At 34.1% G+C, this 57,671-nt stretch carries 67 protein-coding genes and 1 pseudogene (2 of these 68 running past the window's edge); 20 read left to right on the top strand and 48 right to left on the bottom strand.

Features of this window, described 5'->3' with window-relative positions; translation table 11 throughout:
- Nucleotides 1–477, top strand: the 3' end of a protein-coding gene (gene pdxR / locus ABH959_RS03270; RefSeq protein WP_113938542.1) for a MocR-like pyridoxine biosynthesis transcription factor PdxR. The gene continues 921 nt to the left of window position 1, outside the view; 477 of the gene's 1,398 nt are visible here — the last part of the coding sequence; its start codon lies beyond the left edge, outside the window; the stop codon is at nt 475–477.
- A gap of 47 nt (nt 478–524) precedes the next feature.
- On the opposite strand, the gene ABH959_RS03265 is transcribed toward pdxR, so the two are convergent.
- Both ABH959_RS03265 and ABH959_RS03260 read right to left on the bottom strand, forming a co-directional pair.
- Nucleotides 525–1,382 carry a YitT family protein gene (locus ABH959_RS03265; RefSeq protein ID WP_060749812.1) on the bottom strand — a complete coding sequence of 286 codons (858 nt, stop codon included), beginning with the start codon at nt 1,380–1,382 and terminating at the stop codon, nt 525–527.
- 169 nt (nt 1,383–1,551) lie between these two features.
- Nucleotides 1,552–2,760 (bottom strand): macrolide family glycosyltransferase, encoded by a 1,209-nt coding sequence (locus tag ABH959_RS03260; protein ID WP_113938541.1) that lies wholly within the window; start codon nt 2,758–2,760, stop codon nt 1,552–1,554.
- A 383-nt stretch (nt 2,761–3,143) separates the two neighbouring features.
- Between ABH959_RS03260 and ABH959_RS03255 the strand changes: the two genes are divergently transcribed.
- From ABH959_RS03255 to ABH959_RS03245, 3 genes and pseudogenes are all read left to right on the top strand, one after another.
- The gene (locus ABH959_RS03255) at nt 3,144–4,022 is read left to right on the top strand and encodes a phosphotransferase (protein WP_113938540.1); all 879 of its coding nucleotides are present in this window, start codon (nt 3,144–3,146) and stop codon (nt 4,020–4,022) included.
- Between the two features lie 23 nt (nt 4,023–4,045).
- On the top strand, nt 4,046–4,912 hold the full coding sequence (locus tag ABH959_RS03250; RefSeq protein ID WP_113938539.1) for a GNAT family N-acetyltransferase: 867 nt from the start codon (nt 4,046–4,048) through the stop codon (nt 4,910–4,912).
- Nucleotides 4,905–5,039: pseudogene (locus ABH959_RS03245) on the top strand (class I SAM-dependent methyltransferase); the annotation flags it as partial. The gene ABH959_RS03250 and the pseudogene ABH959_RS03245, both read left to right, overlap by 8 nt.
- Nucleotides 5,040–5,070: 31 nt before the next feature.
- Here the strand turns inward: ABH959_RS03245 and alr are convergent.
- Nucleotides 5,071–6,246 carry an alanine racemase gene (gene alr / locus ABH959_RS03240; RefSeq protein WP_113938538.1) on the bottom strand — a complete coding sequence of 392 codons (1,176 nt, stop codon included), beginning with the start codon at nt 6,244–6,246 and terminating at the stop codon, nt 5,071–5,073.
- A 171-nt stretch (nt 6,247–6,417) separates the two neighbouring features.
- On the opposite strand from alr, the gene ABH959_RS03235 reads away from it, so the two are divergent.
- Nucleotides 6,418–6,879, top strand: a complete 462-nt coding sequence (locus ABH959_RS03235; protein ID WP_404492273.1) for a DinB family protein — start codon at nt 6,418–6,420, stop codon at nt 6,877–6,879.
- A gap of 7 nt (nt 6,880–6,886) precedes the next feature.
- On the opposite strand, the gene ABH959_RS03230 is transcribed toward ABH959_RS03235, so the two are convergent.
- From ABH959_RS03230 to ABH959_RS03210, 5 genes are all read right to left on the bottom strand, one after another.
- Nucleotides 6,887–7,663: a Cof-type HAD-IIB family hydrolase gene (locus tag ABH959_RS03230; RefSeq protein WP_404492272.1), complete on the bottom strand. Its 777-nt coding sequence runs from the start codon at nt 7,661–7,663 to the stop codon at nt 6,887–6,889.
- A 6-nt stretch (nt 7,664–7,669) separates the two neighbouring features.
- The gene (locus ABH959_RS03225) at nt 7,670–8,260 is read right to left on the bottom strand and encodes a histidine phosphatase family protein (protein WP_113938535.1); all 591 of its coding nucleotides are present in this window, start codon (nt 8,258–8,260) and stop codon (nt 7,670–7,672) included.
- 90 nt (nt 8,261–8,350) lie between these two features.
- Nucleotides 8,351–9,484 (bottom strand): stage II sporulation protein P, encoded by a 1,134-nt coding sequence (gene spoIIP, locus ABH959_RS03220; protein ID WP_404492271.1) that lies wholly within the window; start codon nt 9,482–9,484, stop codon nt 8,351–8,353.
- Between the two features lie 91 nt (nt 9,485–9,575).
- Entirely contained in the window at nt 9,576–10,547 is a 972-nt protein-coding gene (locus ABH959_RS03215) for an SPFH domain-containing protein (protein WP_002012471.1), read from the bottom strand.
- 2 nt (nt 10,548–10,549) lie between these two features.
- Nucleotides 10,550–10,978, bottom strand: a complete 429-nt coding sequence (locus tag ABH959_RS03210) for an NfeD family protein (RefSeq protein ID WP_002012470.1) — start codon at nt 10,976–10,978, stop codon at nt 10,550–10,552.
- A gap of 280 nt (nt 10,979–11,258) precedes the next feature.
- Here ABH959_RS03210 and ABH959_RS03205 point away from each other — a divergent pair, with 280 nt between their 5' ends.
- Entirely contained in the window at nt 11,259–12,476 is a 1,218-nt protein-coding gene (locus tag ABH959_RS03205) for an MFS transporter (RefSeq protein ID WP_002168568.1), read from the top strand.
- Nucleotides 12,477–12,525: 49 nt separating this feature from the next.
- Here ABH959_RS03205 and ABH959_RS03200 read toward each other — a convergent pair whose 3' ends face one another.
- From ABH959_RS03200 to spoIIP (ABH959_RS03180), 5 genes are all read right to left on the bottom strand, one after another.
- Nucleotides 12,526–14,001, bottom strand: coding sequence for an amidase family protein (locus ABH959_RS03200; RefSeq protein ID WP_113938534.1), 1,476 nt, complete (start codon nt 13,999–14,001; stop codon nt 12,526–12,528).
- Between the two features lie 187 nt (nt 14,002–14,188).
- The gene (locus ABH959_RS03195) at nt 14,189–14,635 is read right to left on the bottom strand and encodes an NUDIX hydrolase (RefSeq protein WP_002127013.1); all 447 of its coding nucleotides are present in this window, start codon (nt 14,633–14,635) and stop codon (nt 14,189–14,191) included.
- A 23-nt stretch (nt 14,636–14,658) separates the two neighbouring features.
- Nucleotides 14,659–15,399, bottom strand: a complete 741-nt coding sequence (locus tag ABH959_RS03190) for a M15 family metallopeptidase (protein WP_404492270.1) — start codon at nt 15,397–15,399, stop codon at nt 14,659–14,661.
- A gap of 11 nt (nt 15,400–15,410) precedes the next feature.
- The gene (locus ABH959_RS03185; RefSeq protein ID WP_113938300.1) at nt 15,411–15,908 is read right to left on the bottom strand and encodes a GNAT family N-acetyltransferase; all 498 of its coding nucleotides are present in this window, start codon (nt 15,906–15,908) and stop codon (nt 15,411–15,413) included.
- A 290-nt stretch (nt 15,909–16,198) separates the two neighbouring features.
- Nucleotides 16,199–17,353 (bottom strand): stage II sporulation protein SpoIIP, encoded by a 1,155-nt coding sequence (spoIIP, locus tag ABH959_RS03180; protein WP_404492269.1) that lies wholly within the window; start codon nt 17,351–17,353, stop codon nt 16,199–16,201.
- Between the two features lie 89 nt (nt 17,354–17,442).
- On the opposite strand from spoIIP (ABH959_RS03180), the gene ABH959_RS03175 reads away from it, so the two are divergent.
- Both ABH959_RS03175 and ABH959_RS03170 read left to right on the top strand, forming a co-directional pair.
- Nucleotides 17,443–17,739 carry a hypothetical protein gene (locus tag ABH959_RS03175; RefSeq protein WP_002012463.1) on the top strand — a complete coding sequence of 99 codons (297 nt, stop codon included), beginning with the start codon at nt 17,443–17,445 and terminating at the stop codon, nt 17,737–17,739.
- Nucleotides 17,740–17,743: 4 nt separating this feature from the next.
- On the top strand, nt 17,744–18,049 hold the full coding sequence (locus tag ABH959_RS03170; protein ID WP_113938298.1) for a permease: 306 nt from the start codon (nt 17,744–17,746) through the stop codon (nt 18,047–18,049).
- Here the strand turns inward: ABH959_RS03170 and ABH959_RS03165 are convergent.
- From ABH959_RS03165 to ABH959_RS03140, 6 genes are all read right to left on the bottom strand, one after another.
- The gene (locus ABH959_RS03165) at nt 18,022–18,588 is read right to left on the bottom strand and encodes a DUF1572 domain-containing protein (RefSeq protein WP_113938297.1); all 567 of its coding nucleotides are present in this window, start codon (nt 18,586–18,588) and stop codon (nt 18,022–18,024) included. The two genes, ABH959_RS03170 and ABH959_RS03165, sit on opposite strands and share 28 nt — an antisense overlap.
- Nucleotides 18,569–18,898: a chaperone CsaA gene (gene csaA, locus ABH959_RS03160; RefSeq protein WP_113938296.1), complete on the bottom strand. Its 330-nt coding sequence runs from the start codon at nt 18,896–18,898 to the stop codon at nt 18,569–18,571. Before csaA ends, ABH959_RS03165 begins: the two co-directional genes overlap by 20 nt.
- A gap of 67 nt (nt 18,899–18,965) precedes the next feature.
- Nucleotides 18,966–20,303, bottom strand: coding sequence for a branched-chain amino acid transport system II carrier protein BrnQ4 (gene brnQ4 / locus ABH959_RS03155; RefSeq protein WP_395923305.1), 1,338 nt, complete (start codon nt 20,301–20,303; stop codon nt 18,966–18,968).
- A 443-nt stretch (nt 20,304–20,746) separates the two neighbouring features.
- The gene (gene cbpA / locus ABH959_RS03150) at nt 20,747–21,394 is read right to left on the bottom strand and encodes a cyclic di-AMP binding protein CbpA (protein WP_002012458.1); all 648 of its coding nucleotides are present in this window, start codon (nt 21,392–21,394) and stop codon (nt 20,747–20,749) included.
- Nucleotides 21,395–21,568: 174 nt separating this feature from the next.
- Nucleotides 21,569–22,213 carry an HXXEE domain-containing protein gene (locus ABH959_RS03145; protein ID WP_113938294.1) on the bottom strand — a complete coding sequence of 215 codons (645 nt, stop codon included), beginning with the start codon at nt 22,211–22,213 and terminating at the stop codon, nt 21,569–21,571.
- Between the two features lie 8 nt (nt 22,214–22,221).
- Nucleotides 22,222–22,809, bottom strand: coding sequence for a TetR/AcrR family transcriptional regulator (locus tag ABH959_RS03140; RefSeq protein ID WP_002012456.1), 588 nt, complete (start codon nt 22,807–22,809; stop codon nt 22,222–22,224).
- Nucleotides 22,810–23,159: 350 nt separating this feature from the next.
- On the opposite strand from ABH959_RS03140, the gene ABH959_RS03135 reads away from it, so the two are divergent.
- The 3 genes from ABH959_RS03135 to ABH959_RS03125 all read left to right on the top strand — a co-directional run bounded on the left by ABH959_RS03135 (nt 23,160) and on the right by ABH959_RS03125 (nt 26,048).
- Nucleotides 23,160–24,047, top strand: coding sequence for a hypothetical protein (locus ABH959_RS03135; RefSeq protein ID WP_113938293.1), 888 nt, complete (start codon nt 23,160–23,162; stop codon nt 24,045–24,047).
- Nucleotides 24,048–24,256: 209 nt separating this feature from the next.
- On the top strand, nt 24,257–25,564 hold the full coding sequence (locus ABH959_RS03130; RefSeq protein ID WP_113938292.1) for a hemolysin family protein: 1,308 nt from the start codon (nt 24,257–24,259) through the stop codon (nt 25,562–25,564).
- 1 nt (nt 25,565) lies between these two features.
- Nucleotides 25,566–26,048: a DUF456 domain-containing protein gene (locus tag ABH959_RS03125; protein WP_000217328.1), complete on the top strand. Its 483-nt coding sequence runs from the start codon at nt 25,566–25,568 to the stop codon at nt 26,046–26,048.
- Nucleotides 26,049–26,072: 24 nt separating this feature from the next.
- Here the strand turns inward: ABH959_RS03125 and ABH959_RS03120 are convergent, their stop codons facing one another.
- From ABH959_RS03120 to cls, 4 genes are all read right to left on the bottom strand, one after another.
- Nucleotides 26,073–26,693, bottom strand: a complete 621-nt coding sequence (locus ABH959_RS03120; protein ID WP_113938291.1) for an NAD(P)-dependent oxidoreductase — start codon at nt 26,691–26,693, stop codon at nt 26,073–26,075.
- A 98-nt stretch (nt 26,694–26,791) separates the two neighbouring features.
- A complete protein-coding gene (locus ABH959_RS03115; RefSeq protein ID WP_002065008.1) occupies nt 26,792–26,971 on the bottom strand; it encodes a hypothetical protein in 180 nt (59 codons plus the stop codon).
- Nucleotides 26,972–27,158: 187 nt separating this feature from the next.
- Nucleotides 27,159–27,617 carry a spore coat protein gene (locus tag ABH959_RS03110; RefSeq protein WP_113938290.1) on the bottom strand — a complete coding sequence of 153 codons (459 nt, stop codon included), beginning with the start codon at nt 27,615–27,617 and terminating at the stop codon, nt 27,159–27,161.
- Nucleotides 27,618–27,649: 32 nt separating this feature from the next.
- Complete coding sequence (gene cls, locus ABH959_RS03105) at nt 27,650–28,834, bottom strand: cardiolipin synthase (RefSeq protein ID WP_113938289.1); 1,185 nt, start codon at nt 28,832–28,834, stop codon at nt 27,650–27,652.
- Between the two features lie 159 nt (nt 28,835–28,993).
- On the opposite strand from cls, the gene ABH959_RS03100 reads away from it, so the two are divergent.
- Nucleotides 28,994–29,080: a YjcZ family sporulation protein gene (locus tag ABH959_RS03100; RefSeq protein WP_000505094.1), complete on the top strand. Its 87-nt coding sequence runs from the start codon at nt 28,994–28,996 to the stop codon at nt 29,078–29,080.
- Between the two features lie 129 nt (nt 29,081–29,209).
- On the opposite strand, the gene ABH959_RS03095 is transcribed toward ABH959_RS03100, so the two are convergent.
- The 8 genes from ABH959_RS03095 to cotH all read right to left on the bottom strand — a co-directional run bounded on the left by ABH959_RS03095 (nt 29,210) and on the right by cotH (nt 36,914).
- Nucleotides 29,210–29,716 (bottom strand): acyl-CoA thioesterase, encoded by a 507-nt coding sequence (locus ABH959_RS03095; RefSeq protein ID WP_113938288.1) that lies wholly within the window; start codon nt 29,714–29,716, stop codon nt 29,210–29,212.
- Nucleotides 29,717–29,835: 119 nt separating this feature from the next.
- On the bottom strand, nt 29,836–30,705 hold the full coding sequence (locus ABH959_RS03090; protein ID WP_002012447.1) for a TIGR03943 family putative permease subunit: 870 nt from the start codon (nt 30,703–30,705) through the stop codon (nt 29,836–29,838).
- A gap of 3 nt (nt 30,706–30,708) precedes the next feature.
- Complete coding sequence (locus ABH959_RS03085; protein WP_113938287.1) at nt 30,709–31,605, bottom strand: permease; 897 nt, start codon at nt 31,603–31,605, stop codon at nt 30,709–30,711.
- Between the two features lie 199 nt (nt 31,606–31,804).
- Entirely contained in the window at nt 31,805–32,746 is a 942-nt protein-coding gene (locus ABH959_RS03080) for a magnesium transporter CorA family protein (RefSeq protein WP_000932386.1), read from the bottom strand.
- 186 nt (nt 32,747–32,932) lie between these two features.
- Nucleotides 32,933–34,312: a putative polysaccharide biosynthesis protein gene (locus ABH959_RS03075; protein ID WP_113938286.1), complete on the bottom strand. Its 1,380-nt coding sequence runs from the start codon at nt 34,310–34,312 to the stop codon at nt 32,933–32,935.
- A 96-nt stretch (nt 34,313–34,408) separates the two neighbouring features.
- Entirely contained in the window at nt 34,409–35,011 is a 603-nt protein-coding gene (gene uptA, locus ABH959_RS03070; RefSeq protein WP_000881203.1) for an undecaprenyl phosphate transporter UptA, read from the bottom strand.
- Between the two features lie 103 nt (nt 35,012–35,114).
- Nucleotides 35,115–35,732 carry an NUDIX hydrolase N-terminal domain-containing protein gene (locus ABH959_RS03065; protein ID WP_113938285.1) on the bottom strand — a complete coding sequence of 206 codons (618 nt, stop codon included), beginning with the start codon at nt 35,730–35,732 and terminating at the stop codon, nt 35,115–35,117.
- A gap of 105 nt (nt 35,733–35,837) precedes the next feature.
- Nucleotides 35,838–36,914 (bottom strand): spore coat protein CotH, encoded by a 1,077-nt coding sequence (gene cotH, locus ABH959_RS03060; RefSeq protein ID WP_113938284.1) that lies wholly within the window; start codon nt 36,912–36,914, stop codon nt 35,838–35,840.
- Nucleotides 36,915–37,095: 181 nt separating this feature from the next.
- Between cotH and exsB the strand changes: the two genes are divergently transcribed.
- Nucleotides 37,096–37,692 carry an exosporium protein ExsB gene (gene exsB / locus ABH959_RS03055; protein WP_113938283.1) on the top strand — a complete coding sequence of 199 codons (597 nt, stop codon included), beginning with the start codon at nt 37,096–37,098 and terminating at the stop codon, nt 37,690–37,692.
- A gap of 46 nt (nt 37,693–37,738) precedes the next feature.
- On the opposite strand, the gene ABH959_RS03050 is transcribed toward exsB, so the two are convergent.
- The 6 genes from ABH959_RS03050 to ABH959_RS03025 all read right to left on the bottom strand — a co-directional run bounded on the left by ABH959_RS03050 (nt 37,739) and on the right by ABH959_RS03025 (nt 42,753).
- A complete protein-coding gene (locus ABH959_RS03050) occupies nt 37,739–38,350 on the bottom strand; it encodes a phosphoserine phosphatase 1 (RefSeq protein WP_113938282.1) in 612 nt (203 codons plus the stop codon).
- 17 nt (nt 38,351–38,367) lie between these two features.
- Complete coding sequence (locus ABH959_RS03045; protein ID WP_002064997.1) at nt 38,368–38,910, bottom strand: short-chain dehydrogenase; 543 nt, start codon at nt 38,908–38,910, stop codon at nt 38,368–38,370.
- A 12-nt stretch (nt 38,911–38,922) separates the two neighbouring features.
- A complete protein-coding gene (gene fosB / locus ABH959_RS03040) occupies nt 38,923–39,339 on the bottom strand; it encodes a FosBx1 family fosfomycin resistance bacillithiol transferase (protein ID WP_113938281.1) in 417 nt (138 codons plus the stop codon).
- 58 nt (nt 39,340–39,397) lie between these two features.
- Nucleotides 39,398–41,059 (bottom strand): peptide ABC transporter substrate-binding protein, encoded by a 1,662-nt coding sequence (locus tag ABH959_RS03035; protein ID WP_113938280.1) that lies wholly within the window; start codon nt 41,057–41,059, stop codon nt 39,398–39,400.
- A gap of 71 nt (nt 41,060–41,130) precedes the next feature.
- On the bottom strand, nt 41,131–42,129 hold the full coding sequence (locus ABH959_RS03030) for a DUF2628 domain-containing protein (protein ID WP_113938279.1): 999 nt from the start codon (nt 42,127–42,129) through the stop codon (nt 41,131–41,133).
- A 165-nt stretch (nt 42,130–42,294) separates the two neighbouring features.
- Complete coding sequence (locus ABH959_RS03025) at nt 42,295–42,753, bottom strand: methylated-DNA--[protein]-cysteine S-methyltransferase (protein WP_002086069.1); 459 nt, start codon at nt 42,751–42,753, stop codon at nt 42,295–42,297.
- A gap of 133 nt (nt 42,754–42,886) precedes the next feature.
- Between ABH959_RS03025 and namA the strand changes: the two genes are divergently transcribed.
- On the top strand, nt 42,887–43,924 hold the full coding sequence (gene namA / locus ABH959_RS03020; protein WP_113938278.1) for an NADPH dehydrogenase NamA: 1,038 nt from the start codon (nt 42,887–42,889) through the stop codon (nt 43,922–43,924).
- A gap of 29 nt (nt 43,925–43,953) precedes the next feature.
- Here the strand turns inward: namA and ABH959_RS03015 are convergent, their stop codons facing one another.
- Both ABH959_RS03015 and ABH959_RS03010 read right to left on the bottom strand, forming a co-directional pair.
- Nucleotides 43,954–44,613 carry an oxidoreductase gene (locus ABH959_RS03015; RefSeq protein ID WP_002031464.1) on the bottom strand — a complete coding sequence of 220 codons (660 nt, stop codon included), beginning with the start codon at nt 44,611–44,613 and terminating at the stop codon, nt 43,954–43,956.
- Between the two features lie 116 nt (nt 44,614–44,729).
- Nucleotides 44,730–44,954 (bottom strand): hypothetical protein, encoded by a 225-nt coding sequence (locus tag ABH959_RS03010; protein WP_002012427.1) that lies wholly within the window; start codon nt 44,952–44,954, stop codon nt 44,730–44,732.
- A gap of 197 nt (nt 44,955–45,151) precedes the next feature.
- Here ABH959_RS03010 and ABH959_RS03005 point away from each other — a divergent pair, with 197 nt between their 5' ends.
- Both ABH959_RS03005 and ABH959_RS03000 read left to right on the top strand, forming a co-directional pair.
- A complete protein-coding gene (locus tag ABH959_RS03005; RefSeq protein WP_113938277.1) occupies nt 45,152–46,102 on the top strand; it encodes a metal ABC transporter substrate-binding protein in 951 nt (316 codons plus the stop codon).
- 138 nt (nt 46,103–46,240) lie between these two features.
- Nucleotides 46,241–46,711, top strand: coding sequence for a GNAT family N-acetyltransferase (locus ABH959_RS03000; protein ID WP_113938276.1), 471 nt, complete (start codon nt 46,241–46,243; stop codon nt 46,709–46,711).
- 137 nt (nt 46,712–46,848) lie between these two features.
- On the opposite strand, the gene ABH959_RS02995 is transcribed toward ABH959_RS03000, so the two are convergent.
- On the bottom strand, nt 46,849–47,799 hold the full coding sequence (locus tag ABH959_RS02995) for a CobW family GTP-binding protein (protein WP_404492268.1): 951 nt from the start codon (nt 47,797–47,799) through the stop codon (nt 46,849–46,851).
- A 165-nt stretch (nt 47,800–47,964) separates the two neighbouring features.
- On the opposite strand from ABH959_RS02995, the gene ABH959_RS02990 reads away from it, so the two are divergent.
- The gene (locus ABH959_RS02990; RefSeq protein WP_404492267.1) at nt 47,965–48,867 is read left to right on the top strand and encodes an aldo/keto reductase; all 903 of its coding nucleotides are present in this window, start codon (nt 47,965–47,967) and stop codon (nt 48,865–48,867) included.
- 24 nt (nt 48,868–48,891) lie between these two features.
- On the opposite strand, the gene ABH959_RS02985 is transcribed toward ABH959_RS02990, so the two are convergent.
- Both ABH959_RS02985 and ABH959_RS02980 read right to left on the bottom strand, forming a co-directional pair.
- The gene (locus ABH959_RS02985; RefSeq protein WP_326996480.1) at nt 48,892–49,476 is read right to left on the bottom strand and encodes a GNAT family N-acetyltransferase; all 585 of its coding nucleotides are present in this window, start codon (nt 49,474–49,476) and stop codon (nt 48,892–48,894) included.
- Between the two features lie 87 nt (nt 49,477–49,563).
- A complete protein-coding gene (locus tag ABH959_RS02980) occupies nt 49,564–51,027 on the bottom strand; it encodes a flavin monoamine oxidase family protein (RefSeq protein WP_404492266.1) in 1,464 nt (487 codons plus the stop codon).
- Between the two features lie 187 nt (nt 51,028–51,214).
- Between ABH959_RS02980 and ABH959_RS02975 the strand changes: the two genes are divergently transcribed.
- Nucleotides 51,215–51,406, top strand: coding sequence for a DUF3896 family protein (locus tag ABH959_RS02975; RefSeq protein ID WP_113938272.1), 192 nt, complete (start codon nt 51,215–51,217; stop codon nt 51,404–51,406).
- A gap of 104 nt (nt 51,407–51,510) precedes the next feature.
- Nucleotides 51,511–52,512, top strand: a complete 1,002-nt coding sequence (locus ABH959_RS02970; RefSeq protein WP_404492265.1) for an LLM class flavin-dependent oxidoreductase — start codon at nt 51,511–51,513, stop codon at nt 52,510–52,512.
- Nucleotides 52,513–52,564: 52 nt separating this feature from the next.
- Here the strand turns inward: ABH959_RS02970 and ABH959_RS02965 are convergent, their stop codons facing one another.
- From ABH959_RS02965 to ABH959_RS02955, 3 genes are all read right to left on the bottom strand, one after another.
- Nucleotides 52,565–53,506, bottom strand: coding sequence for an alpha/beta hydrolase (locus ABH959_RS02965; RefSeq protein ID WP_404492264.1), 942 nt, complete (start codon nt 53,504–53,506; stop codon nt 52,565–52,567).
- 260 nt (nt 53,507–53,766) lie between these two features.
- Nucleotides 53,767–54,222, bottom strand: coding sequence for a DUF3939 domain-containing protein (locus ABH959_RS02960; protein WP_002135815.1), 456 nt, complete (start codon nt 54,220–54,222; stop codon nt 53,767–53,769).
- A gap of 108 nt (nt 54,223–54,330) precedes the next feature.
- A complete protein-coding gene (locus ABH959_RS02955; RefSeq protein WP_002135813.1) occupies nt 54,331–54,774 on the bottom strand; it encodes a Dps family protein in 444 nt (147 codons plus the stop codon).
- A 235-nt stretch (nt 54,775–55,009) separates the two neighbouring features.
- Here ABH959_RS02955 and ABH959_RS02950 point away from each other — a divergent pair, with 235 nt between their 5' ends.
- Nucleotides 55,010–56,050: a YkvI family membrane protein gene (locus ABH959_RS02950; RefSeq protein WP_002031445.1), complete on the top strand. Its 1,041-nt coding sequence runs from the start codon at nt 55,010–55,012 to the stop codon at nt 56,048–56,050.
- A gap of 33 nt (nt 56,051–56,083) precedes the next feature.
- Here ABH959_RS02950 and ABH959_RS02945 read toward each other — a convergent pair whose 3' ends face one another.
- The 3 genes from ABH959_RS02945 to ABH959_RS02935 form a co-directional block, all read right to left on the bottom strand.
- The gene (locus ABH959_RS02945; protein WP_002086098.1) at nt 56,084–56,452 is read right to left on the bottom strand and encodes a DUF3979 family protein; all 369 of its coding nucleotides are present in this window, start codon (nt 56,450–56,452) and stop codon (nt 56,084–56,086) included.
- Between the two features lie 266 nt (nt 56,453–56,718).
- Nucleotides 56,719–57,024 carry a hypothetical protein gene (locus ABH959_RS02940; protein ID WP_113938269.1) on the bottom strand — a complete coding sequence of 102 codons (306 nt, stop codon included), beginning with the start codon at nt 57,022–57,024 and terminating at the stop codon, nt 56,719–56,721.
- 164 nt (nt 57,025–57,188) lie between these two features.
- Nucleotides 57,189–57,671, bottom strand: partial view of a HAMP domain-containing methyl-accepting chemotaxis protein gene (locus tag ABH959_RS02935; RefSeq protein WP_113938268.1) — the final stretch only. Its footprint extends 1,500 nt past the window's final position; 483 of the gene's 1,983 nt are visible here — the last part of the coding sequence; its start codon lies off the right edge, out of view; it ends in the stop codon at nt 57,189–57,191.

The raw sequence follows: 57,671 nt of genomic DNA, 5'->3' as shown, positions 1-57,671 counted from the left end.
AAATCCTTCTTACCTTCTTTGCGAATGGGGTATATCGTTTTACCAACTCACCTATTAAAAATCTATACAGAGCTGGAAGGTAAGTTTAAACAAACTGTTTCCACAATACAGCAACTCGCTTTTGCAACCTTTATTCACAATGGTGATTGGGAGCGCCATTTGAACCGTAGTCGTACGTTATATAAAAGAAAGCACACATTACTAGTTAAATCTATCAAAAATGAAATGGGATCTCGTGTTCAAATACTTGGCGAACAGTCTGGACTGCATATCGTACTTCATGTTCATAATGGTATGAACGAACAAGAACTGATTCATACTGCTGCAAAACAACAAATCAAATTATACCCACTCTCTACATATGATTCTGTACATAATTTAAGGGAGGCGTCATATGTACTACTCAGTTTCGGCAGCATTCCCGAAGATAGTATCGAAATTGTAGTCAAATTACTAAAGGAAGCCTGGTTCCTTTAGTAAAATAACTCCACATAAGTTATACTTATGTGGAGTTATTTTACACACTATTTTTCTGATACGTCTCCTGATCGAGCAGTCCTTCCTGGACGCTTAACACCAGTTGTTTCTGTTGAATAGGAAGCTTCAATTATAGCGGTTGGATCTACAGAGAGAACGAGATCTTTCATTTTTGGATAAATGAAACGGTTTGTAATACAATAAATGATTTTCTTGTGCTCTCCTAAAAAACCACCTTCTCCATGTAGATACGTAACGGATAATTGCAATTCTTTCATAAGCAAATCGCCTATTTCTTTATTTTTCCCAGAAATAATCATAACGCTCTTTCCTTGATTAATACCATCTAATATGAAATCAATCATTTTCGTAACAATATAGAAAATTGCTAATGAGAACATCGCTTGCTCAATTGAAAATAAAATAGCAACAAATACAAAAATAACCGCATTTACAGCAAGTAAAAATGTACTAATTGGTACTTTAAAATGCTTGTTCATCCAAACAGCTAACATTTCTGATCCATCAATTGCTCCGCCCATTTTTACAACGATCCCAACACCAACTCCAAATAGAACTCCTCCGTAAAGTACAATTAATAATTCCGAAGTCGTAATTGCTGGAAATGGTTTTAAATAAATCAATCCGAGTGTTGTAACAACATTTGCATAGGATGTACGGATGAAAAACTTCTTTCCCATTACCTTTGCAGTAAATAGTAAAATCGGGATATTAAGTCCTAAAAACACTCCGTAAAGCGGTAATCCAGCAACTTTATTTGCCATAATAGCAATGGCCGTTACCCCACCATCTACTAATCCATTAGGTGCTAAAATAAGCTCTAGTGAACCCGCTACAATAATGGAGCCAATTGTTAATAATACGTATTCAAATAATTTTTTCATTCATTACCCCCAAAACTTATGTATTTTCTTAGTATTATTTTAACGTAATTTTACTACTAATTCAAAGATATGAGTTTATATACACAAAAGTTTCACCTTTACAGTGATTTTTTATGTAATTTATTTATAAAAACACACTTACATATTACAGTAAGTGTGCTCCAAACATTTATTTAAGTTTTAAGTATGAATTCATTTTCATTTTTAATATTTCATCAACTGCCCTATTATACCCACCAGCATTTCGAAGTGTCTCTCCAACTTTACGACTATTTTCCTTAAACGTTACATCATACGTTACTTTCTCTACAGCTTCACGTAACGATTCAGAAGTTAATTCTTTACGATTAAGCCTTATTCCAGCTCCTACTTCACTCACTCGCTTCGCAACTAAAGGCTGATCTCCTGTTACCGGAATTACAACTAATGGGACACCGTAATATAGTGCTTCACTTGAACTATTCATACCACCGTGTGTCACGAATACATCAGCAAGCTGTAATACTTCTAATTGCGGCACATAATTAAACAACTTAAAGTTATTCGGAATGTTTTTAAATTGACTTATATTTATCTTCTTACCAACAACTAATATGACTGTCGCTTCTACATCTTTAAACGCTTCAAAACATTTTTCATATAGCTCAGGTTGTTCATTAAAAACTGTTCCCATAGAAATGAAAATCAATTTTTTATCTTTTAAATCTTCCATAGGAAAGCGCCCTACTTCTTTACGCGTAGCAATTGATGGGCCGACAAACTTATACGATTCATCGAATACATCTGAACGCGGCTGATATTCCTTTGAAGTATATACAATAGTAATATCACCAGGATGGTTCATAATATCATACATACTATTACATTTCATTCCATACTGTCTATTCCATTTTTCCATTCCTGCTAAACAAGATTGATACAATGGATTCGTTTCATCTACTTTTCTTGATTCATGTTCATCGTTAAAAGTAATGTACTGATTAAAAGCAAACGTTGTACAAGAAGAAACGCTAGGTAATTTTAAAAAATTGGCTATAATACGTCCTACTGGAAAATGATTATCGTATATCAAGTAATCATACTTTTCCCCTTTTGTTTCTTCTACAATTTGAGTAACAATACGCTCTGATGCTTCAATCATATGAGACAGCATCGTCAAAGGACTCCCACCTTCATTTACTCGCTCCATAATATTAATTTGAGAGAGGAAATTCTCAAACACTCGGAATTCTGCACCTGTTGCTTCAATCTTCTTTCTATAATCTTCAATACAATACGAAACAACTGTCTCCCCTCGCCGAATTAACTCACTTACAATAGCTAAAGTCGGATTTATATGACCTTCTCCAGGGAAATTTATTACGAGTACATTTGCCATAATATTCTCTCCTATCTAATATAATTAATAGTTAATAATATTAATTAATTTAAAACTATTAAGTAATCTATTCTACTTCTTCATATATTTCTCTTCATTTTATTATTGAGAAATATTTTTCATAACCTACATTATAACTCTTATAAAAGTAGGCTTAACCTTTCATTTATTGAAAAATACGGGATTTATATTCAGGAATTTTTACAGATTTATCGTCAGAAACATTATTTTGATAATTCATACAAAACTAGAAAAATATAATTTTCACACTGATTTCTCACCATAAATTTATTTAAGTTCTATGTTGTCCCCATCATTATCCACTTGGTACATATTCTGTTATATAATGAATTTATAGAATTTACAGAATAAGGGGACCTTTCATGCTACAACAACTATTCACTTCACCTATTTTATCTGTTCAAACTTTACACCCAGGCTATGTAGACCATGCAAGCGACGTGTTTCTTGTTAAAACAGAAGCTGAAGAAGTTATTGTTCGTTCCTCAAAAATGACTGAAGAGCCCAACAATGATTTTTGGTGGGGATGTAAAAATCTTTTTGGAATTGATCCAAGGCATGTACATCATTTAGAAACAATACACGCATTATTGAAAAAGCATACTACCTTACCCATCCCGACTATTTTGCAAAAACATGTTTTAAATGAGCGAGAGTATGTAATCGTCGGAAAACTAACCGGAAATACGCTGCAATCATTTATCGAACAACCTGATTCTATTTTATTCAGCCTTGGAAAAGGACTAGCAGAAATTCATTCGTTTCAAGCAGAGTTTATAGGAAACCCATCAAATACTTTCCACATTCCACTAGAAGAATTTAAGTCTCACATATTAAAAGTCAGTAAAGATCTTGTAAATAAGTTCTATTCCGATAACGCGAGCATCCAAAACGCATTCCATACTTTTGAGTCACAGCTCTCTTCCTTGCCGTCACCGAAGGAATCTACACTTGTTTTAATTGATATGGATCCTACTCAGTTTTTATCAGATGGTCAATCTATTACTGGTTTAGTAGATACAGAAGCTTATGCGGTTGCTCCTCGAGAGTTTGATTTTATTGGATTAGAATATGTATTTACAGAAAAAGAGGCTCATGCTTTTAAACAAGGTTACGAAACCATTATGCCCATTCCTCGTCTTGAAGAATGTAGACATCCCTATCGATATTTGTACCGGTTATTATCTGTTCAGGGCAGTGTGGAGTTAGACAAGTGGCTAAGTCATCCATCCTATTTTTAAATACGAATGAGAGGGATTATGAAATGAATATTGAACAAAAGAAATCTTTAACAGAAAACGAAATTCAGCAAATGAAAGATTTATCTCATATTTGCGGACAACACGATCAAATTGATTACTCGTCAGATTTACATATAAACTTTTTAACTGCCCGTAATATAGAAGTGGTAAATGATTTTCTATTTTATGATGATACTCAATTAATCGGTGCATTAAGTATGTATGACTTTGAGAGACCAACAAAACTGGAGTTAATAGGGTTTGTTCATCCGAACTATAGGAAACAACATATAGGCACTACTCTTTTACAAACCGCAATGAAAGAAATACAAAAAAGAGAGGCAGATGAAGCCCTTCTTATAATTAATGGTGACTCTATTTCGGGAAAATCATTTGCAAAACAAATGAACTTTCCTTATTTATACAGTGAATACGGTATGAAGTTCAAAACAAACGAAGCACAAAAAACATTGAAAAATAATATTAATCTTACCGTTGCATCTTCTGAATTACTTCCTGATCTTATAGAAATCGCTAGTGAAGCTTTTGGAGATTCGGCAGCAAATACATCCACATGGTTACAAAAGATGATGAATTCATCTTCCCATCAAGTTTACAGTGCTCTTATCGATGAAAAAGTGATAGGAACGATTACAGTTACTGAGCAAGAGCAATCTACTACACTATCAGGATTCGCCGTTCATCCTTCTTATCAAGGTAAAGGATATGGTAAAGATATTCTTAGTTATATGGTACGTACACTTATTACAGAAGGAGTTTCAACAATTGAACTAGACGTCGAAACGAAAAATAACAATGCTTTAAAACTATATACACAATGTGGTTTTGAAATTATGACAAAGTATGATTATTATAGATTGTTGGAATAGGAGTGACTTTTCTATCGAGGAAGCATGTTATTTTAGAGACGAAATTATTACCTCTTTAAAATCTGTAGGATGTAACAATATACAACTACACGGTATAAATAGAACATTTTTCATTTGTCAAAAATAAAAAAACTGAATCATATCGATTCAGTTTTTTCTTATTTTTTTCTTAATATATTTACAACCGCAGTCGTTTCATCATTTTTTTTATAAACACGTGGAATTCTTCTATCCAACATGCATGTAACTTCATAATTAATTGTACCTAACATATCTGCTATTTCTTCCACCGCAATCTCTTCTTCACCTTGTTTGCCGTAGAATACAACTTCGTCTCCTACTTGTACTGGCATTGCATTTGTAACATCTAGCATAAGCTGATCCATACAAACACGGCCAATTACAGGTACTCGTACTCCGTTTATTAGTGCATGCCCTTTATTAGATAGCTGACGATTATAACCATCAGCATAACCAATCGGTACAGTTGCAATCCATTCTTCGCCCGTTGTTACATAAGTATTCCCATAGCTAACACCACGATTTTTCTTCGCATGTTTAACATGAGCTACTTTTGATTTTAAAGACAACGCTGGCTGTAAGGAAGCAACTGTATGATCCACTTCTCTTGAAGGATACATACCGTAAATTCCAATACCAACACGAACCATATTTTGAAATGTGTTACTAAGTTCCATTGATCCTGCACTGTTTGAACTATGAATATATTGAAAATGAATTCCTAATTCTCCCGCTGTATTTACAGCTTTCTCAAACAAACTTGTTTGCATATTTGTATAAGTTTTATCTATTTCATCAGCGGTAGAGTAATGTGTAAACATCCCTACTACTTCTACATATCGCATACGTTTTAACTCTTCAAAAAACGGTTTAACTTCTTCTTCCTGTAAACCAATACGGCTCATTCCTGTATCAATTTTCACATGAATTCGCACTTTCTTTTGAAGATGGTTTGCAACTTCATCTATACCTTGTAAATCTTCTACTCTATAAACAGTCATCATAACGTCGTATTGAATTACATCTTCTACAGCTGCTACTGATGTATATCCTAAAATTAAAATAGGTACAGTAATTCCAGCTTCTCTTAATTCAATTGCTTCATCTACAAATGCAACTGCAAGTTGGTTTATTCCTGCTTCAATAGCCGATTTCGCAACTTCAACTGCCCCATGACCATACCCATTCGCTTTTACAGCAGCCATCATCGCAATATTTTCATCATTCACACGTTTTTTAAATTCTTTTACATTATGTTTTACAGCATTTAAGTCAACTTCAACAATTGTATCTCTTCCATATTTCAAGCTCATTGGTCTAACTCCTAACTCAATAATTACATTCCATTCTATTTCACGTTTCATATGACCTTTTACAATATAATACTTTTCACTATGCTAGTCAAACTACTAGAATTTTCGGAATTTTGAGTATGATATAATACCCTTAAGAAACTATTATATACGGAGGTGAGAATAATTACAATGTTTGTTCCATCTGCATTGAATCAAGTTAAAATTGCTATCGATACTTCCATTCAAATACTGAGCCAGTATACTGAAAGTGATCTGAAAATAAAGCCGATTGAATCAAAGCGGTCATTATTTGAAATGTGCACACATCTTTCCCTTATTTTCCATGCTGATTTACTCATATTAAATGGTATTACGGAAAAAGACTTACATACCTTTTATATAGAACAAACACCAGAAACAATTACTCAAATACAGCAAACGATGATACAAGGGTACGATTTACTTTCTAAAACTTTTTCATCCTATTCCAATGAAGAATTAGCGGAAATTATGACTGCTTATTGGGGTATTTCTTACTCTCGATTCGAATGGTTACTTGAAATCGTTGCACATTTTTATCATCATCGCGGGCAAATTCATATTTTATTATGTGAGCACATTAAAGATCCTAACATACCTTTATTTCAATAAAGGTATGTTAGACGACATTAAACTTTTTTAAGGCAAATAAAATACCACCTTCACTCGCCTTCTTTGTAACGAAATCAGCTCTTGTTTTTAACTCTTCTCCACCATTCTCCATCGCAATTCCTAGTCCTACATACTGTAACATCTCAATATCATTTCCACCGTCACCAAAAGCAATTGCTTCTGATTTACAAATTTTCAGATGTTCCAATACCTTTTGAATTGCAGTTAGCTTCGATACTTTACTATCTTCCAACACATTCATAACGTAACCATGAAAACGTTCAAACGTAAGTGCTGGATATCTTTCAAAGAATTTTTGAGCTTCTGTTTCATCAGCATACAGACATACACAATAAATCTCTTCTGATAAGTTTCTAACTTTGTCAGGATACCGCTCTAAATTTAACGTTTCATTTAATGCTCGTATTACACGTTCGTCTTTTGAGGCAATACCATTCATTACAAATTCCTCTGTAAAATAAGAAACACTGTGACCATGTAATTCAGCGAAATTTGAAATATCATGAACAATTCCTCTTGAAAGTACCGATTTATGTATAACTTCATCAGCACATTTTATATGTGCACCATTTGCAGAAATAAACGTATTTATGCCTAGTTCCTCAAATTGTGAGCATAAGCTATATGGTCTCCCTGTTGTAACAACTACTTGTATTCCTTTATCTATTAATCTTTGTATCGCTTCTTTTGTACTTTCGTGCATACTTCTGTCAATCTCACTTAAAAGAGTACCATCAACATCAAAAAACACTACTTTGCACATAGGTCTTTACATCCCGTCCAAATGATTCGTATCATTAATGAAATGTACCGTTTTTTGTTCACCATCAATTTCAATTAAGCTTATTCCCGTATCTCCTATTTTAAAGTAATAGTCCATTGAGATTGGCATTTTGAAAAATGCACGTAAGATACTATTCATTACACCACCATGTGCAACAATTGCAATTCGGTCATATGTATTCTCTGTCACGATTTTAGAAAAGATTCCTTCTATTCTCATTCTAAATTCAATAAATGATTCCCCGTTTTCAAAACGATCATGAAGAAACTTTGGCTCTGGATATTTTTTCGCCTCTTCAAATGATAAACCTGCTTGCACTCCATTATTGAACTCCATTAATTCCTCTTCTAGTTGAATTGGGCACCCAATTCCTTCTGCTAATGTTTCACCAGTTTCGCGAGCACGTTTTAATGTGCTTGCCCAAATGAAATCTGGCGGGAAATCTGCTTTCACTTTCTGTACAAGCCTTTGCACTTGCTGTCTTCCCTTTTCTGTTAATTCAAAGTCAGCTCGCCCTTCATGTACATTTAAAATATCAGCTTCTGATTCACCGTGGCGTATTAATATTATTTGCATATTTCCCCTGCTCCCTCATTTAATATTCACAAGTTTCCATTATATCACATTCTTACCTTTCCATAACAAAAAAGAACGGTCTCCCGTTCCTCACCCATTTACTTTCTCTGCATCGTTCCAATAATACTTACTCAACGCTTCTGTTAATACATCAATCGTGTTATATAATTCATCCAATGTATTATCAACACCACCAACTTCAATTAACATTGCGTTTTTAGATAAATCTTGATTATAAACACCATTTCCATCTTTTTTATACTTCGGAAAAATCCCTCTACTTAATCCGTAATAGTTTTCATCTAAATAACTATTGATTGCTCTTGCAATTTTTTCATTTTCAGCACGCCCTTCATTTTCCATCCCAATTATAAAATATAATCTTGCATACGATTTCCCGTTAATTACTTTTGTTGTTACCTTCTTCCGCTGATCATCACGGTGTATATCAATCGGAAACGCAATTTTATTATTTTGTGCTAATGTTTCTTTTACATATTCATGAGACGCTTTATATGATTGCGGCCATTTCCATTTTTTACTCGCTAATAAATCCCCCATATTCGTTTTATCATGAACTACCGGAATTCCTTGTCCTTCAAGTTGTTCTTTCATACGTTTCCCTAGTAAGGACACATTTACATCTGGACTTGATGGATCGGTAGCCCCTGGTAATAACGGAAAGAAAGATTCCCAGCTATGTGTATGATAAATATATACTGCACTTTCACCTTTTTTCGCTCCGTTCTTTTTCTGAACCGGATTATTCTTTTCAGCTTCTGTAACTTTATCTTTTGCTACTTCTCGCTCTTTCGTTACTTCTTCAATCGGTACACTAGATTCATTTGGGATATTCGTAAAGTTTGTTCCTTCCCCAGCTACGATAATGTTAGAGTAATACTTTGACATACCAGGCACTTCTTTACCGACAAACGTTCTTAAATCTTTAATTTTCAAATCCGTCGCCATCGAGAACATTAAATTTCCAAATGACTCCCTTTTATTCTGCTTAAAATAATCAAATCCGTAATAGCGATTCTCACTTTCTATCATTTGAACAAAACCTTGCATCGATACTTTTCCAAACCATTGATTCGCGTAATTCGATTTCATTGTATGTAAAAGCGACGTCAAAATCGACGCACTAATAATTATGACTAGTGCATATAGAAAGAGTAACGAGATTAGTTTCTTCCCATGTATACGGGTTGCATACTTTTTCACTGTATCACCTTCTTTATACATGGATATGTACAAGCCTTTCGTAATATACGCAAAAAAAAGAGAAATGGCATCCCATTTCTCTTCCTCACTCTTATTGTTCTTTTTCTGTATCTGACGAAGGTAATTTCTTCGTTTGTTTCTCTTTAAAGATTTCCCCAATTGCCCCAAGAGTACCAAGTGTTTCAATTGCATTAGATGGAATAAATACTTTATTTGCTGGGCCTTTTGCAACCTCAATCAATGATTCAAATGATTTATAAGCAAGTACGCGCTCATCTAAATCTGCTGCGCGAAGTAATTCAATTCGGTTTTGTTCTGCTTTTGCAATTTCCTCAATCGCTCTCGCTTCCCCTTGCGCTTCTAATTCTTTCGCTTCTCGTATACCTTCCGCTTCACGAATACGCGCTTCTTTATCCCCTTCAGCCATTAAAATTTTACTTTGTTTTTCCCCTTCAGCACGAAGGACTTTATCTTGTTTCGCTGCTTCAGCTTCTAAAATGATCGCACGTTTATTACGTTCTGCTTTCATTTGTTTTTCCATTGATACTTGCACATCTTTTGGTGGATTAATATCGACTATTTCGACACGCTCAATACGAACGCCCCATTTTTCTGTCGCTTCATCAAGTGCTAAACGAATTTCTGTTGAAATTTTTTCACGACCTGATAATGTTTCATCAAGCTCCATTTTACCAATAATTTGACGCATTGTTGCAGATGTAATATTACGAACACCATATTCATAGTTTGAAATACCATATGTCGCAAGCTCTGGTTCAACAATTTGATAGAAAATAATTGTATCAATTTCTACTTGTACATTATCTTTCGTTATTACCTTTTGTGGTGGTACATTCGTTTGTTGAATACGTAAATCGTGATATACACGAACGCGGTCTACAATTGGGATTAGAATATTTAATCCAGGGTGCATAATCCGTTGAAATTTACCAAACCTTTCAACGACCCCAACTTTTTGCTGAGAAATAATTTTAATTGTCAATGCAATAAATACAACGACAATCAATGCGAAAATAATCGTTAACGTTAATGCTACTGCCATATTTATTCACTCTCCTTTTTCACTTGTAAAATAGTACTATGCCTCTGTATAACAACGACTTTTTCTCCAGCATCAATAGGAGTATCCGAAATAGCTGTCCAAGTATCTCCATCCACTTTCACAATACCGTTCACTTCACTTGTAATCGTTTGCATAACAATTCCCTTTTTACCAACAAGTTTATCTACTGTATCAGTAAAACCTTTTGCTTCTCGAAAGTTTTTAGAAATTCTTTTCGTAAAGAAAGTCAATGTTAAACTTACAATCGCCCCAACAACAACTTGTAAAAATAGTGCATCAGGAGCAAACAAAGCAATAAGACCTCCGACAACAGCTCCAATTCCAAGCCAAAGCATGTAAAACGTAATCGACAACATTTCTGCAATAAATAAAATACCCGCTATTATAAACCAAATCACCCATCCAGCCATATGCAACCCTCACTTTCTTTCTCATTTTCTATATGTATATGAAGAAAAGAATGGTTTATCCGCCCTTTCTCATAGAGGGGGCGTTTGCTACAAGCTATTATATGTATTCGCTGTTACAACAAGCATTAATAAAATGCTATATTAATATATTCTTCATTATACACGAAAATCCCTTTCAAAAAATGACAAAAAATTTAATTCTTTCAAAAATATAACTTACAGATTATAATGATTAAAATTAAAATTAAAAGCAGTATTGATTTGAAAGGTGGTATTCTTATTGCCTAAACGTTCACTAACTTACTATTTGGGCTCCAAAATATGCATTACTCTCGCTGACATTGTATACATAATGATTATTACAACTCACATCTATATCACAACTAGATCAGCTACAATTACTGCTCTTTTTCCATTATTACAAGTTATCACAAATCTTATCGCGAACACCTCTGCACCACTTATAATGAATCGGTTTCCATCTTATTCATTGCTATATACTCTACAATGGATTAAAACAGCTCTTTTAATATTGTTAATGATATTATTTCCTATACTATCAACAAACATTTCTGCTCTTTTAACTTTTGTTATTTTCATTTCATTATGTAGTGGCTGGAGCGCTCCTCTACTATACGCAGTTATCCCGCGCTTAACACCACAAGAAAAATTAGTAAAAGTAAATAGTGTCTTTTCCTTTTCAACACAAATTATACAAGCTGCTGCATACTCATTTACAAGCATAATTGTTCTTCTCATTGGCGTTACTTCGACACTCATGATTAATAACATATTGATGATTTTCGGATGTATTACATTACACCTTTCATTACAATCTATACAAGCTGAACGAGTAGCAGAACCCACTTCTTCGAAAACTACTGCATTATTAGAAGGATGGAAACTGTTATTTCAACACCCGTCTCTGCGCATCGTTACAATTATGGACTTAATTGAAACTTTCGCAGGGACGATATGGATCGGTGCTATTACGATGGCATATGTAACGACTGTTCTTCATAAAGGCGAAGATTGGTGGGGATATATTAACACAAGTTATTACGTCGGCACATTAATTGGCGGGATATTAGCGTGGAAAATGAGTACATATATTCAAAAAAATTTAATACGCTCCATGGCGATAGGCTCTCTTATGTTTAGTATTCTTACATTTTTATATGGTATGACAAGTAGCGGATTTATTGCTCTATTTCTTTGTGTTCTAATGGGACCATGTTATCAAATTAGAGATATTTCTCAAACGACGGTTTTACAATCAAGCGTCACTCCTTCTTTATTATCGAAGATGTATACAGCTCATGGTGCACTTCTCTCGACAGCTTCTGGTCTTTCTATGCTTAGCGTTGGAATTATTACTGATATGTTCGGCGTTCGTACTATTTATATTATCGCCGCTTTTCTTATTTTATGTTCTGCTTGTTTATCCTTTAACTTATTAAAATATCAGAAGACGGAGCAGAAAGATATTTCACTTTAATCAATAAAACAAAAGGGACAGGAATTCCTGTCCTTTTTGTTTATTCTATTCATGACAAGTTGGGAATCTTCCTATGTTTTGTCGCTTGTTCAAAAGCATATGCTAGTTTAATTAATGCCCCTTCACTAAAAGCAGCACTTGCAAGAGTAATTCCAAAAGGCCTCCCATTATCCATATATCCCGCAGGCATTGCTATAGACGGATAACCTGCTTTCGCACATATAGTAGATCCTATATAAGAAGGGAACAGTATCGCATCAAGATTATATTTTTCCAATGCAAAATCAATACCTTGTTTCTGCGAAAAGTATATATCTTCTAATCTTGCCTTTAAATATTCAGGATTTCTTAACGTATTAGGAAAATCTTTTTTTCTTTCTAACTTAGTTTGTCCATATTTCAAAGCTCTTTCTGCTATGTTTTTATTAAACTCCATTAACTCCGAAATAGAATGTACTAGAATAGTAGAAGGTAATTTAGAAAGATAGTTATCTAAGCTATGCTTCAGTTCATAAAGCGGAACTCCCCAGCTCCATTCTCTATGAAAAGATGGAATATCAATATCTTCTACTATTTTCGCTCCCTTACTACGTAAAACTTGAATCGTTTCCTTAAACAATTTTTCATCGTATTCTCCAGATTCATAATAATCTTTTGGCGCATTGCTAAATACACCAATCTTCGCCCCCTTTAAACCGTTAGCATCAAGATAAGATGTATAATCTTGATATGCCATGCCTTCACTTTTATGAGTGGCTACATCCTTCTCATCCACCCCAGTTAGACTCCCTAGTAAAATAGCAGCATCTGTTACTGTTCTAGCAAATGGCCCAGCTGTATCTTGTGAATAAGTGAAAGGAATAATTCCACTACGACTAATTAACCCAACAGTCGGCTTAATACCTACAACCGAGTTTTGAACAGCTGGGCTCAAAATAGAAGCATCTGTCTCTGTTCCAACGGATAATACAGTAAAGTTAGCGGCAACTGCTATAGCAGACCCTGTACTTGAGCCACCAACGAACATATCATCCTTTCCTGTACCGTAAGGATTAATTGTTTGACCACCTCTAGCGCTATATCCAGCCCACATTTCAAAAGACATTGCATTTGCTAGTTCTGTCATATTTGTTTTACCTATTATAATTGATCCTGCTTCTCGAAGTTTTGTAACGAGAAATGCATCTTCACTACTTATATTTTGTTCTAGGGCAATCGTACCAGCACTTGTATGCATCGAGTCATTCGTTTCAATATTATCCTTAAGTAAAACAGGTATACCATGTAATGGACCTCTTACACCTTTTGTCTTTCTTTCATAATCTAACGCTTCTGCAATAAAGATAGCATCTGGATTGATTTCTAAAATAGAATTGATTTTCGGTCCATCTTGGTCATACTTTGCGATTCTATGAAGATAATACATGACTAGTTCTTTTGAAGTTAACTTCCCAGCTTCCATTTCCTTTTGAATATCATGAATTGTTAATTCTTTTTGCAGTAGGGTATTGAACTGAATTTCCATTTTCATTCTCCTTTTATAAGCCCTTATATATATGACGTATGTCTATTACTTTTTCATTTTCTCCGCTCCTCGTATTAACAACTACTATCCCTATACAGGAATTCAACTCACCAGTTTAAAAACCTTTAATTTCCAGAGAAATAAAAAGAGTCTGAAACGAATACAATATCGCCTCAGACCCTTTTTATTATTTTACATATACCTCTTCTAACAAATGTAAAAACTCGCCTTGTTTACCTGCTAATTCAGGGCATTTGTTAATATCAACCCACTCATAACAAAATACTAAACCTTTGTCTTCCTCACCAGCACTCACTATATGTTCCCACGTATCTTTCACATCTGTTAATAATGAAATATGGAAAAAATGACGTTTTTGATATTCCTTTTTTTCTTTCATATAAATAATGTAATCAGAAAGGAAGCGCTCGATACAAAAATGGCGTAGTCCTGACTCTTCTTGTACTTCCCGTAAAATTGCTGCCTCTAACGTTTCGCCTTCATCTACTGTCCCGCCTGGCACTTGGATACCAGCCTCTCGTATATCACGATGTTTAAAAACGAGTAGTTGCATAACCCCTTCTTTTTCTCTCGTAATATATGCATGTACCTTTTTCTTATATAACATCGTCATCTTAGCCCACTCCCCTCAATTCATTACTGCGTTACTTCTTCAATCGTCAGTTGGTTTTCATATAAATATGTAGCTTGCGGATTTCCAACATACCGTACATGCCACGGTTCATAACGATAACCGGTAATCCCTTCTTTCTCTTTCGTATATCTAATAACAAAACCAAATTTATGGGCATTTTCAGAAAGCCACTTTCCTTCTTTCGTCTCCCCAAAAACAGTTTCTAGCTGAAATTTAGCAGATTGAGATGTAATATCCATAGCTAGTCCTGTTTGATGTTCACTCGTACCAGGGACTGCACTAGACATCGCTGTCTTTGCTTCTCCATCTTGTCTTTTATACATCGTATTTAATGCTTTTTGTCGATCAAAAGATCTAAATCCAGAGACTGCAAAAAGGAAAATCCGCTCCTTATTGGCTTGCTGAAACATTTCCTCAAGTGCCGCCGCTGCCTCTTTCCTCATCTTTTTCTTCTCTTGATCACCTTCACTAGAGTAACGTACTTTCGGAACAACTAAATCTGGCGGTCTATACCCATCTGGTAAACGCCTATTTTTATTCACAAGTACAAGCATCGAACTTGGATTACTAATGACTGCGATATCCCCATCCATATTAGCAATCGTTTCTTTAGCTTTCGGAAATATATTGTTTACATTTACTTCCTTCGCCTCTTGCTCCTTGTACATCTTATAATTTATTCCTGCTACTCCAATGATCAGTATCATTGCTACGATACCAAGTAGTGCCCATTTTTTTTTCATATAACGACCTCTTATTTTAATAATTTGGCCATTTCATACTCATCGATACCTTTTCCATCGATGATAAGAGCAGATTTTTTGACACCTTCTTGTTCAAATCCAATTTTGCTATATAGTGCCTGAGCTCTTGTATTGTGGGCCATTACCGTTAATTCTAAACGCCATACATCATGTAATCTTGCCCACTTCTCTACTTCTTTAAACAGACTCGTTCCAATACCTCGGCCACTATACTCTTGCAAAATACCAATTACAATGCCTGCCACATGTCTCTTTCTTTGAACATCATTACCATTGGCTAAAATAAATCCAACTACTCTATCATCTTTAACTGCTACAAATATTGTTGCATATTCATTTTCTATAAAACGGTGGACCATCTTTTCTTGTTGCTCTACTGTCGTTTTTCTTTCCCCTGGTTCGTATAACATAAATTTCGTTTCTTCGTCTAACTGCTTACTTAATTGTAAAAATGATGCTGCATCTTCTACTCTAACCTCTCGTATCACCTTGATCCCCTACCCATTCTGTTAGTTAAAAATTTTCCTTGTAAAAAGATTTTCTCCACTATTCTGAAAATTCCTTTTTAAATTTCTTACTATAAATAGACAAATTTCGATATCAATATAATAATAGGGAATTTTGTCTATAATGTGACGTTTATTTCTACCTATAGATTATGAACAAACAAAAAAAAACGTAAGCTTCTTGCTTACGTTTTCCCCATATTAACGAGTATCCTGATTGATGAGGGCTAATAATCAGTTGGATGAACACTCCGGCTAATTAAATTCCCACTTTATCCATTCACTTTTTCAGCTTGCCAAAAATATTCTCCAAATGCCTTAGCAAGAGCATCAATCGATCGATTCAATTCTTCATCTGTATTATCTACGCCACCAACTTCAATTAAAATCGCCTGTCCTGATAAGTCTTGATTATAGACTCCATTTCCTGTTTGGAAGCCTTTTTGAATAACACCACGGCTCACTCCTGGATATTTCTTATTAATTTCCTCATGAAGAGCTGTTGCTAATTGTAAGTTCTTTTCATAATTTTTATTTCCTTTCCCAATTACAAAAGCAAGCTTTGCATATGATTTATCTCCAATTGTTTTTGTCGTGACATTTTTCCGTGCACTATCACGGTGCAAATCGAAAAAATATTGGAGTTCTTTATTACCGGCCATCGCTTCTTGTACAATTTCTCGTGACAGTTTATAAGAACTATTACTGTTTAATCCTTTACTTATTAACTTTTGGCCGACATCAGTCTTATCGTTAGTAGCACCTATACCTTCACTTTCCAGTTGTTCCCGAAAACGATCTCCAACTATTGAAATATTCGTTACAGAACTCGTTGCTTTATTCGGATCTGGGTCATTCGTTAAGTTCAGTAACGGCAAATAAGATTCCCAACTATGTGTATGATAAATGAATGCAACTTGTCTTTTTCCCGTCGTTTGAGATGGTTGTTTCTTCTCTTTATTCGGATCAGGCTTAGGAACTTGTCCAGCTTCTCCAGTCCGTTCCTTCACTACTTCTTCAAGAGGAACACTCGATTCTATCGGTAAGTTGGAGTAATTTGTTCCTTCACCTGCTATAACGATTTCTGTATCATATTTCCCAAATCCCGGAAGTTCTTTCCCAACAAAACTACGTACATCATCAAAACGAATATTCGTAGCCATCGAAAAGAGGAATGAAGAAACAGAAAAGTCTTGATTCAAATTCCGGTACTCCTGTGTAAAATAATGATTCTCCTTCCCAATAACGTACATGTAACCATTCATTGATAACTCATTTAACCAATTATATAAATACGTTGACTTTGTCTCTTTCATGGAAGTTACCATTACACTAATAAGAAAGAAAGTCGCTAATACCGTAGTAATAATAAATATAATTAACTTGCGTACACTTGTTAATTTCACGTAAAAAAAGCCTCGATTCATACTATCACCCTCTCTATTTCAAGTTATGTACAAGCTCTAGAGAATAGACCGCTTAAATTCCGGCTATATTGTTAATGAGGTGAAATGAATTGAAGCTACTAATAGGAACATTACCAATCGTCTTATCATTTATTTTTTATTTGTTTGCTTTACATCCTAAAATTCGTATTGTGCTACATATTTCCGCATACTTAGCACTGTATGTACTCGGGACAATTATTTCTATTAATATATATGATGTTTTAATACAAAATTTAGTTTTCATGACAAGCATTCATGGAATTTTACTGAATCCATTTTTCCTTATTGCAGGAGCGTATATAGGAACATACACTTTATACTTACTTTTGTCTTACATTATTACAAATATAAAAAATGGAGCGTAATGAAATGCAACCACCGTTCATCTGTCATAAATGTAAAAAAAGAATAACGAGAAGGAAAGATCTTATTACCTCTACATGGCATTTCCGCTTTTATTTATTTCACAACACTTGTTTCAAAAATCAGCAATTATTTGTCTCACGTTTTATTCCTATAAATACACTCTTTGGTTTCTTTCTTATTATACATGGGCTTATTGCTGGCAGCATTTTAATGTTCACGGAGCCATCTATCGTTTGGCTTATTTTTTTACTTCCTATCTTATATCGGTTTCTTTCCTATTATTACGTTGAACGTTTTTTCTGTAAATAACTAGTAGATTTACCTCTAGGGATGCTTAAACACTCCCATTCATTTTCTTTTAACATTTTACCAATGTAAATGATTTGTCCAATATGTAAAGCATAATGAGAAATTTGCCTTTCGATTGCTTGCATGACAGTGTGCTCTTCTCCGCGAATGTATACTTTCTGCAGAACATTCTCTGGCGTTAAATTATCCAAAGCTTCAAAAACATAATCCCATCCTTCTTGCCACACAGTAAGAGCTTCTTGTTTTGAATTGTAGCCTCCCTCAAATTCAACATCTCGATTACGATCTGCTTTTTCACCATCAGACGTTAAAAAATCCGTCCATCTTGAACGCATATTACCATGTAAATGCTTAATGATAATCGCAATACTATTCGTCTCTTTATGAGAAGACCACATTATTTGTTCATAAGATAATTGAGAAAGTACACGTTCTCCTTGTTTTTGTGTTGCCTTGAAATTCGAAATGGCACATTGTAAATATTCTCGTCCGATATCCATGTTTACCCCTACCTTCACACTAACTAATTTTCGTTCCATTTGGCAATTCCATATTAGGCTGAAGCAACACAACATCACCAGCTTCAGGAACTCCACCTAATACAAGCACTTCCGATTTAAATCCAGCTACACGCTTTGGCGGAAAATTTACAACAGCAACAATTTGCTGACCGATTAAGTCTTCTGGATTATATCTCTTCGTAATTTGAGCACTTGACTGCTTGACCCCAAGCTCCCCAAAATCAATTTCTAGTTTAATCGCTGGCACTCTCGCTTCTTTAAATTCCTCTGCATGTGTTACAGTTCCAATTCGTAAATCCAAAGTCAAAAAATCTTCAAAACTAGCCATTTTATCATTCCTCCCAATTATTACTTAGACAAAATACAAAAATCCCCTTTTAAAAAAAGAAAGGCGCCTAAGCACCTTTCTTTTGTAATTCACTTAATTCATTTGATTTATAGAAGAAGAACCCGAGAATCCCGCCAATACATGATGGGATTAACCATCCTATTCCTTCTTTATATAATGGTAACATTTGTAGAACATTAGAAATTGCGTCAATTTTAATATTCGCACTTTCTAAGCCATTAAATAAACTAATTGACAATGCACCTAATATTGCACCAATATAAATTGTATTTCGCTTTCCAATCCATTTATGGAAATATGAAAGTACGATTAATACAATTGCAACTGGATAAATAATCATTAACACTGGTAAAGTGACTGCGATTAATTGTGTTAAACCTAAGTTAGATACAATTAAACTAAACACACATACCATTGTTACAATCGTTTTATGCGAAAGTTTTGGGAATACGTTTGTAAAGAAGCCCGCACAAGCAGATGTTAATCCAACAGAAGTTGTTAAACAAGCGAGTATAATAACAAGTCCTAATAAAATTTTACCACTTGTTCCATATAACTCATTTACAACATTCGTTAAAATAAGTCCACCATTCTCTGAGATCCCAAGTGATGTACTTGTTGAACCAAGATAAGCAAGTGATAAATAGATTAACGTTAAACCAAGTACAGCAATAATACCAGATACAATTGTTATTTTTGCAACTTGACTACTCTCTTTTATTCCTTTAGAGCGGATAACTTGTACAACGACAATTCCAAATACGAGTGCGCTAATTGCATCCATCGTTAAATATCCTTGAATAAATCCACCAAAGAAAGCATTTTCTTTGTATGCCGCTAGCGGCGCAGCTGGTTCTCCAATCGGATCAATAATTGCCTTTCCGACAATAACAGCAACAATCAATACTAACAATGGTGTAAGAAATTTCCCGAACCAATCCACTAATTTAGATGGATTTAATGATAAATACCACGTTATTCCGAAGAAAACTATAGTGAAAAGAAATAGCATGTACCACTCAGAAACCATTGTCTCTGATAGAAATGGCTTCATACCCATTTCAAATGAAACAGCTCCAGTACGCGGAATCGCGAAAAATGGTCCAATCGCTAAATAACTAATCAATGGGAAAATAAACGCAAATATAGGGTGAACTCTAGAAGATAGCGCTTTCAAGTCCCCCTCTACAAACGCGACAGCTGTTACAGCTAATAGGGGTAATCCGACTCCCGTTACAAGGAATCCAATTGTAGCAATCCAAACATTTTCTCCTGCTTGTTGACCTAAAACTGGCGGGAAAATTAAATTTCCTGCCCCTAAAAATAGTGCAAATAACATTAAACCAATCGCTACCGTATCACCTGGCCTTAAACGTCCCTTCATGCTTTTCATTTGCATAGCACTTTTTCATTGTTTATCTCTCTTTTCACAATATGCTATGCATCCTCCTCTCTGCTCAAGATGATAAAATATGCCCCTTACAAAGCAATGTCTTTCTCCATAATTTCTCCATTCCCCTTATTCTTACTCTAATTATTAATTTTTGATTTTTTTGAATATTCAAGTCATCAGAGTGTTATAACGTGGAGTTTAGTTGTCAGACCTCTTTGTTTTTATCACACATATAGTAACATATTTGGCTGAAAAATAAAAACATATTTTTAAATAGAATTTTTTGAAAATCAAAATTATCCACACATACCTCCTTTATTTATTTTATTACACAAATTTTTTTAGAAATTTACGATTTTTTTATTTTATTATATTTGAATATTTTTATACAAAAGAGAGTAAAAGCCATCAAAAAATAAGATGGCTTTTACTTGTTAGTCTATCGTTTCAACTTCACGTGGATTATTCATCTCTTCAACATACACAACTCTAAATCCATGATCTTCTAAATCCTTTAGCAATGTTTCTAATTCACTATCTTCAAACTCTTCTCCCAATGTAAACATTATTCTACGTACTAATAAAGCATCATTATCAAAAGTCATTAAGCTTTGAATACCAGTGTATTTCTTTAGCACTGTCGATAATTTTTGAATGGCCCCATTATAATCTTGTGTTCCAATCATGACAGAATATTTACTAGAATGGACTCCCCATGCATCTTCTAATAACTCAAAAACTTTTTTATGCGTTAAAATCCCCAGGAAAACTCCTTTTTCATCAACTACTGATAAATAAGGTAATTTTTTTATTGTAAAAAATACTTTAAAGAACGAAGAATCTTCTCTCACATATCCTTCTTTATCATTTAATATTTGTACTACACTCTCTTCAAGTGAACCTTTATATTCTAAAATATCTACTTTATATATATTCCCTAAGTATTTCTCTTTTTTTTCATCTAAAACTGGTACACAACGATACCCAGTTTTATTTAAATGCTCCAGTGCTTCCCCTATCGTAATTGAACTTGAGCAAAATAACACTTCCCTTTTCGGCACATAATTTCCTTTAATCCTCATAAACAGCCTCCTTATGTTAAAATACTTTCTGTGCCATAACTATATTATATTTTCAGAAAAAAATAAATATATTATTTTATTTTTCTGAAAATTATTCATTTTTCCGTCATAATTTATTCATGAATCATTCACTTGTACTCTCTTCAGCATCAAAAATCCCTTCTGAGTTCTGGATCACTTTACTGCATCATTGTACGGACCTAATTGCTTTTTAGAAAAACAATGATTTGTCTCCTTACTTTTCATTAACATATTTCCTTTTATAATTAAAAAATAGGTTGCTACTAGAAAATAGATCAGCCCTAATATCCAATCCAAATTTGTAGCTAGATTGTGTAAAAGAACATATCTCATATATGCATAACCAATCGGAACATGTAGTAATACAACCGCACCTAATCCCGGATTGTATATTGTTTTAGCTTTTATATTCGCAAAAATACCATGCCATATGAATTGAAAAAACCCCATTAAAATAGGTGCCATCCCAAGCCATATTATATTTTGAAAGAAAACCGGAAGTAAATAAAAAACATACGCAATCAAAATATTTATTACCATAGCAGATTGCGTATTTAATGGATAGCGATCTGGTATATCACTTTTAAATATAACTACATTGAACAGACCAGCGAAATAACCTGGCCAACGATACTCTTCAAATTGATGCACTAAAATGGCTACAAAACTTAACGCTAACAGTACTTTTATTTCACTTATTTCTCCCAAATTCGCGACTAAACAAACAACGACAACAATAGCCACAACTAACCCTATATCATACCAATGCTTTCTAAAGAAACTAACCATCGCTATCACCCACTATCTCAATTTTTATAAAAATAGCGTTCAAATAGGAAATCAATCTGTTTTTCTATAGGCAGTACTCTTATATCTGCCCCTGATTCAAGAATTGGCATCATTAATGCTGGAAGAAAAATGGATCCAAATATTTGCACTGTCATCATCATTAAAATTTCCTGATCCGCTTCATTTGTTATTTCGCTCAAAATATTCTTCACTTTACTAAAACCTAGCCTCTTCAAAAAATCTCCATATTCGTATTGAGATGTAAATACCGTAGTTCCCATTGCAATAATCTTCCTGACTAACTCAGGATATTGCCGGATTACTAGTACATAATCAAATAAAAATATTTTTAATCTTTCTTTCGCTGGTACTGTAATATCATCTAAAATAGAAAAAGTGCCTTGGAAGCTAATTAACAAAACTTTAATCGCCTCACTAATCAACTTTTCTTTTGAACCAAAATGGTAATTTACAAGCGCAATATTTACATCTGACAATGATGCAATTTTCCTTATCGTTACCCTTTCAAAACCTTCGTTTTTAATTAACTCCAAGGTTGTATTTAAAATCTTTTCTTTCGTTGATATGTTTTCATTTCCTCCCAACTTATCTCCCCCTCTAGAATTTATCGATTAAACAATGATTTAAACACTGTTTAACTTTATGGTATCACTTTCCAATTTGAAAAATCAATTTAATCCTTTCGACATTTACCTACATTTCTTTTCATTCATCCCATACAAAAAACGTGAAAATGCTAAACTGTTCACGTTTTTTGTATGGATGCTGTTATATACCCTCTCCTGCTTTATATCCCACACATAAAATAAATTTCTAAAAATAATTTAAAACTATCCATATACCAATACGTAAAGAAAAATATATTGTAACTTCCTCTGAAAAAAGCTAAAATAAGAATAAGAATTTTCTGAATATTCTAAGAGTAGGTGATTGTATGTCCTTATTGCGCTCACATATATGTAAATTTATAGCCGGTGTTTTGATTATTTTTGTCATAAGTCCCCTTCCAGCATTATTCATTACACATAATTACTCCTACTTAACTGGATTTGTAAGCATTTTTCATAATTTAGCACAGCCTTCTTCCATTTCAATTCCAACAATTGATTGGATGCATGAGCCTATCCTTTTCTCAGCAAGTCAGCTTGTACATACACAAAATATACTACATACCTCTAACCATTCGTCACCACTGTTCCCCTACATATGGGAAATATATTTTTTATCAATCGTTCGTTTCACATTCACTCTTGTAATCGGTTTCTTTATAAGTCTAGGAATTGGCCATCTATTTTTAAAAGCACCAAACTCATTAAAAAAGTGTAGTTCTTTATTTCGCTGGATACCGTATTCTTTTGGCACTGTGATATTACAATGTTCAGTCCTATTATCACTTCTCTACATATCTAAATTCATAAAGTTTCCTTTCTTCTCTTCTTTTATCATCGTATGTAGCACTTCTATGATAATCGTTATGCAAGCAATTAAAAAATGGCTACCGTTCTTAAATACTACTAATGAATACGAAATAAAAAATTCATCTTTCCTTGTTGATACGTTATTTATTGCGCTTACTTCCAATCATAAATCTATTTTGAGTTCCATTATTCTTTCATTCGTTTTTATGGAATGTATTTTTCATACAAACGGACTATTACAATTTATCGTCCAATTTGGTAGAAATGCACCTATAGTTGTCACAATTGGTTTATTACTACTTTATATTCCATATAGCATCTTATCGTTTCTCCAAGCTTTATGGACAACAAACCACTCTAAACAAAACACGTATACTTTAACTAGAAGTATTTCGAAACCATAACATAGAATAACCATCTACTTAAATTAAAAGTAGACGGTTATTCCTATTATATAGAGGACAAAATAACAGCAAATTAAAAAACTACTATAGAAACCTACCATTATTTACCCATTTTCTTTGACTAATCTTTTCATTTGGATTTATTATAAAAGTATAACATAATTACAGGAGGTGACATCTTTATTCCAAATTAGGAATAAAGAACACACTTGGACATATTAAATATTTTTCTCATCTTTATACTTATCCTTATTTCTGGTTTTTTCGTTGCTTCAGAATTCGCTGTCGTAAAAGTACGAAAAAGTCGAATTGACCAGCTTGCTAATGAAGGTAATAAACAAGCATTAGCTGCAAGAAGCGTTTTATCTAACTTAGACGTTTATTTATCCGCTTGTCAGCTTGGCATTACTATCACCTCTTTAGGACTTGGTTGGCTTGGTGAACCAACTGTGGAACATTTACTGCGACCACTATTTGAAAAAATCAATATTACTGGAACAATGGCTAACACGTTATCCTTTATTATTGCTTTTAGTGTGATTACTTTTTTCCATGTTGTATTAGGCGAGTTAGTTCCTAAGTCTTTCGCAATCCAAAAAGCTGAAGCAATCACATTAAAATTTGCAAAACCGCTCATATTATTTGATAAAATTATGTATCCGTTCATTTGGCTTCTCAATAGTGCAGCTATATTTTTCACAAAATTACTCGGTTTAGAGCCTGCGAAAGAAAATGAACTTGCCCATTCCGAAGAAGAACTACGACTCATTTTAGGTGAAAGCTATAAAAGCGGCGAAATTAATCAAACCGAATATAAATATGTAAATAATATTTTTGAATTTGATGATCGTGTTGCTAAAGAAATTATGGTACCTAGAACTGAAATGGTTTGTTTATCTACTGAAAATACGTTAGAAGAAAATATGAAAATCGTTGCAACTGAAAAGTATACACGTTATCCTATTATTGAAAAGGATAAAGATGATATTATCGGAATGATAAATACGAAAGAGATTTTTCATAATCAAACAAAAGGCATTTACAAACCACTTGATGCCTACATACATCCTGTTTTAACTGTATTTGAAACAGTTCCCATTCGTAAAACGTTAATACACCTCCAAAAGAACCGCGTACAAATGGCGATTGTTATGGATGAATACGGTGGAACTGCTGGCCTTTTAACGATGGAGGATATTCTTGAAGAAATTATCGGTGAAATTCAAGATGAATTTGACGCAGACGAATCACCGATGATTGAAAAGCGTACTCCTAAGCTTACTGTTTTAGATGGGAAAGTACTCATTTCTGAAGTAAATGATATGTTTGGCCTACATATCGATGAAAGTGACTTAGATACAATTGGTGGTTGGCTTCTCTCTCAAGCAATTGATTTAAATATTGAAGCTGGCTATTCAGTTGAATATGATGGTTTTCAATTTAAAGCATTAGAACTTGATGGGCATCAAATTAAAAAGATTGCTGTACATAAATTAGATACTACAAAGGAGTTATAAAGTGACTGTTTTACTAACAATTTGTATCATTGCTTGTTTCATTGTTTCATTTCTTGCCTTTATATACCCCATTATCCCTGGCATCCTTGCCGTATGGGCTGGCTATTTCATTTATCATTTTGGAATAAATGGTGGAGAGTTAACGACATCTTTTTGGATTATTCAAGTCATTTTTACACTCTTCATTTTCGTTGCTGACTTTATTGCAAATGGATACTTCCTAAAAAAATACGGTAGTACAAAATCGGGCGAACGTGTTGGTATGGTTTCTATCATTGTTGGATCGTTCTTCTTCCCACCATTCGGGCTTATTATCATACCGTTCTTATCTGTATTTATTACGGAACTGATGCATAAAAAGGCGCCAAAAGACGCCCTTTTAGTCGGAATTGCAACTGTAGTCGGTTTTTTAAGTAGTACAGTAGCGAAAGCAATTCTCCAAATCATTATGATTATCATCTTTGTATGCTATATCATTTTTTAGCCATCCCTATTTTGGGATGGTTTTTTAATATGAAATACCTACTCGACTTTTCTCGTATAAGCTTTTATTACGTAAACTCCATGTAAAATGAGCTGTATCACCAACTGTGATTTTCGATCCATCTGTTGGCAACATATCTTGTTCAGTTCGATATACACCGGTTACATCACCATCTATTAAATGCGTCGGACAAACAACAGTCCAACATAGTTTACTATTATTCAGCGCTTCATAAGTAGCTAAATGATCTTCCGCAGCTGTTGTCATTTTTCTTTTCGATTCTTTTGATTGGAAACGATATATACTTGGGTTTGTTCGTGCTTGTAAAATACCAGCAGTTCCTATTGTAACAATTTTCTTTATGCCCTCTTCTTCCATTTGCTTTATAATAATCGGTACACTCTTCTCTAACGTCCCATTCCGATCAGTTCCAAGAGCACTAATTACAATATCACATCCTTTAATCGCTTCCTTTATATCATCTCCGCTTAATACATTTCCCTTAATAACTTGCAACCTTTCATGCTCTATTTCCACTTTACTCAAATCACGAACTAATACCGTTACTTCATATGAATCTTGTAATGCCAATTTCATAATTTGTGATCCTACTCTACCTGTCGCTCCTAATATGCATACTTTCATATATTATCCCCTCTTCAATTCTTTCTCTCTATTTTTCCCTAATACATACAAATATACAACAAAAAAGCTTCCTCGTTTATGTGAGGAAGCTCTATTATTTATTTCTTTTCTTTCGAATCAGAAGACTTGTCTGTTCCGCTTGTTTCTTTATCTTTCTTTTCATCTTGCTGCGAAGTTGTGTCATCCTCTTTCTTTTTATCCCCATCTTTACTACAACCTACCATTAATAAAGAACTTGCAAGTGCCATAGCAGTTAATGACTTAACCCATTTGTTCATTTGCGTTTCCTCCCTTTGATAGAATATGTACAATCCCATATTACTCTTTTTTTTTAAAGGGAAGATTTAAAAATAGTAAAGATACAGTAAACTTTTGTAAATTTTCGGATAACACAGCCAATCCTTAATCCTCCCATTCTAATTAGACATAAAAAAACTAAGGCGCCTTTCATTCCACCTTAGCTTTTCACGCGAATTTTTCACTTTCATATACATGTTTAATCTTATATTCCTTCTTCACAACATATTGCCAAACACTATAAGCATAACGATTCATTTTCACAAAACAATTTTCCAGAAAAGAACGAAACTCCGGGTTCGCAACTTCTACTGCCACTTGAGCAAACTTTAATGCTAATCGTTTCAAATGTGTAATATAACAAATAGCAATCCCAGTATCCCCTGTATACTCATTATCTGTTTCCCTATCCATTTCAGTAAATTCCGGCCACATTTGTTTACAAGTTATATGTTGTATATTTTCTCCTTCTTGAAAATTCACTTGTTCATTATATGCTTGTAACATATACGGCAAATGATGCTGCAAAATATCTTTTAATTCTTCATCTCGAACCTTGCTCGTGTATTCTCCAACTTTATATATAAGTGTGTAACTATATGTCATCAATTCTTTCATACAATCCATTAAAGCGCCTCCCTGCCTATTTCATCTCTATACTATAAATATGATGCGATAACATTTGATATTCTTGCTAGAAACCAATCCCATCTACTAATTTTCTCAAAATCTTCTTCAGAAAATCGTTTTGATTTATGAAAGTCTTCTTTTAATCGACTCCAGACGTCAGCAACGACTGTCTTATCATATATGAAACAGTTAGATTCGCTATTTAAGTAAAAACTTCTATTATCAAAATTTGCTGTACCAATATCAACCATTTCCTCATCGATGATTGTTACCTTTCCATGAAAAAATCCATTTCGATATTGATAAATCTCCGCTCCAGCATCTAACATGTCTTTCAGATAAGGATAGGCAGCCTGTTTTAGCAATACTGCATCACTTTTAAATGGGACGAGGATTTTTACATGGACACCACGATTTAATGCATCTTTCAGCCCCTTCACCATTTCTTTACTCGGTACAAAATATGGTGTAGCGATAATTAAAGAATGTTTTGCCTTCTTTAAAAACGCTCCATACTCCTTCCATAAACCTTTTCCATTCGAAAATACGTATTGATATTTTACATTTCCTTGTACAGGTAACTCTTGATGTATAGGAAACTTTTCTCCCGTATCTTCTTGCCAATCTTCCGCAAACTTCCGTTCCATATCAGTAGCTCCATTCCCTTCGATGCGTACATGATAATCACGCCACGGACCAAATTTAGGATCCTGTCCAAGATATTCCTTTCCGATATTGAAGCCACCAATGTACGAAACTTTCCCATCTATAGTAACAATGCGTCTATGATTACGTTGATGCAAAGAATAAAATAAGTTTTTTAATTTAGGTTTTTTACTAAATGTAAACTTCACGCCTTTTTCTTTTAATTGATTAATTATCTTTTTCTTAAGCTTATATCCGCCAATGCGGTCTACTGACAATTTCACATCTACTCCGCTAGATGCTTTTTTCTCTAATAACTGTAAGAATTCTTTACTTACCTCATCTTTACCTACAATATAAAAATGAATATATACATTCTTTTCTGCACGATTTATATCCTCAAATAAGCTTCTATATAACTCATCACCGTTCGTATATACTTGAAAATCCCCTGATCGGATTTTTTCTAATTCATATCCACTAGCCATTTTCTTCCCCATTTCCACATCAACGTTCATCCATATGAATACACCTATAAAACAAATTATTACAATTAAAAAGTGCTTCATGGATACGTTCCTTTCTCTAACTACTGTTATTCCTATATCTTTCCTTTTTTAAAACATTATCATACAAAAAATATGTCATTGCATGATATACGTCCATATCAAACAGGAGCTCATCTGCATATTGTATGTTGTATCTTAAAATAAAAGGAGGAAATAACAATGGGCTTCGCACATGGTAATGGATTTGCGCTACTAGTCGTATTATTTATCCTCTTAATTATCGTCGGTGCTGCTTGCTTCTGCTAAGCAGTTATTGTAGTACGATATGGGGATGAAAAAACTATAAAAGCGGACACCTATTTTTAGGTGTCCGCTTTTCATTTCAAAAATCTCCTAACCTATTACAAAATAGTACCACTAGGAAAGTATTTCACATCAAAAAGTTAGCAGTGTAGCTACCTTCTTACTCTCTGCCTTACGAATATGGCGCTGTTCTGCACGTGATACAGCAATTCGATGCAATTCTTTCTCCTCTTCTGTCTCAGGGATAACACGCGGTACAGGAACTGGATTATTCTCCTTACTAAGCGCAACAAAAGTAACGAATGAAGTTGCTGCTACACGTTTTTTACCTGAAATTAAATCTTCTGCTACTACTTTCACAAATATCTCCATAGAAGTTCTTCCCGTCCAAATTACGAAAGATTCATAACTAACACAATCTGAAGAACGTACTGGATGTAAGAAATCTACCCAATCCATAGACGCTGTGACACATTCCATTCTCGAGTGTCTCGTTGCTGAAATTGAAGCAACCATATCCATCTCCGCCAATATCTTTCCACCAAATAGCGTGTTATGATCATTTAAATCCGTTGGAAATACTCGACTCGTTTTAAACACTCTTGATTCATTAGCTGTTTTACCCTTTACTTCAGTCATTGTTATCACCCCTTTAATTATTTATCTCTAATATCCCAATATACACTACACCTCATGAACTACACGTTTAATATTAACAATTTTTAGAACTTTTAGTCCACAAAAAAGAACCGATTTTATCAATCGGCTCCTCTAAATACATATTGTTCTTTCGGCTGTTCAACTTTATTCCATTTCGTTACTTCTAACACTGGAATATTCGCATGAAACGGCTGATAAAATTCAGTTGAAATTTCTCCCTCTATCTGAATCCAATCATCATTTTTCCACTCTACACCTTCTGGCTTTTTAACTAACATACCATATACACCCGAATCGGCAACACAATGTATAATGCCGAAACGGAACAAGAAATATTGTTCCTTTTTAGAAGAGTCATCTCGGAAAACAAATCCTTTATAAGACAGGGTTTTACCAGTAAATTCACCAGGATAATTATAAATTGTCTCCATACCCTTTAAGAAATCTTCATCTTTTAAAGTGATATTATCTTTCGTAACAAACTCTTTCTTCCCTTTTTCCATTACACCACGGTATCCTTCTTTCCCGTAATAAATGCTCGTGTCAGGTCTTAGAAATTGCCTTGTCATAAATGGATCTTTACTTTCTGCTTGCGCTACTGGAAAATGGAATCCCTTCGCCTTAACAATATCGGAATCTAATGTTGCAATTGGGAAAAACAATCCTGTAATGATTGGAAAACAGAATAACGTGTAAGAAAACACTTTTTTCCACCATGTATTCTCATCTTTCGAATGATCATGCCCGCAATGACTATGATCACAACTACAATCATGTTTCTCTTTTTCTTTTTGATGTTCTTTTTGGAAAACGATAATAATTTGTACAATCGTTAAGAAACCTAAAATAATAGCTGCAGTTTTTGATAAATAGGCGTACTTCATATTTATATACTTCGTAATATTACCGGAAATATGAAGCTGTCCAATTAAAATTGTAAAACCTAATAATATATATGCTCGAAACATAACCTACCACCCCATCACATAAATGAGTAGTGAGCTTGCATAAACAACAAGTGTAACTGTAACCGTCACAATAATTACAAATTTTGTTTTAAATGTCGCAAGCATCATAAACATATTTTTAATATCCACCATCGGTCCATATACAAGGAACGCGACAAGTGACGCTGTTGAAAATGTACTTTGGAACGAAGAAGCAATAAATGCATCCGCCTCTGAACAAAGTGATAAAATGAAAGCAAGTCCCATCATTACAGCTGATGAAGAAAACGGACCTTGTCCAATAGCAAGCAATGTTGAAGTTTGTACAAACGTTTGAACTGCAGCAGCAATTAACGCTCCTAACACTAAGTATTTTCCCATTGAGAAAAATTCCTCAACAGCATGTGTACATACATCCCACATTTTTGTACGTAACGGACGCTTATGATTCACTTCTGGGAAGTGATCATCTCTTAATTGATGTTCTTTAAACATAAATGATAATATAATTCCAACGATAATTGCTACGATAATCGCTACAATAGAACGATACCATACCATGTGCATACTACTTCCAAAAGCAACATATGTTGCAAATAATACAACTGGATTAATAATCGGTCCAGTTAACATAAATGCAATTCCTGCATAGGGTGGAACCCCTTTTCCGATTAATCGTCTTACAATCGGAACAATTCCACATTCACATCCAGGAAACATCATACCTAAAAAAGTAGCTAATAAAACAGACAGAAATCGGTTTTTAGGCATCCATTTTGCCACCATATCTTCTGTCACAAACATTTGAATGAATCCTGAAATAAATACACCAATTAGCACAAAAGGAAGTGCTTCGATTAATATTGAGATAAAGATTGTATTCATTTGCAGGAATGCTTTCGGTAATTGAAACAATTCCATGATGTATTTCCTCCAACTTTTCATTAACAATATGTAATTTTAACCCCATTTCATTATTTGAACAAGAGTTATATGGAATTCATAACCTTCATACACATTACATTTCACAAGTTATATTCTGTTCCAAAATTGAGATTTCATAGCAAAAAAAGCTGCGCTAGCACAGTTTTATAACTATGCTAGCGCAGCTTTCCTATCATTAAAAGTAACGTTTCTTCCAAAAAACAAATGCTAAAGTGAAAGATAATGTTACACATATTATAAGTACAATTACAAAACCATGTGCTTCCCCTTCAAACGGAACCTTTACGTTCATTCCAAAGAAACTAGAAACCATCGTTGGTAATGATAAAATGATTGTAATAGAAGTCAACAGTTTCATAACACTATTTAAATTGTTAGAAATAACCGAACTAAATGTATTCATCATTCCACTTAAAATGTGACTATATATTTCCGCCATTTCAATAGCCTGCTTATTTTCAATTAATACATCTTCTAGTAAATCTTGATCGTCTTCATACATTTTCAAAAATGTACTGTTTCGCATTAATTTTTGAATTACAATTTTATTTGCCTTTAATGATGTTGTAAAATAAACTAAACTTTTTTCAAGGCCGAGCAATGTGAAAATTTCTTTATTTTTCATCGACTTATTTAATTGGTGCTCTAAATCGATTGTTTTTCGATTAATTTGCTTTAAGTATCTTAAATAATAAGTAGAAATTGTATATAAGAGCTGAAGTGCGAAGCGCGTCTTTTTAAACGTATAAAATTCTTTAATACGTTGATTAATAAAGCGTTCAAAAATTGGATTTTCTTCTAAGCAAATAGTAACAAAACAATCTGGCATTACAATCATACCTATTGGAATCGTGTCATAAATTGAATTTCCTTCTTCATCATGTCTGACTGTCGGAATATCCACGATAATTAAAGTATTATTGTCTTCCTTTTCAATACGAGAACGTTCTTCATCATCCAAAGGATCTTTAATGAAATCTAAGTCTACATTTAAAGTTTGTACTAGATACTGAATTTCTTCTTCTGTTGGATGAAGTACATTAATCCAGCAGCCCTTTTGCATTTCCTCAATCTCTTGTAGTTTTCCGTTTCGGTCTGTTAAATAAATATTTAACATACTATCACCCCGATTCTTTTTACATGTGGGAATCTACCTCACTTAAACAACAGTTTTTGAACCGCTATTTTCAGCATATGAAACAAACGATTAAATTTCAATAGAAAAATTATTTTGAAAACGTTTTTTTAAGAAAAATCTTGTAAACATAGAAAAAGACAGAGTGTTCTCTGCCTTTAAAAAAGCTTATGTTGCCTTTATAACATATTTAGAAAGCATCCACAAGTTAAAGCCGACCGAAATCGTATAGCCAGCGTATGTTGAAATGATAAAACTTACATAATCAAAATACGGTAGCAATACAATATTTAAAACTATCTTCACAGTTATTCCGATTACTAATCCTAGCACTGTTTTCTGTTGTTGATTAATTCCTTGTAACATGGCAGCGGTTACTGTAAATAGTGAGAATAGTATACAAGCAGGAGCATAGTACTGCAAAATAATACTGCCCATCTCCGGATCATTTCCAGCACCAAATAAAAGAGTATACACTGGTTTTGCTAAAATCATCATTCCAATCGCCGCCGGTACGGTAATTCCTACCACTAATAAATTTGTCCTTGTAAAGTGTTTATACAGTAGCTTCTCATTTCCCGCTGTATAAGCTTTCGTCATCTCAGGTACAAGGGACATACTAAAAGCTGTTGCAACAGAAACCGGGATAAGTACAACCATCTGAACAAGGCCAATAATCGCATTAATCTTTTCTGCTTCTCCTTGCATATATCCTACTTGTATAAGTAGCTTATTAATTGTAAATGTATCAATCGTCTGATATAACGGAATCGCTAATCCAACTACAACGAAAGGAATAGAATATGTAAACAGTTCTCTATACAACGAAAAAAAAGTTTTCGTCGTTTGTGGTATACTGGCAATCTCTTTTTTCTTTAAATGTTTTCTCCTTCTCATATAATACGCACTTAAAACACTTAATCCACCTAGTGCTCCCATAAATGCTCCAAACGTTGAAATACCAACTGCCAACGAAACAGAAGCTTTTATAACATATAAAACGACAAAGCTTCCTATCAAAATAGTTAAGACCCGAAAAAATTGCTCTACAACTACACTGAGCGCAGAAGGTCCCATAGATTGAAAACCTTGAAAGAAACCACGTAACAAGCTCATTACAGGAACGAGTATTAACGCAAAACTTACAATTTGAATATTGTGCGTGACAGCTACCACACTATTCCCCGACTGATCATTTCCATCAATCACAAGTTTAGCTAAATGTGGTGCTAACATATATAATGCTAAACAAGAAATAACGCCCATAATGACCATAAAAACGATACCACTCTTTAGCACCCTCTTAACAGTGTGATAATCATTGAGTTGATCATATTTTGAAACCATTTTTGAAACGGCAAGTGGCAATCCCATCGTTGCAATACTAAGCATAATTGTATAAGGACGGTATGCATACGTATATAATACGTACCCACTCGTACCCACCATTGCTGTAAATGGTATAACATATATAAACCCTAACATTTTAGATATCATCGTTGCCATCGTTAAAAATATCGTTCCACGTAAAAACGGTGATCCTTTCATCACATTCCCCCGCTACGCTTTATTATTACACATTATGGACAACTCCTTTTTTTTAGAACCCAAACAATTAAAAAAGCCAATGAAAAATCATTGACTTTAACGCGCTGCTTTTTTCTTTTTTAAATACTTTAAACCGAAGTATAGAGCAACAAAGAGAACAGCTCCTATAATTATGTAATGTGTGTAATCAGATGCATACTCTTTAATGTGTCGCCAATTTCCACCAAGCTTTTCACCTAAGTATATAAATAGTATTGACCATGGGATAATCGCAACTACTGTATATAGTGTAAATAGTTTTAACGGCATTTTAGCTAATCCTGCTGGAATAGAGATTGCATGACGTACTACTGGGATAAAGCGTGCAGAAAAGATTACTCCTGCTCCGTAACGCTTAAACCAACCTTCCGCTATGTCTAAATGGTGTTTATTAATAAGTAGATATTTCCCATATTTCTCTACAACCGGACGCCCTCCGTAATATCCAAGCCAGTATAAAAAGATTTGGGCTAAAGTACCACCAATAGTTCCGGCGATAACTGCACCGACAAAACTAATTTTACCATCCGCTACTAAAAATCCAGCATACGAAAGTACAATTTCACTCGGGATAATTTCAATCATTAAAGCTAGTGCTACTCCAAAGTAACCTAAGCTTGCAAAAAATTGCAATAACTGATCTATTATGCTTGCTAACATTTTCTTTTCTATCTCCTTTTTCTTCACATACCATTCTATTATCACATAAAGATTGGCATCTGCCAATATCTTCATTTTAACAATATGTACAATTCTAGCAGTATTAATCTATTATTTTTTCTTTCTGCGGGTCTTTCATGTAGGCAAACATTTCTTTAATTTGCTCTTCTGTATTTCTAGCAATTGATAAATTAGGCAATTCATTCTCATCAAAAAACTCCACATCTTCTGTTTCAATACTAGTTTTCTTTTCGCCACCAATAATCTTACAGCCAATAAAAATTTTATATACATGTGTTGCTGAAGGCGATGGTTGATGTTTTTCTTTATCAAATATAGCGAGTAGCTTAAAATCATCCACTTCATAGCCCGTCTCCTCTAAAACTTCTTTTGCTGCTACTTCTGTTGGCGTATAACCAACATCAGCCCATCCACCTGGCAATGCCCATTTCCTATCACTTTTTTCTTTCACAAATAATAGTTTTTCATTTTGAAAAATAACTGCCCGTATATCAACTTTAGGTGTTTGATAGCCTGTCTCACTTGCAAATAAATTCTCTACTACTTCCCAATCTGTCTTTGTATAATGTGACATCATTGAAACTGAAATGTCCCGTAATTGTTGAAAACGCTCTATATCATATACATCCTTAGAATACGTTAAACCCGCTTGAGCTATAGATTGTATTTGTTTTACCCAATCAATCCACTTGACCGTCATGTTTCCACATCTCCATTCTTTATTAAGTAAATATTACGTCAATTAAATTGATACATCTTTATTATACAAAAAAAGAGATTGATAATGTTCCAATCTCTTTCAAAATTAATCCAATTCATGTAAGTGGTCTTGTATATACTTCCTTCTTTTATTTATATATTCATCAATCATATCAGCTTCTTGATCAAATGTTTCTAATTTTTCTTTCATATATGGATCTTGTAGTAAATATGGACGAATCGATTCACACAAACCTTCTACTTTCGGCATCATAAACGAAACGGTAAATTGTTCTTCTAATATTTCTTCCAAAATACTTCGGTATTGTTTTCTAAATACAGGTATATCTAACAATCTTGCACTTAACGTATTATAACCTTGAATACGAATATATTCATGATTAAGTGGTCTCCCTTGTACATCTCTCCCCCAAGTCGCATCATAATCCCACGGTATCACTTCAAATAAATTTGTCTCATCGTTATGATATAGTGCATAGTTATGAACGAAACCATCAAAGTTTTGCGTAAAAATAACTCCAGCTAACCATCGTAAATATTTATCTACATGTAGAAACTTCCCGATTTCTTTTTCATAATCTTCCCTCGACAAAGTATTCGCTTGAAATACAAATTCACTCAGTTGTTCTTCACTATTTTCATTCGAATATTTAAATTCATAACCCGCAAAGAGCTCTGTCTTAACATCTTTATCTCGCTCACTCATTAACGAAAAATTCGCATCATCATCTATCGCATAATAAATAGAACCACTCGGTAACCCTCTATTTTTCAAAAAGTTTTCATCAACTGATTCTAACTGTAAATACACACCTTGAATTTGACCATTAATTTTTATAAATACATGTTGTGATTTTGGCGAAAGTACACCAATATCATGAAAAAAATCTAAAGATAATTTATTTCGTATGAGAGACGGATCCATAAACTCAGAATTCAAATGAAACTCTTTCGCGCCTTGAAATTTTTTCGGTTTATAAAACATAACATGATAAGACTTTTTCTCAAATTCGCGAATATGAGCCCCTCGGTATACGATATCAATGTCATACTTCTTTTTTCCATAAGTTAATTTTGCTGGCACTGGACTATCTGACCAAATGTCCTTTTTCAATTCCACTAAGTACATTGGATGAACAAAAAAATCATATGAAGGCAGCATGTTTTCTCATCCCTTCTCAGTTCTCTTCATTCAATGTATGCGCCTTGTCTTGTCCATACATCCGCTATCATCTATTTATATAAAATTACACTCTTGTCCTGTTCAGAAAGACTTCATCTCTCATATCATGTTAAGGAAAAAGAATACCTTTTCAATTTAACACTCGATAAGGAGGATTTCTATGAAACGTGATATTAGAAAAGCTGTTGAAGAAATCAAAAGTGCTGGTATGGAGGATTTCTTACACCAAGATCCAAGTACTTTTGATTGCGATGATGATAAATTCTCTCATCATAAATGTACAACTGGGTGTAAATGTACAACTGGACGTAAATGTACAACTGGGCGTAAATGTCCAAGAACAAGATGTACTCGCGTAAAACATTGTACTTTCGTTACAAAATGTACTCATGTTAAAAAATGGACGTTTGTTACGAAATGCACTCGTGTACGTGTTCAAAAATGGACTTTCGTTACAAAAGTGACGCGTAGAAAAGAATGCGTTTTAGTTACAAAACGTACTCGCAGAAAACATTGTACGTTCGTTACAAAATGCATACGCTTTGAAAAGAAATTTTTCTGGACAAAACGAAGTTTCTGTAAAAAATGCGAATTCTTCCCTCACGGACACGGTAGCTCTTGCGATGATGATTGTGATCATGGTAAAGACTGTCACGATGACGGGCACAAATGGAATGATTGCAGAGACGGACATAAATTCCCATCTTGCAAAAACAAGAAATTCGATCACTTCTGGTATAAAAAACGTAATTGCTAGTTTTTTATGTCCACCAAAAAAGGTCGCTTTGCGACCTTTTTTACGTTTACTGAAAATGACTTATATCTGCAAATTGTTTTACTTTACCACGGTTTTCATCAAATTCAATCACACTAAGACTCGCGCTATGCATAAATGGCTCTTCCCATACATGTTCAATTTCAAAACCTGCAAAATGCCCTACGAGTAATTTCGCTGCTGCAGCATGAGTAACTATTAAAATATTTTCTCCTTTATGCTTTTCTAAAAGAAAGTGTATCCCTTCAATTACTCTTTTATGAACGGCCGCAAAGTTTTCCCCTGATGTTGACTGAAAAAGATGTGGTTCATTCCAAAATAAATGTACTTCTTCTGGATATTGCATTTCCAAGTCAGCAATTGTTTGCCCTTCCCATATCCCCATGTTTATTTCATAGAAACGTTCATCTTCTATAATTGGAAGATCGCGTTCCCCTTTAATCAATTCGGCAGTATGAATCGTTCTTTCACTTGGACTACTATATATGGCGTGGAGAGGTAAATCCTTCATACGCTCCCCTAATTGTTTCGCTTGTATCATACCATTCTCAGTTAAGGCTGAATTTTTTCGTCCTTGCATCCGCTTTGCTACATTCCATTCTGTCTCACCGTGCCTTGTTACATATACTGTTGTCTTCATTTCCTATTTCCCCCTTATCATTTCGGCCGCAATTCCCACGGCTCTACTCTCCCTACAATCCATTCTGTGCATTTACTTTCAATTCCTTTTATAACACCGTCAGCTATCTCTTCATGAGTAAGCCACCTTGCATATGTATCTTCTAAAATAAACCCTAATATAACTCTGTAATAACTACATAATGCCCCGCCTATTTTTTGTGACTTCGTACGTGATGCACTACTACCTAATATATGAAATAAACTGTACTTTTCCGACGACAATTCTACCTCATTACAAATGAGTCGTAATGCATGCTTTGCACTAGAGTGTATCCAGGCAACAACTAATGTTATTGGACCATTTTGTTCAATTGTATTTGTAATAGATTGCTTTACATCATCGTCATTTTGATAATCTAAAGGAAGGCACGTAATATTTCCCGGTACAGAACTCACTTGCTTAACATTTTCCAATTTCGTACTATCTCGTCCAATAATAGAAACATGAAACCCTTGATCACAAAGCCACATAGAAACTTTCTTTAGCATTCCTGTTCCACCAATTACAAGCGCATGCAACTTCTTCCCCCCTTAGTAAAATGTCATATGAGGTTTCTCATCTCTATAATAATTTAGACGGTCTTGTAACGTCCCTGAATGAAACTCAAATTTATGACCATCAGGATCAACAAAATATATAGACTCACAATCTCTCACATCACGCTCTCTTCCTTGTAAAATATGAACTTTATTTTCTTCTAATCGCTGCAGTAAGCGTTCAAAGTCTTCTTGTTCAACAGAAAACGCAATATGCGTATAAGATTGATGAATCTCATTTCTCGGAATATGTGTTTCTTCATTAAGCGCTATCCATACTCCACATATATTAAAATATGCAAGTTTTCTCCCCTTGACTAATAATTCTCCTTCCAATACTTTCTCGTAAAATGTAATAGAGTTTTCTAAATTGGACACTGAAAAACAAAGATGATTGATTCCCTTTAACAACTCTAATTCCTCCTATACAAATAAAAGATGAGCGAAAATTCACTCATCTTTTATTATACTATTTCTTTGTAATATATGCCCATTTATAACTGAAGTCTCCACCAAACGTATGGTTAGCGATACCTTTTACATATGTCTTCTCTAAATAAGCCGTACTTTGCTGATACGTAGGTGAGATTGCAGCATCTTGACCAATTAAGATTTTTTCAGCTTCTGCAAGTGCTTTCCAGCGTGCTGCGTCATCTTTTAGTAGTTCTCCTTTTGATTTTGCTACTAAATCATCGTACTTCGGATTTGAATAATCCATTTCATTAAATGAGCTTCCAGTAACGAACATATCAATATATGTCATTGGGTCTGGATAATCTGGGCTCCATGCAGATAATGAGAATTCATATTCAAATTTCTTTTCTAAATCTAACTTCTGCTTATATGGTTGTTGCTTCAAATTCACTTTAATACCAGGTAAGTTTTTCTCTAATTCTTCTTTAATAAAGTCGCCCACTTTTTTACGACTACCGTTATCATCATTTAGTAATTCTACTGTAATTGTATCTTGACCAAGTTCTTTCTTCGCTTCTTCCCACAGTTTTTTTGCTTTCGCAGCATTATCTTTACTGTCACGGAAATTTTTATTTACAGTACGGAAGTCTTTTCCATCTGGTCCTGTCGTAAACTTTTCAGGTACTAAGAAATACGCTGGCAATGATCCATCATTCAAAATTACATCCGCAATTCCTTTTTTATCGTACGCTAAATCAATCGCCTCACGAACCTTTTGATTTTTAAACGTTGCATTTTTTTGATTAAAACGTAGGAAATACATACGTGGGTCTAGCTTCGTTTTAAATTCATCTGGTTTATTCTTTTTATATTTGTCTACAAACTCAGAACTTAAAATGACACGATCTGCTTGATCACTATCATATAAATTTACCCCAGTACTTGTCTCTTTTACTATACCCACATTAATTTCTTGTAATTTTACAGTATCTTTATCCCAATAATTTGGGTTTTTCTTTAACTGGTAACTTTGTTCATGTTTCCATTCACTCATTGTAAATGGTCCATTGTACAATAATTTATCTGCTTCTAATCCGTATTTATCCCCTTGTCCTTTTACATACTTTTCATTTAATGGGAAGAATGTAGGGAACGAAGTAAGCTCAAGGAAATAAGGTGCTGGTTGCTCTAATTCTACTACCAACGTTTTATCATCCTTCGCTTTAACACCTAATTGATCCGACGGTACTTCTCCTTTATTTACTTTCTGTGCATTTTTCACATCAAATAAAATAAATGCATATTCTGCTGCTATTGCTTTATCTAATGTACGTTGCCATGCATATACAAAATCTTGTGCTCGAACTGGATCACCATTTGACCATTTTGCATCACGTAATTCAAATGTATATGTCTTTTTATCTTCACTAATCTTCACGTCTTTGGCCATACCTGGAGTTGGTTTATTATCTTTATCTAGACGATATAATCCTTCCATTGCATTTACAAATACACGGAAAGATACAGAATCTGTTGATTTAGATGTATCCATTGAAGGAATTTCAGCTGTTTCTAGTAAGTTTAATACTTGCTTATCCGCTACTCCCTTACCTGCTTCTTTCTTCGTTGTAGATGCCTTCTCCCCATTTCCGCAACCTGCAACCAATACACTAGCCGATAATGCAACTGCAGCAATCGTTGTTACCTTTCTCTTCATTCTTCCTTCCCCCAATCTATATGTATAAGTTAAAACTTGTATAATATATTTTATTATACAAAAAATTCTGATTATTTTAAATATTTATTTTCATAAAAAGAAAAAAAGCGGTCAGAAATTGCTTTCCCTCCGCTTTGTTGAATAGCATTTACTTGCAATCCATCCTCTATTTCAAACGGATTTTGAACCTTGAATATTTCTTCCATCATCTTCAAAAACTCTTCTTCATTTTTAGATTCACCATTAATCGTAAGGGAATATGGCTCAATTTCACTCAATTTATAATCAACAATAAATTGAATTGTAACTTTTTGTCTTGGCATCCCTGGGCTGTATCCTTGAAATTCTACTAATTCCATACCTTCCGAACCACGATAATATATCCACCCTGAATTTTGAAAATAGCTTTCAAACGATTCACCAATCGAAAAGAACGGATATTCATAAAGCGAACTTGTACGTACTTTTTGTATAATATCTCGATCAGTCGGAAAAAAGAAATGACTGAAAAAAATACTAGCAACTGCTAAAATAGTAACGATTGTTGCTCCCATTTTACTCGTTCCACCACTATCACGGATGAGATAATTTTCAACCGATTCATCTTTAATTCCCCGTGCTTTTATTCGATATATACGCCTTTCTGCAAATTGATAATATAATCCATTTGCAAAAATCCCCATCCCAAATAGAATGAAAATGAGTAATAAAAACGTAAGAGGCACCATATTAACGATTGGCAACGCTACGTTGAACCCCATATAATAAGAAAATGCATCACATGCTACTAATAACAGTATAAATAAAGCAGCAGGTACGTAATACTTGCGATATCCAAGCCAACCTACATTAAAAATAGCAGCCAGACCATTCCAGCTCCACCTAGCAATTCGCTTATTCTCAAGCTCCCATTTTCTTTTGTAATATGGATATTGTCTCCCTACATATACTTCTAATTCTTTGTCTATTAGCGAGCTTTCTTCACCTTGTTCATTATGCAGGTTTCGTTGACAATTTGCACAATTCAGCTGATCATTAATACAAGGTCGCCCACAATTTATACATTTCAAAACAATCCCTCTTTCCATCCATACTTCATTGTGAACTACCCACCACTTAGTATCTCTTACGAGCTTACCCCGAAGTGGGGGCTTCTCGGTTCATCGTTACTTTTGATAGCTAACGAATTTGTCTTAGGACAGCCGAGCTAACTCCCTCGTTCCAAAGGTTGTTTCTTACGATTTATTTAAAATACCTTCATGTTTCAATAACCACTCTTTCCTCCATAAACCACCCGCATACCCAACAAGTTTTCCACTCTTTCCTATTACACGATGGCATGGAACGATAATTGAAATTGGATTCCGGCTATTTGCCCCTCCTATCGCTCGTACAGCTTTCGTATTCCCAACCTTCTCCGCAATATCTAAATATGAAGCACTTACGCCATACGGAACAGTGTAAAGTGCATCCCATACATTCTTTTGGAATGGTGTTCCTTCAGCAGACAATGGAACTGTAAACTCTTTTCTTTTTCCTTCAAAGTATTCATCTAATTCATTTATACATTGTTCAACAAGTTCATTTTTATGTTCTTCTTTTCTATCTTCAACAAATATAACAGACGTAATTCCTTCTTCGTTCGCTGTAATTTCTAACAAACCTAATTCACTATCATAATAAGCCTGGTACATATGTCATCCTCCAATTCATTACATATTATTTATTGTAACACGAATAGACGAAATTTTTCGTATAAGCGTTTTATTAGGGAAACAAAAAAGAGGATGATACAATGTAAGAAAATTCAATCAAGGGGGATATTTGATGGAGTTTCAACTCTTTTCACCTTATACAATTAAGGACGTTACGCTAAAAAACCGTATCATTATGTCACCTATGTGCATGTATTCATCAGAAAATGAGGACGGCCAAATAACTAATTTTCATCTCGTCCATTATGGAACCAGGGCTGCTGGCCAAGTAGGTTTAGTTATGATTGAAGCAACAGCTGTGTTACCTGAAGGACGAATTTCTAGCAAAGACTTAGGCATTTGGGATGACACTCTAATTGAAGGCTTACATAAAACGACAACATTTATACATAATAACGGTGCAAAAGCAGCCATTCAACTCGCTCACGCCGGAAGAAAGGCTGAATTAGAAACAGATGCTTTCGCTCCCTCAGCAATTCCGTTTAACGATAGAATGAAAATACCAGTAGAAATGAATAAAAAGCAAATTAAAGAAACTGTTTCTGCTTTTCAAAAAGCAGCTTTACGCTCTAAACGAGCGGGGGTTGACGTTATTGAATTACATGGTGCTCACGGTTATCTTATTAATGAATTTCTTTCTCCGCTTTCCAATAAGCGGACTGATGAATACGGGGGCTCACCTGAAAATCGCTATCGTTTCTTACGCGAAATCATCGATGCTGTAAATGAAGTTTGGAACGGACCGTTATTTGTTCGTATTTCAGCAAATGATTATCATCCTGACGGGTTAACGGTTCAAGATTATGTGCAGTATACAGGATGGATGAAAGAACAAGGGGTAGATTTAATCGATTGTAGTTCTGGTGCTGTTGTACCTGCACATATTGATGTGTATCCTGGTTACCAAGTACAATATGCTAAACATATTAAGGAGCATGTTGACATCGCGACTGGTGCGGTAGGATTAATTACAACCGGATCACAAGCAGAGCAAATTTTAAATAATAGCGAAGCAGATTTAATTTTTATCGGACGCGAGTTACTTCGTAATCCATACTTCCCAAGAATAGCTGCCAATGAACTTGGCTTTGAATTAAAAGAACCATATCAGTACCGACGAGCACCCGGGAAAATTAAAACTAATAAGTAAAACCGAGAAATTATTCTTCTCGGTTTTACTTATTTTATTTCTATAATATCGTTTGAACTATAAATATGAATACCAGATTCTTCACGTAGCGCTGTTATATACATTCCTTTCGCCACATCTTTAGCTGAAATTGGTTTATACTTTTTAAAAGCCCCTTTAAATATAAACGGAAGAATACGAGATAATTTCTCAGCCATTCTTTCCCCAAAACGATATTCTTGTCGATTTCCAACTAATAATGACGGCCTGAAAATATGTATGCCACCAATAACTAGCTTTTTCAGCTCCTCTTCCATTTTCCCCTTCACTTGCGAGTAAAAGAAAAATGATTTAGGTTTTGCTCCCATTGATGAAATAACAAGAAAATTTTGCACACCTTGTTTTTCAGCTAAGCAGGCAGCTCGTAATGTATATTCATAATCTACTTTTTTAAAATTCGACTTCGACTTCGCTTTTTTTATCGTTGTTCCTAAGCAACTAAAAACATCATCTACTGCAAAAAATTCTTTGTATTCCTCTAATACTGAAAAATCCACCTGTTTCTGTTGCAATTTCTCATGCTGTAATTGTAATGGTTCTCTTACAAAAATAGTAACCGAATCGTAGTAATCTGAGTCAAGTAATAGTCGTGTTATTTCTTGTCCAACTAGCCCACTTGCGCCAAGTACTAACGCTGTTCGCTTATTCATATATGTGTATACCTCTTTATTTACTATTCTCTCCTATAGCTAATCGTCGCTAACAGGAGTTTCCGTTCTCCCATTTTACCATAAGTAAAGCACTATGCGTACGCATAGTGCTTTACTTACTCTTTTTTCTCTTCTTTTTCTTCCGCTGGCAATTTTGTAATTGTTGTAGCATCCCCTAAATTACTTATTAGTCTTCTTAAAAAAATTAAAACAAAAGATAATGGCAAAACAACCGCAAGTATTAATAAGATAGCTTCCATGAAGTAACCCAAGCGCTCATCCCCTTTTTTCTGCTCCCTCCCAATATATGAAAGTAACATTGTCACATATGCACCAATCATAAAAATTAATACCTTTCTTTTTGACAAATTTATAACAAAAACAAATCGTAATGATTATTATTTATTGCAACTTTCATAAAGATGTATTATACTAGGTTCGCAACCTAAAACGTAATTATTCCGTTTTGTGTTAAAACGATATTTTCTTCTTATATTTGGAGAAAATATAATTGTAAAAAAGAAAAGAGGAGAATTATATGCCTAAAAAATTAGCTCTATTTTCATTTATACTTATTTTCACACTCATCTTTGCTGGATGTTCTAACAACAAAGAAGGTGCGGCGAAAAAAGATGGGAAACTTTCTGTTTATACAACCATTTTCCCACTCGCTGACTTTACAAAAAAAATCGGTGGTGATTATGTAAATGTAGAAACAATTTACCCACCTGGTGCGGATTCTCATACATTTGAACCAAGTCAAAAACAGACTGTACAAGTGGCGAAAGCCGATTTATTTGTTTATAACGGCGCAGAATTAGAACCATTTGCCGAAAAAATGGAAAAATCATTAAAAAAAGAAAACGTAAAAATTGTAAATGCATCTAAAGATATCGAACTTCGTGCTTCATCTGAAGAAGAGCAGCACGATCATGGAGACGTTCATAAAGAAGATGAACATCATCACGATAAAGACCCACACGTTTGGATAGATCCTACTCTTGCGATGAAACAAGCAGAAAAAATTAAAAATGCACTTGTAGAATTACAGCCTGAACATAAAAAAGAGTTCGAAAAAAACTTCGCGGCACTACAAACAAAATTTACTGATTTAGATGATCAATTTAAAGCAGTTGTTGCAAATGCAAAAACGAAAGAAATATTAGTTTCACACGCAGCTTACGGCTACTGGGAACAACGATACGGTTTGAAACAAATTCCAATCGCTGGAATTTCAGCATCTGATGAACCATCTCAAAAACAGCTTGCTGACATTACAAAAACAGTAAAAGAGCACGGTCTACAATATATTTTATTTGAAACATTCTCTACTCCAAAAGTAGCATCAGTTATTCAAAAAGAAACAGGTACAAAAATTTTACGCTTAAATCACCTTGCTACTATTTCTGAGGATGATGCAAAGAACAATAAAGATTACTTCACATTAATGGAAGAAAACGTAAATACTTTAAAAGAAGCAACAAGCTAATCAACTATATTTTCTAGGCAGCTGAATATGTCATTCAGCTGCCTTTTTATGTATTTATCCTTGACTTGATCGAAATAACAAGTAGAATTATCCATATTAGCTTGTAAGCTATACTAATTTAGAAGGTGAGTTGGAACTATGAATCTTCACATTTGTGAAGTAACAGCAGCAAATTGGCGTTCAGTAGCTGCCTTAAGCGTAACAAAAGACCAGCAGCAATTTATTGAAAGTAATGCGTTTTCCTTAGCAGAATCATTATATGAAGAAAACGGAACGTCAGTAGGCTTATATGACAAAGAAACACTCGTTGGATACGCAATGTATGGATGGTATTCCCAAAAACATGAAAGCGTATGGTTAGATCGTTTTATGATTGACCAACAATTTCAAGGAAAAGGATACGCAAAACGTTTCCTTCGCTTACTAATTCAATTCTTGCAACAAAAATTTGAATGTAAAATAATTTATTTAAGTTTACATCCTGACAACAAACACGCAATGGGACTATATGAGTCATTTGGCTTCCGTTTAAATGGGGATATTGATGACGAAGGTCCAGTTGTAGGTGTTGTAATGGAATTACTTATAGATGAAAATACAAGCCTGTGAAAACAGGCTTTTTATTATGCATTTATCAATGTTATGTTTTCTATTTTTAGTTTCTTTTCCTTATATACTTCATTTTTGTAATCTAGTATTATCTCATTAAAATGCTCATAAAAAATAAGCCTGCGATTTACGCAGACTTATTTCACACATTCTTCAAAATGTTCTTGGAACCATTCTTTATTAATATCTCTTCCGATGAAAACTACTTCGCTTACTCGCTCTTCGCCCTCTTGCCACTCTCTATCGTACGAAGCAGCAAATAACGTATGCACACCTTGGAAAACAATACGTTTATCTACTCCATCAATAGATAAAATTCCTTTGTAGCGATATAAATGCTCCCCTAGTTCTTGAACGACAGCTGACATCCACTCATTCAATTTTTGTAAATCTAACGGACGTTCTTCACGTAGTACAAACGATTTTACACCTTCTAGATGGTTACGTTCTGTATGAGGGTAAATTTGCAGCGTATCTTTCGTTTTAAACGTTTGAATTTGTAATAACGATGGAATATCTACCTCACAGTTAGTCGCCTCGATTAACTTTGCAGTCGGGTTAATTCCTTGAAGTTCATGCAAGAGATTTTCTTTCTCATTTTCTTCAATTAAATCTAATTTATTAACTAACACAACATCAGCAAATGCAATTTGTTCTTTTGCTTCTAGTCCCTTTTCAAAATGTTTATGTATATGATAGCTATCTACAACTGTTACAACACCGTTAATTTGGTATGCAGATTGAATAACTGGATCTAAAAAGAAAGTTTGAATAATCGGACCTGGATTTGCAAGACCTGTTGTTTCAATTACTAATCCATCAAAGTTCATTTTCCCTTCTGCTTTCACATCCAGTAATTGTTTTAAAGCAACAAGTAAATCTTCACGCACAGTACAGCATAAACAACCGTTTGTCATTTCCATAATTTCTTCTTCAACGTTCATAATTAATTGATTATCGATACCAATTTGCCCTATTTCATTTACAATCACTGCTAATTTCTTGCCGTGATCCTCTGATAAAATTCGATTTAATAATGTCGTTTTCCCTGATCCAAGAAAACCAGTTAGTATTGTTACTGGAATCATTCCTTACATCTCCTTATGGCTATATGTTTCTACATTATAGCATATAGAGAAAAACGTTTTTGTAGCAAAACATATTTATTGTATGTACAATCGGGTAACTATATAATAATATGTAGCAAGAAAGCCTTTTCAAAAATATTATCATTCATCAAGGGGGTACTTATAATGGAACGAGTTCAAATGGCCGAAACACTAGAATTTTCTCGTATTATTCAAGGGTTCTGGCGTTTAGCAGAATGGAATATGACAAAGCAAGAGTTACTTTCTTTTATTAAAGACTGTATGGATTTGGGGATTACTACTTTCGATCACGCTGATATTTATGGTGGATATACGTGTGAAGGATTGTTTGGAGAAGCGTTACAACTCAAGCCTTCCTTACGCGAAAATATGCAAATCATCACTAAATGTGGAATCGCTCCCCCATCACCTAAATTTCCAGAGCGATATGTTGCTCACTACAATACGAGTGCTGAACATATAATAAAAAGCGCGGAAGATTCATTACAAAACTTACATACAGATTATATTGATGTATTACTCATCCATCGTCCAGATCCATTTATGGATCCAACTGAAGTGGCAGAAGCGTTCTCACGCTTAAAGCAAGAAGGTAAAGTTCGCCACTTCGGTGTATCTAACTTTTTACCTTCACAATTTAATATGTTAAGTTCGTATTTAGATTTCCCGCTCATTACAAATCAAATTGAAGTATCTGCGATGCAAATGGAGCATTTTGAAAAAGGTACGATTGATTTATGCCAAGAAAAACGAATTAATCCAATGATTTGGTCACCTCTTGCTGGTGGTGAAATCTTTACTGGTCAATCAGAACGTGCCATACGTGTACGTGAAACTTTACAAAAAGTTGCTACTGAACTAGGTGTTACTAGCATCGATACTGTTATGTATGCATGGTTACTCGCTCATCCAGCTAACATGATGCCAATCGTTGGCTCTGGTAAATTAGATCGTGTGAAAACAGCCGCTCTTGCTACAAAAGTTAACTTAGACCGCCAACAATGGTTTACAATTTTCGAAAGCTCTAATGGACATCCTGTACCATAATAAACAAAAAGAAGAGCTGTTTCTTTACAGCTCTTCTTTTTCATATGTATTTCTCGTCATTGCAAATACACACATATCCCTTAATCCATTTCCATCCACCGCAACACTCGCGCTTTCTAAAGTACCCTCTAATTTAAAGCCTAATTTCTCTGGTATCGCTCTACTCTTCTTATTTAGAGAATCACAACGAATTTCTACCCGGTTTGCTTTCAGTTCAGTGAAAGCATAATCCGTTATTCCTTTTGCAGCCTCTACCATAAAGCCCTTTCCACTAAACCTTGAATCAATCCAATACCCGATTTCAAATTGAGGTATATCCCAATTAATACGATGTAATCCGGCAGATGCAATAAATTCACCTGTTTCGTTCGAAAAAACTAGTAATCTCAAATCTTCACGCTGCAAAAATTGAATATGTGATTTTCTAATACTCTCTTCTATTTCTTCCTCTGTTTGCTCTTTTTGTGCAAAGACCATCCAAGGTTTTAATTCTTGTATTGAAGCTTGAATTGCGTCATATACAACTTTACCATCACCTGGTTTTGGCATTCGAATAAAAAGCCTATCAGTATAAAATTCAGAAGGAAAATCGAATAATAACGGATTCACTGTAAACACTCCCTATAATTCTTTTATATATAATAATAATATCCATCTCAAGTTATACAGTAAAGAAATTTCTGAATTTTAAACTTTTTAATCATTCACTTCCATCGCTACACGAACTCCAGATTCAATCGCACCTTGAATCCATCCGTGATACAGCGTTGTATGATCACCAGCAAAATATATTCTCCCCTCAGGTTTTACAATGACTGGCTGTAATTCTGATTCTTGGCCAGCTTGAAATAGTGCAAACCCTCCAAGCGCATATGGATCTAATGTCCAACTCTTTGATATTCCAGACATGAACTCATCATATACTTGACCACCTAATATTGTTGCTAAATTTTGTAGTGTGTAATAGATACGATCCCCCTTTGATAACCCATCCCATAACAACGCATCATAAGACCATGTATAGCTTCCTAACATCATAGCAGGCCCTTTCTCTCCGATTCCATGGCTTGGATAATACGCATAACGTATAGGAAGATCTGTTATAATTCTCCCACCTAATTGCCCTTGTTCCTCCCAAAATCGACTTTTAAATTGAATTCCTATTTTTGTAGCTGGCATATAATGCAATTCGCGAATTGTTTTCCACTTCGCATGAGATATCGAATCAAATGGATCTACTTCTACAAATCGCATTGTTGAAAAAGGAATTGTAACAATAACTAAATCCCCTGTAATACTAATATATTCAAAAGTTTCCTCGTTCCGGTAATAGGCTGTTACACTATTGGCTTGTTGATGAAGCTTCATTAATTTTTGATTATATATAATATTTTCTTCTAATTGTGGTAAAAAAGACTTTGGTAATCTATCATTCCCACCTATTATTTCGCAAAATCCGCTCTCCTCTTGCATAATATATAAAAAACGTAACGTCTCAACGAATGACCTTTCTAAAAAACCTTCTAAATCTAATAGAACACCTATCATCTCAATCGTTACTGGCGAAAAATACGTATTATATTGATAAGGATGATATTTTAAAAATTGACCTGTAGAATATCTCCCAAAATCCTTTACTACAATATCCCAATTTTTCTCTGGGTTCTTTTTTATAAAATTTATAATGGGCTGTACCGCTAACATTAATAGTTCCTCAGACGTTTTCCCAACTTCATTCATTTCCACAGGATATCTTAAAATACTTGGATCTTTTTCGTATTGTTTTAATGTCGTTTTCCGACCATTTACGTAGATAATATCTGTCTCATTCCTATTAATAAAAGGGCTCACCTGTAGCCCAAACTTTCTTATATATGCCATCGTTAATGTATGCGAATACGGAATTCTCATTGCTCCAACATCTAAATATAATCCGGTATCTTCCATTCTAACTGTCTCTATACGGCCACCTACACGGTTGTTCGCTTCAAAAACCTTCACTTCATGACCTGCTGCTTTTAATAAAGATGCCGAAACTAATCCAGCCATACCAGCCCCTACTACAATGATTTGTTTCGGACGTGTCGTCTTCTTCAATCCCTTATTTATAACTTTTAACGTTTCATCCATCTCATTGTTAAACATTATATCTTTCTGCACAATCCCACCCCTTACTTCATGAAATACAAATTAGTGGTTTAGTGCATTTTATTCATAAATTCACTTAAACATAACACCACCACAATTTGAAAATTCACTAAAAATACATAAGGTGCAGCTCTCCCCCTTCCACATGCTTCATATTATAAACATACAGATAGTAACTGTATGGAAAGGGTGGATACACATGAAACGTACTTACGATTATCAGGCTACAAAAAAACATTTAGAATTAAAGAAACAGCAGTTATGTAAAAAACTCACTAGCGTTAAACTAACTGAAGAAGAACGCAAGCAAATACATCTAGAAATTGATAACTACGAATATATATTAAACTTAGTCGAAATGAATCATTATGAACGAGGGTTTTCTCGTTAAAAGCGGATATAATATCCCCCTCTTTTTTGTGTGAGCATTTCACTACGCATTTTTCGTAAGTAAATATATAATAGGATGTACATTAAGATTGAGAGGTATATTCTATGATCAAATTAAGTGTATTAGACCAATCACCTATTTCAGATGGTAGCACAGCAGCCCAAGCTATTTCGCATACAGTTGCGCTTGCACAAGAAGTTGAGAAACTCGGATTCACACGTTTTTGGGTATCCGAGCACCATAATTCAGTTAGCTTAGCTGGTTCAAGTCCAGAAATACTCATTTCACATATTGCCGCGAAAACTGATCGTATTAGAGTTGGTTCTGGTGGTGTTATGCTGCCACATTATAGTCCATATAAAGTTGCCGAGAATTTCCGCGTTTTAGAAGCACTTTATAGGGGCCGCATCGACCTTGGTGTCGGGAGAGCGCCTGGTGGTATGCCGATAGCAACTCGCGCACTTCAAGAAGGTAAAATGGTCTCACTTGATCAATATCCAGAACAAATTGCAGATGTTGCTATGTACTTACATGATCAAGTACCAGAAAACCATCATTATGCAAACTTAAAGGCTACTCCAGTTATCCCAACATCTCCTGAAATGTGGATGCTCGGTTCTAGCGGAGAAAGTGCAATGATTGCCGCAAAGCAAGGCGCTTCTTTTGCATTTGCACAGTTCATTAACGGATACGGTGGCCCTGAAGTAATGAAGGCTTACCAAGAACAATTCCAACCTTCCTATTTAGGTGATAAACCAAAATCAATCGTATCTATTTTTGTTATTTGCGGAGAAACAAATGAAGAAGCGGAGAAGATTGCATCAAGCCTTGATTTATCGATTTTACTATTAGAACAAGGAAAACGGACTACTGGTACTCCTTCTATTGAAACTGCTCAAAATTATTCGTATAGTGCTTATGATCTATTCCGCATAAAAGAAAATCGTCAACGTATGATTGTCGGTGATCCGTCTTCTGTGAAAGAAAAAATATTAAACTTAAGCAAAGCGTATAATACTGACGAATTTATGATTGTCACGATTACTCATCAATTTGAACATAAATTAAACTCTTATCGCCTATTGGCAGATGCTTTTAATTTATAATAACGAAAAGGAGATGCATCACATATGATGCATCTCCTTTTCTTACTACTAATCAATTATTTTTGCTTCCTATATATTCAATAGCTTCTTTTAATAACTCATCAAAATTATGAGGATAATCATGATTTAAGTTAGGCACAACTTTATACTTATGTTCTATATTTTTATCCTTTAATAACTTTACAAATTGCTGTGTACCTTCAAAACAATCTTCATCTTGATCCCCACATATTATATATCCTTTTATGCTTTTATCATGCAATATTCCAATCATTTCTTCCCATTCTTCCATTTCCGGGAGCCACGGTGCCACAAAAATAAAACCGTTCACTTCTATTTCACCTTGTAACATGGAATGTAACGCTACTCTTGCCCCAGCAGAAAAGCCACCAATAATAATATTCCCAAATGTTTTATTCACTTTAATCTTATTGTAATGTCCTTTTAACTCTTCTCTTCCTCTTTCGATATTATCCCAAACATATCCATCTGAAAATTGAATTTGGGAAGATTGAGGCAATGCTAGCATAAAACCTTGTTCCATTACAGAGTTCCAATATGGTTCTATTATTTGTATATTTTCTTGATCCCCATGCAGTGTTATTAGTAGATTTTCATTTTGTTTGCTGTATTTATATTTCACGTCTGCTTGTTCCGATTTCTTTGCTAATTCTTCTCTTTCTTTACATAATTGAACCATTCTATGAAACTCTTCAAATTTATGTAGTGATTTTAAATCATCATCGGAAATTAAATACTCACTTCCGTACCAAAATCCATTTTCTATAATTGCTTTCTTCATTAAATGCAACGCTTCTTCTTCAAGTCCTGCTGCACTTGCTAATGCATATTTAAAATTATATATTTGCGCTTCATTACCCATTACATCTTTAGCATTATTCATTATATAAGAATACGCTTCAAAACTTCCTTTATTTGCATAACAATGTAACGTTTCATTTAATAACTTAATATAAGTCATACTATTTTTCATATAGAAATTCCCCCGTAACCTTTTATAATAATTATTTCTCCAACACTCCTAGCATTCTAGGGTCACGGTATAAGTAAATTCTACAATTCAACTTAACAATACCTGATTCTCAGAATGATATTTAATAATTAATATATGTATACGCATAATACACCACTCCTTCCTATCCACTAGTTGTAGTATAAAATTAAATAGACTGAAAAATCAATGTTTTAACAACAAAAAAAGACAACAATATATTATTGTTGTTCTCATAACATCTATCCACTATTCTTTTTTTTCTTATCTGGTTTACTTGAAACTAAATAATGCTTTTCTGAAATATATAAGTCTCTTTTTAATATACGATTTAAATATGGTCCTAGTTTCACTCCGCATATGAGCTGATCTTCGCTATCTTCAACAATTGGGAACATTTCTTTTTCTGTTACATATTGATCTACGGCCTTTTGTACGATATCAATTTCTTTAACTAGGTTTAAATTTTCTTCTGTATGCTCAAATACCTCCAGCGTTTCCTTCGTTATCAGAAAACAATTTGTTGGAAATGCAGGTAAATAGGGCTTTAACAAATCATAATTTACTGTGTAATCATCATTTACTAAGACTGTATAAACGATATTAGCATTTGTTTCTAGAAACTTAGCCATTGCTTGCTCTAATTCGTCTTTCGTAATTTCCCGCTCTTCTTTTCCAGTTCTGAAAAAGCGAAACATCGCATCTCCTCCTTTTTACTATATTATAGCATAAAAGAAAACTGAAAAATTACAAAAAACTCTATTGAAAGAATTTTTCAATAGAGTTTTTCTTTAATCCATTTATGTTTATTTTAAGAATGCACTTAACATCCATACATGTTGTTCTAATGTCGTATGAATTGCTAATAGCATATCAGCCGATGTTTCATCACCAGCTTCATCAGCTACTTCCATACCTTCTTTTAATTCTTGAATAAGTGCAGAAAAATCGTTTACTAAAATTTGCACCATTTCTTCTGCAGACTCTTTGCTTGTCCCTTCGACTACAGTTGAAGTTGCTAAATACTCTTTCATTGTCGCTAACGGTTTTCCTTCTAACGCTAAAATACGCTCTGCTAATTCATCAATGTATGTTCCCGCTTCATTATAAAACTCTTCAAATTTCTCATGTAATGTAAAGAAGTGCGGTCCTGTCACATACCAATGATAATTATGCAGTTTGACATATAATACATTCCAATTTGCTACCTGCTTGTTTAATACTTCAACAACATTCGTTTTCGTACTCATACAATCCACTCCTCTTATCATGTTACTATCTTTTAATGACCTAACTTCATTTTACCATACATTCCCTATTCTTTTGAATGAACAGCTTATATGTAACAAAGTTTTAACAACCTTAATATTTCCCTAATATCATATAATTCATGTATCCTTTCAACTACTTCATATGTCTAATTGTCCAAGCTCACACATATGCATAATAGTAAGTCAAGCTCATCATAGAAGAAAGAGGGATAACATGGACAATCAACAATGGCAAGTAGCAAAGAAAGTCGCTGCTACTTATATCGGAACGGTCGTTGGAGCTGGATTTGCTACTGGGCGAGAAATTGTTGAATTTTTTACAGTTAACGGATTGTACGGAACCATTGGCATATGTATAAGTGGATTTTTTTTTATTTGGCTCGGTACAAAAATGATGTTACTTTCATCACAAATCGGGGCATTTTCAGCGCAAGAATTTAATAAATATTTATTTGGGGATGTATTTGGAAATGTCGTAAATACTTTATTATTACTCGTATTATTTGGCGTAACTAGCGTTATGTTATCAGGAGCCGGGGCAGTATTTGAAGAACAACTTCGTCTCCCGAGACAACTTGGTATTTTCATCACAGTCATCGCCTGCCTCATTATTGGGAGCCGGGGATTACAAGGTGTTTTTGAAGTGAATACACTTGTCGTACCTATTATGATGATTTTTATTATCGGACTTGCTATTACAACCTTTATTCATGGTACAACTCCTATTATTGACACCGTTCCTACAGAAAGTTGGAATATGAAATGGATTACTAGCCCTATTACATATGTTGCATTAAATCTGTCTCTCGCCCAAAGTGTTCTCGTCCCATTGGCCAGTGAAGTAAAAGATCGAAAAGCTATTTTATGGGGTGGTATTTTAGGCGGCGCGGGGCTTTGCTTTATTTTATTATGTAGCCATTTAGCAATATTATCAGTTGAACAATTTTATCAATATAACATCCCAATGGCTGAAGTTGTAAGAAGGTTTAATGCAACTTTCCATTTTTTCTTTGTTCTTATCATTTTTGGTGAAGTATTCACAACATTAGTTGGGAATATATTCGGAATGACAAAACAAATGCAATCCATTACCGGATGGAAAAGTAATAACATTATTTACTTCATATTACTAATTAGTTATTGCTTTAGTTTCATTGGATATAGTGAATTACTTCATATTCTATACCCTATTATCGGTTGGGTGAGCATCATTTTACTACCGATTATTGCCTTTAAACAACTTCAAAAAACATAAAAAAACATCCGTGTATACGGATGTTTTTCATCTTCATTCACAGTCTTCACATACTTCCCAGTACGGCCCCATTTCTACTGCAAGATATGGCTTTAATTGCAAACGAATCATTCGACTTGGCATGCGTTCCAATACGAATTGAATGCCGTCTTCCTCTTCATCCAACTCAACTTTTGAAATAGCAATTCTTTGCATAGTAGTAATAGGGCTTCCATCTTTATATAAAGTGATTTTCACCTCATCATACTCATTAAAATACAATTCAACATTCATTTGCTTTTTTAACATTTCATCAACAATTTCATAATTATCATTTTGTTCCTGGATTATATATTTCCAGCCGCCTCTATCTAATTCTATTGGAGCAGCTTGGAATAATGTCATCAAATCCTCGTATAGCATAAGATAACCCCTCTCTTACTAAAAAACGATGAGTATTTTATATACCCTTTATCTCTATCACTATCCATGTTTATTGTACCATATATCACAAATCTTACCGCATTCATTTGCTTTATAAACACATACAAAACATATAGTATTTTCAGTTCACTCTCTATTCACTAGTATGTTCCCTTACTGATAACTTATCACTTTCCTTATTTCCTACACACTACTTATAACTCTTAAAAAACCACAAAAAAGAAGAGTAATTTATATCACTCTCCTCATAAGATTTTCCCTGTAGCTGCTAATGCTAACACTATAATTAAACTTGCAAATAATAGTGATACAATTAAACTAAAAATCGGTAATATTTTCTTTTCATTATTCTTAAATAATAACCTTAAACTAAGAATGATATTTAATGGAACAAATATAAAATAAAAGTATTTAACGATTTGTAATGAGCTATTTGAAAGTGTTTTAAATACAAACACTTCAATTAAAAAAGCAACAAAGAATAAAATGCTTAACCAAAACGAGACATAGCTAAGCCAAGAATATCTTTTCGTTCCCCAATACACTCCCATACTGATCTCCTTTAAACGTAGTATATATTATATTAATTATACACCCGCTTAACAAATTCCTCTATTTTTCGACAAATATTAAATGCATTGAACCTCTAATCCGTTTATCAGCTAAAAGACTGTCTCTAATAGCACTAATGCTATTTTGAGACAGCCTCCCCTTTTTATACTTTAAATCTTTCAATTAATACTTGTAACTCTTCAGCCATTTGAGATAGTGTACCAGCTGCAGAACCAATTTCCTCCATGGAAGCTAACTGCTCCTCAGCTGACGCTGCAACACTTTGTGTACTCGTCGCATTATTTTGTGCCGTCATAGCAATTTGACCAACCGAAATAGATACTTCATTTGCACCTTTTGACATCCCATTAGCCGTTTCAACCATCGTTTTAATTTGGTCAGCAATTTCATTTGTAGATTGTAAAATTTCAGTGAAATTTTGTTTCGTTTCATTTGCAATAACAAGTCCAGATTGCACTTCTTCATTTACATTATTCATAGATTTTACTGTCTTACTCATATCATCTTGTATTTCACAAATTAATTTACTAATTTCACTTGATGATACACTAGATTGCTCTGCTAATTTTCGTACTTCATCAGCAACAATTGCAAAGCCTCTTCCATGCTCACCAGCTCTTGCAGC

It is taken from the genome of Bacillus sp. RC51 (genome assembly GCF_044908115.1).
In the GTDB taxonomy this organism is placed as follows: domain Bacteria; phylum Bacillota; class Bacilli; order Bacillales; family Bacillaceae_G; genus Bacillus_A; species Bacillus_A mycoides.
Note: the sequence above shows the minus strand (reverse complement) of the source record. Positions and strands in the feature narration are given on the sequence as shown.

Bases quoted from the DNA above. Each gene is read 5' to 3' on its own strand.
- ABH959_RS03000 (WP_113938276.1), top strand. From the start codon at position 46,241: ATGAATCTTCACATTTGTGAAGTAACAGCAGCAAATTGGCGTTCAGTA.
- ABH959_RS03120 (WP_113938291.1), bottom strand. From the start codon at position 26,693: ATGAAAGTATGCATATTAGGAGCGACAGGTAGAGTAGGATCACAAATT.
- ABH959_RS03080 (WP_000932386.1), bottom strand. From the start codon at position 32,746: ATGTTAAATATTTATTTAACAGACCGAAACGGAAAACTACAAGAGATT.
- ABH959_RS03085 (WP_113938287.1), bottom strand. From the start codon at position 31,605: ATGGAATTGTTTCAATTACCGAAAGCATTCCTGCAAATGAATACAATC.
- ABH959_RS03135 (WP_113938293.1), top strand. From the start codon at position 23,160: ATGTCCTTATTGCGCTCACATATATGTAAATTTATAGCCGGTGTTTTG.
- ABH959_RS03265 (WP_060749812.1), bottom strand. From the start codon at position 1,382: ATGAAAAAATTATTTGAATACGTATTATTAACAATTGGCTCCATTATT.
- brnQ4 (WP_395923305.1), bottom strand. From the start codon at position 20,303: ATGAAGGGACGTTTAAGGCCAGGTGATACGGTAGCGATTGGTTTAATG.
- ABH959_RS02970 (WP_404492265.1), top strand. From the start codon at position 51,511: ATGATCAAATTAAGTGTATTAGACCAATCACCTATTTCAGATGGTAGC.
- ABH959_RS02975 (WP_113938272.1), top strand. From the start codon at position 51,215: ATGAAACGTACTTACGATTATCAGGCTACAAAAAAACATTTAGAATTA.
- ABH959_RS03260 (WP_113938541.1), bottom strand. From the start codon at position 2,760: ATGGCAAATGTACTCGTAATAAATTTCCCTGGAGAAGGTCATATAAAT.
- ABH959_RS02940 (WP_113938269.1), bottom strand. From the start codon at position 57,024: ATGGGAGTGTATTGGGGAACGAAAAGATATTCTTGGCTTAGCTATGTC.
- ABH959_RS03025 (WP_002086069.1), bottom strand. From the start codon at position 42,753: ATGTACCAGGCTTATTATGATAGTGAATTAGGTTTGTTAGAAATTACA.
- ABH959_RS03190 (WP_404492270.1), bottom strand. From the start codon at position 15,399: ATGAAAAAAAAATGGGCACTACTTGGTATCGTAGCAATGATACTGATC.
- ABH959_RS03015 (WP_002031464.1), bottom strand. From the start codon at position 44,613: ATGAATAAGCGAACAGCGTTAGTACTTGGCGCAAGTGGGCTAGTTGGA.
- ABH959_RS03115 (WP_002065008.1), bottom strand. From the start codon at position 26,971: ATGAACAAATGGGTTAAGTCATTAACTGCTATGGCACTTGCAAGTTCT.
- ABH959_RS02965 (WP_404492264.1), bottom strand. From the start codon at position 53,506: ATGAAAAATAGTATGACTTATATTAAGTTATTAAATGAAACGTTACAT.
- cls (WP_113938289.1), bottom strand. From the start codon at position 28,834: ATGAAGCACTTTTTAATTGTAATAATTTGTTTTATAGGTGTATTCATA.
- ABH959_RS03100 (WP_000505094.1), top strand. From the start codon at position 28,994: ATGGGCTTCGCACATGGTAATGGATTTGCGCTACTAGTCGTATTATTT.
- ABH959_RS03010 (WP_002012427.1), bottom strand. From the start codon at position 44,954: ATGATTGGTGCATATGTGACAATGTTACTTTCATATATTGGGAGGGAG.
- ABH959_RS03065 (WP_113938285.1), bottom strand. From the start codon at position 35,732: ATGACGGTCAAGTGGATTGATTGGGTAAAACAAATACAATCTATAGCT.
- cbpA (WP_002012458.1), bottom strand. From the start codon at position 21,394: ATGAGGATTAAAGGAAATTATGTGCCGAAAAGGGAAGTGTTATTTTGC.
- ABH959_RS03035 (WP_113938280.1), bottom strand. From the start codon at position 41,059: ATGAAGAGAAAGGTAACAACGATTGCTGCAGTTGCATTATCGGCTAGT.
- ABH959_RS03095 (WP_113938288.1), bottom strand. From the start codon at position 29,716: ATGACTGAAGTAAAGGGTAAAACAGCTAATGAATCAAGAGTGTTTAAA.
- uptA (WP_000881203.1), bottom strand. From the start codon at position 35,011: ATGTTAGCAAGCATAATAGATCAGTTATTGCAATTTTTTGCAAGCTTA.
- ABH959_RS02990 (WP_404492267.1), top strand. From the start codon at position 47,965: ATGGAACGAGTTCAAATGGCCGAAACACTAGAATTTTCTCGTATTATT.
- ABH959_RS03230 (WP_404492272.1), bottom strand. From the start codon at position 7,663: ATGTGCAAAGTAGTGTTTTTTGATGTTGATGGTACTCTTTTAAGTGAG.
- ABH959_RS02995 (WP_404492268.1), bottom strand. From the start codon at position 47,799: ATGATTCCAGTAACAATACTAACTGGTTTTCTTGGATCAGGGAAAACG.
- ABH959_RS03200 (WP_113938534.1), bottom strand. From the start codon at position 14,001: ATGGAAATTCAGTTCAATACCCTACTGCAAAAAGAATTAACAATTCAT.
- ABH959_RS02955 (WP_002135813.1), bottom strand. From the start codon at position 54,774: ATGAGTACGAAAACGAATGTTGTTGAAGTATTAAACAAGCAGGTAGCA.
- ABH959_RS03005 (WP_113938277.1), top strand. From the start codon at position 45,152: ATGCCTAAAAAATTAGCTCTATTTTCATTTATACTTATTTTCACACTC.
- namA (WP_113938278.1), top strand. From the start codon at position 42,887: ATGGAGTTTCAACTCTTTTCACCTTATACAATTAAGGACGTTACGCTA.
- ABH959_RS03075 (WP_113938286.1), bottom strand. From the start codon at position 34,312: ATGAAAGGATCACCGTTTTTACGTGGAACGATATTTTTAACGATGGCA.
- ABH959_RS03170 (WP_113938298.1), top strand. From the start codon at position 17,744: ATGCAACCACCGTTCATCTGTCATAAATGTAAAAAAAGAATAACGAGA.
- ABH959_RS03210 (WP_002012470.1), bottom strand. From the start codon at position 10,978: ATGGCTGGATGGGTGATTTGGTTTATAATAGCGGGTATTTTATTTATT.
- spoIIP (WP_404492269.1), bottom strand. From the start codon at position 17,353: ATGAATCGAGGCTTTTTTTACGTGAAATTAACAAGTGTACGCAAGTTA.
- ABH959_RS03090 (WP_002012447.1), bottom strand. From the start codon at position 30,705: ATGTTTCGAGCATATATATTATTAGGTTTTACAATTTTAATTGGACAG.
- ABH959_RS02945 (WP_002086098.1), bottom strand. From the start codon at position 56,452: ATGCTATACGAGGATTTGATGACATTATTCCAAGCTGCTCCAATAGAA.
- csaA (WP_113938296.1), bottom strand. From the start codon at position 18,898: ATGGCTAGTTTTGAAGATTTTTTGACTTTGGATTTACGAATTGGAACT.
- ABH959_RS03215 (WP_002012471.1), bottom strand. From the start codon at position 10,547: ATGGCAGTAGCATTAACGTTAACGATTATTTTCGCATTGATTGTCGTT.
- ABH959_RS03195 (WP_002127013.1), bottom strand. From the start codon at position 14,635: ATGACGATGTTATATAAGAAAAAGGTACATGCATATATTACGAGAGAA.
- ABH959_RS03110 (WP_113938290.1), bottom strand. From the start codon at position 27,617: ATGGATTGTATGAAAGAATTGATGACATATAGTTACACACTTATATAT.
- cotH (WP_113938284.1), bottom strand. From the start codon at position 36,914: ATGCTGCCTTCATATGATTTTTTTGTTCATCCAATGTACTTAGTGGAA.
- ABH959_RS02950 (WP_002031445.1), top strand. From the start codon at position 55,010: ATGGACAATCAACAATGGCAAGTAGCAAAGAAAGTCGCTGCTACTTAT.
- ABH959_RS03050 (WP_113938282.1), bottom strand. From the start codon at position 38,350: ATGAAGACAACAGTATATGTAACAAGGCACGGTGAGACAGAATGGAAT.
- ABH959_RS03235 (WP_404492273.1), top strand. From the start codon at position 6,418: ATGTTTGTTCCATCTGCATTGAATCAAGTTAAAATTGCTATCGATACT.
- ABH959_RS03225 (WP_113938535.1), bottom strand. From the start codon at position 8,260: ATGCAAATAATATTAATACGCCACGGTGAATCAGAAGCTGATATTTTA.
- ABH959_RS03165 (WP_113938297.1), bottom strand. From the start codon at position 18,588: ATGGAACGAAAATTAGTTAGTGTGAAGGTAGGGGTAAACATGGATATC.
- ABH959_RS03250 (WP_113938539.1), top strand. From the start codon at position 4,046: ATGAATATTGAACAAAAGAAATCTTTAACAGAAAACGAAATTCAGCAA.
- alr (WP_113938538.1), bottom strand. From the start codon at position 6,246: ATGAGCTTGAAATATGGAAGAGATACAATTGTTGAAGTTGACTTAAAT.
- exsB (WP_113938283.1), top strand. From the start codon at position 37,096: ATGAAACGTGATATTAGAAAAGCTGTTGAAGAAATCAAAAGTGCTGGT.
- ABH959_RS02960 (WP_002135815.1), bottom strand. From the start codon at position 54,222: ATGTTTCGCTTTTTCAGAACTGGAAAAGAAGAGCGGGAAATTACGAAA.
- ABH959_RS03255 (WP_113938540.1), top strand. From the start codon at position 3,144: ATGCTACAACAACTATTCACTTCACCTATTTTATCTGTTCAAACTTTA.